The 57,671-nt window shown below is 43.4% G+C and carries 30 protein-coding genes and 1 other RNA gene (1 of these 31 only partly in view); 18 read left to right on the forward strand and 13 right to left on the reverse strand.

What is annotated here, in order from left to right:
• The 4 genes from IR173_RS12055 to IR173_RS12070 form a co-directional block, all read left to right on the forward strand.
• Positions 1-1,788, forward strand: the 3' portion of a protein-coding gene (locus IR173_RS12055) for a SusC/RagA family TonB-linked outer membrane protein (protein ID WP_237039845.1). It extends 1,467 nt beyond the left edge of the window; only the last 1,788 of its 3,255 coding nucleotides appear in the window; its start codon lies beyond the left edge, outside the window; the stop codon is at positions 1,786-1,788.
• Positions 1,789-1,802: 14 nt separating this feature from the next.
• Positions 1,803-3,518 carry a RagB/SusD family nutrient uptake outer membrane protein gene (locus tag IR173_RS12060; protein ID WP_237039846.1) on the forward strand — a complete coding sequence of 572 codons (1,716 nt, stop codon included), beginning with the start codon at positions 1,803-1,805 and terminating at the stop codon, positions 3,516-3,518.
• 113 nt (positions 3,519-3,631) lie between these two features.
• A complete protein-coding gene (locus IR173_RS12065) occupies positions 3,632-5,560 on the forward strand; it encodes a heparinase II/III family protein (protein ID WP_237039847.1) in 1,929 nt (642 codons plus the stop codon).
• Between the two features lie 7 nt (positions 5,561-5,567).
• The gene (locus IR173_RS12070) at positions 5,568-6,785 is read left to right on the forward strand and encodes a glycoside hydrolase family 88 protein (RefSeq protein ID WP_237039848.1); all 1,218 of its coding nucleotides are present in this window, start codon (positions 5,568-5,570) and stop codon (positions 6,783-6,785) included.
• A 46-nt stretch (positions 6,786-6,831) separates the two neighbouring features.
• On the opposite strand, the gene IR173_RS12075 is transcribed toward IR173_RS12070, so the two are convergent.
• Positions 6,832-7,848, reverse strand: a complete 1,017-nt coding sequence (locus IR173_RS12075; RefSeq protein WP_237039849.1) for a threonine aldolase family protein — start codon at positions 7,846-7,848, stop codon at positions 6,832-6,834.
• A 163-nt stretch (positions 7,849-8,011) separates the two neighbouring features.
• On the opposite strand from IR173_RS12075, the gene IR173_RS12080 reads away from it, so the two are divergent.
• The 4 genes from IR173_RS12080 (at position 8,012) to IR173_RS12095 (ending at position 13,964) form a co-directional block, all read left to right on the forward strand.
• A complete protein-coding gene (locus IR173_RS12080) occupies positions 8,012-10,777 on the forward strand; it encodes a TonB-dependent receptor (protein ID WP_237039850.1) in 2,766 nt (921 codons plus the stop codon).
• Between the two features lie 34 nt (positions 10,778-10,811).
• Positions 10,812-12,383: a hypothetical protein gene (locus IR173_RS12085; RefSeq protein ID WP_237039851.1), complete on the forward strand. Its 1,572-nt coding sequence runs from the start codon at positions 10,812-10,814 to the stop codon at positions 12,381-12,383.
• A 116-nt stretch (positions 12,384-12,499) separates the two neighbouring features.
• The gene (locus IR173_RS12090; RefSeq protein WP_237039852.1) at positions 12,500-13,471 is read left to right on the forward strand and encodes a type I phosphomannose isomerase catalytic subunit; all 972 of its coding nucleotides are present in this window, start codon (positions 12,500-12,502) and stop codon (positions 13,469-13,471) included.
• A gap of 25 nt (positions 13,472-13,496) precedes the next feature.
• Positions 13,497-13,964, forward strand: coding sequence for a nucleoside deaminase (locus tag IR173_RS12095; protein WP_237039853.1), 468 nt, complete (start codon positions 13,497-13,499; stop codon positions 13,962-13,964).
• Positions 13,965-14,139: 175 nt separating this feature from the next.
• Here IR173_RS12095 and IR173_RS12100 read toward each other — a convergent pair whose 3' ends face one another.
• From IR173_RS12100 to IR173_RS12135, 8 genes are all read right to left on the reverse strand, one after another.
• Complete coding sequence (locus IR173_RS12100; RefSeq protein ID WP_237039854.1) at positions 14,140-16,035, reverse strand: sodium:solute symporter family protein; 1,896 nt, start codon at positions 16,033-16,035, stop codon at positions 14,140-14,142.
• A gap of 44 nt (positions 16,036-16,079) precedes the next feature.
• Positions 16,080-18,191, reverse strand: a complete 2,112-nt coding sequence (locus IR173_RS12105) for a glycoside hydrolase family 31 protein (protein ID WP_394800671.1) — start codon at positions 18,189-18,191, stop codon at positions 16,080-16,082.
• A gap of 133 nt (positions 18,192-18,324) precedes the next feature.
• Positions 18,325-19,884, reverse strand: coding sequence for a DUF4874 domain-containing protein (locus tag IR173_RS12110; RefSeq protein WP_237039856.1), 1,560 nt, complete (start codon positions 19,882-19,884; stop codon positions 18,325-18,327).
• A gap of 34 nt (positions 19,885-19,918) precedes the next feature.
• Positions 19,919-20,809, reverse strand: a complete 891-nt coding sequence (locus IR173_RS12115; RefSeq protein WP_237039857.1) for an endonuclease/exonuclease/phosphatase family protein — start codon at positions 20,807-20,809, stop codon at positions 19,919-19,921.
• Positions 20,806-21,984 carry a glycoside hydrolase family 130 protein gene (locus IR173_RS12120; RefSeq protein WP_237039858.1) on the reverse strand — a complete coding sequence of 393 codons (1,179 nt, stop codon included), beginning with the start codon at positions 21,982-21,984 and terminating at the stop codon, positions 20,806-20,808. Before IR173_RS12120 ends, IR173_RS12115 begins: the two co-directional genes overlap by 4 nt.
• 178 nt (positions 21,985-22,162) lie before the next feature.
• Positions 22,163-23,053, reverse strand: a complete 891-nt coding sequence (locus IR173_RS12125; RefSeq protein WP_237039859.1) for a helix-turn-helix domain-containing protein — start codon at positions 23,051-23,053, stop codon at positions 22,163-22,165.
• 40 nt (positions 23,054-23,093) lie between these two features.
• The gene (locus IR173_RS12130) at positions 23,094-24,254 is read right to left on the reverse strand and encodes a lactonase family protein (RefSeq protein WP_237039860.1); all 1,161 of its coding nucleotides are present in this window, start codon (positions 24,252-24,254) and stop codon (positions 23,094-23,096) included.
• Between the two features lie 92 nt (positions 24,255-24,346).
• Complete coding sequence (locus tag IR173_RS12135) at positions 24,347-27,196, reverse strand: glycoside hydrolase family 3 N-terminal domain-containing protein (RefSeq protein ID WP_237039861.1); 2,850 nt, start codon at positions 27,194-27,196, stop codon at positions 24,347-24,349.
• 246 nt (positions 27,197-27,442) lie between these two features.
• On the opposite strand from IR173_RS12135, the gene ssrA reads away from it, so the two are divergent.
• From ssrA to IR173_RS12180, 9 genes are all read left to right on the forward strand, one after another.
• Positions 27,443-27,839, forward strand: a transfer-messenger RNA (tmRNA) gene (gene ssrA, locus IR173_RS12140).
• Positions 27,840-28,979: 1,140 nt separating this feature from the next.
• On the forward strand, positions 28,980-29,351 hold the full coding sequence (locus tag IR173_RS12145; RefSeq protein ID WP_237039862.1) for a hypothetical protein: 372 nt from the start codon (positions 28,980-28,982) through the stop codon (positions 29,349-29,351).
• 4 nt (positions 29,352-29,355) lie between these two features.
• Entirely contained in the window at positions 29,356-30,564 is a 1,209-nt protein-coding gene (locus IR173_RS12150; RefSeq protein ID WP_237039863.1) for a tyrosine-type recombinase/integrase, read from the forward strand.
• Positions 30,565-30,853: 289 nt separating this feature from the next.
• Complete coding sequence (locus tag IR173_RS12155; RefSeq protein ID WP_237039864.1) at positions 30,854-31,438, forward strand: DUF3575 domain-containing protein; 585 nt, start codon at positions 30,854-30,856, stop codon at positions 31,436-31,438.
• A 13-nt stretch (positions 31,439-31,451) separates the two neighbouring features.
• Positions 31,452-32,882, forward strand: a complete 1,431-nt coding sequence (locus IR173_RS12160; protein WP_237039865.1) for a DUF3868 domain-containing protein — start codon at positions 31,452-31,454, stop codon at positions 32,880-32,882.
• Positions 32,883-32,940: 58 nt separating this feature from the next.
• Positions 32,941-34,629, forward strand: coding sequence for an Mfa1 family fimbria major subunit (locus IR173_RS12165; protein ID WP_237039866.1), 1,689 nt, complete (start codon positions 32,941-32,943; stop codon positions 34,627-34,629).
• A gap of 247 nt (positions 34,630-34,876) precedes the next feature.
• A complete protein-coding gene (locus tag IR173_RS12170) occupies positions 34,877-35,941 on the forward strand; it encodes a FimB/Mfa2 family fimbrial subunit (protein WP_237039867.1) in 1,065 nt (354 codons plus the stop codon).
• A 21-nt stretch (positions 35,942-35,962) separates the two neighbouring features.
• A complete protein-coding gene (locus IR173_RS12175) occupies positions 35,963-37,129 on the forward strand; it encodes a dihydrolipoyllysine-residue succinyltransferase component of 2-oxoglutarate dehydrogenase complex (protein ID WP_237039868.1) in 1,167 nt (388 codons plus the stop codon).
• Between the two features lie 19 nt (positions 37,130-37,148).
• Positions 37,149-40,274 carry a hypothetical protein gene (locus tag IR173_RS12180; RefSeq protein WP_237039869.1) on the forward strand — a complete coding sequence of 1,042 codons (3,126 nt, stop codon included), beginning with the start codon at positions 37,149-37,151 and terminating at the stop codon, positions 40,272-40,274.
• 286 nt (positions 40,275-40,560) lie between these two features.
• Here the strand turns inward: IR173_RS12180 and IR173_RS12185 are convergent, their stop codons facing one another.
• Positions 40,561-42,075 (reverse strand): SLC13 family permease, encoded by a 1,515-nt coding sequence (locus IR173_RS12185; RefSeq protein ID WP_237039870.1) that lies wholly within the window; start codon positions 42,073-42,075, stop codon positions 40,561-40,563.
• Between the two features lie 274 nt (positions 42,076-42,349).
• The gene (locus IR173_RS12190; RefSeq protein WP_237039871.1) at positions 42,350-46,357 is read right to left on the reverse strand and encodes a hybrid sensor histidine kinase/response regulator transcription factor; all 4,008 of its coding nucleotides are present in this window, start codon (positions 46,355-46,357) and stop codon (positions 42,350-42,352) included.
• Positions 46,358-46,975: 618 nt separating this feature from the next.
• Between IR173_RS12190 and IR173_RS12195 the strand changes: the two genes are divergently transcribed.
• Positions 46,976-51,004, forward strand: coding sequence for a hybrid sensor histidine kinase/response regulator transcription factor (locus IR173_RS12195; RefSeq protein ID WP_237039872.1), 4,029 nt, complete (start codon positions 46,976-46,978; stop codon positions 51,002-51,004).
• 203 nt (positions 51,005-51,207) lie between these two features.
• On the opposite strand, the gene IR173_RS12200 is transcribed toward IR173_RS12195, so the two are convergent.
• Entirely contained in the window at positions 51,208-53,004 is a 1,797-nt protein-coding gene (locus tag IR173_RS12200) for a RagB/SusD family nutrient uptake outer membrane protein (RefSeq protein ID WP_237039873.1), read from the reverse strand.
• A gap of 14 nt (positions 53,005-53,018) precedes the next feature.
• Positions 53,019-56,210 carry a SusC/RagA family TonB-linked outer membrane protein gene (locus tag IR173_RS12205; RefSeq protein ID WP_237039874.1) on the reverse strand — a complete coding sequence of 1,064 codons (3,192 nt, stop codon included), beginning with the start codon at positions 56,208-56,210 and terminating at the stop codon, positions 53,019-53,021.
• Positions 56,211-57,671: the final 1,461 nt, after the last annotated feature.

Genomic DNA, 57,671 nt, shown 5'->3' on the forward strand with positions numbered 1-57,671 from the left:
TCAGTGACTGCATCGTATTCATACGAGTTATTGGATGAAAATCGCGAACGCAAACCGGTATTTCTCGACCAATGGAACTTCCAGACAGAGACTGTGACTTATTCAAACAAAGGGAAAACCAATATCATGAACTACGACGGCAAAGTGGAACGTTACTTTAATGATGTAGTTTTGCGCTATGATAATAAATTCTTTAATGACAAACTGGCCTTGAATTTCATGGCAGGTGCAAGCCAGGAGCTTTATCGTTCAAAAAGCTTCAGTGCGACCAAGTATGACCTGATTGATTTAGGTCTGGATGTTATCAACGGGGCAACCGGAGAAGCAAGTGCTTCGGGCAGCAAGACCGAATGGGCCATGCATTCTTATTTCGGACGTATCAACCTTAACTGGGCAGACAAGTACTTGGTTGAGTTTAACCTTCGTGCCGATGCTTCTTCACGCTTTCTACCTGGCAAACGTTGGGGATACTTCCCTTCAGGTTCTGCCGCCTGGCGCATAGACCAAGAGTCTTTTATGGAAGGATTAGTCAACAAAGGTTTAAGCAGCTTAAAATTCCGTGTTTCTTACGGAGCATTGGGAAACAACTCTGTAGGCAACTATGATGCTTTGTCACTTTATTCTAATAAAGACAATACCTCTTCCAAGAACATACTAAATTATGTTTTAAACAATGCCTTAGCAACCGGTCTCGCACAGGCTGTTATCGCCAATCCGGAATTGACTTGGGAAACAACAAAAGTTGCTGACATAGGTCTCGATTTCGGTTTCTTCGGCAACCGTTTGACAGGTACTATCGATTACTTTAACAAACGTACGACCGGCATCTTGATTAACCTTCCCGCACCCGACGTACACGGTATCGCATCTATTCCTAAGGTGAACAGTGCAACCGTTACCAATCAAGGTTTTGAATTTACCGCCGGATGGCAAGATCAAATAAAAGACTTTACTTACGGTGTAAATGCCAACTTTACTTATGTAACCAATAAGGTTAACAAGTTCAAGGGAAAAGGTGAAGGCGGTAAGTCTATCAGTGGTGCCAACCTGATTTGGGAAGGTCATGCCATCAATTCGCAATACTTATTGCGTGTAGACCGCCTGCTTCAAACAGACGAAGACATGAAAATTGTTCAGCAAATGATTGACAATGCACCGATAGACCCTGCCACCGGAAAGCAAGTAAATCCATTCGCAGCATTCGGTACTCCGCAGAAAGGCGATTTACTGTATAGAGACGTAAGCGGTCCAGACGGCATACCCGATGGCATCATCAATAACTATGATAAAGAAATTGTAAGCGACGGACCTAACCCCAAATATCTGTTCGGTCTGAACCTGAATGCTGCATGGAAAGGATTTGACTTGTCTATATTGATGCAAGGCTCACTCGGAGCAAAAGTCTACTGGCAGGAATTGGCTTACAATACCCCAACTGTACGCAAAGGCTATCAGATTAATAAGGAAGTTGCCGACGGACGTTGGTATGAAGGAAGAACCGATGCCAGCTATCCTCGCCTAGTGGAATACAACAGCTCGAAGTTAAACCAACAGCAAAGTGATTTCTACCTACAGAACAAGAATTTCTTGAAAATACGTAATATCCAGTTGGGTTACACACTTCCGAAGGCATGGACCAATGCATGCCAGATTGAAAGGGTCCGTTTATACGGCAGTTTGGAAAACTTCTTCACCTTCACCAGCTATAAGGGCTTCGACCCCGAGGTAGACGGCATGAAGTATCCGTCAATGAAACAGGCCGTCATTGGTCTTAATGTAACCTTTTAAAACAGATTAGCTTTATGAAAAAATATAAATTATTCTCAGCACTTGCAACTGCCGCACTCATCTTTTTAAGCAGTTGTTATGACTTGGACAGGTATCCGGCCGACCAGATGAGTTCCGGTACTTTCTTCAAAACCCAAGCACACGCAGATCAGGCAATGATGGCTGTCTACAGCACCATGCAATATGACGATGTCTTCGGACTTCAGTTCGCAATGGACGGAATGGGAGGCATATCAATGGGATACGACCCACCTTCATTCCAAGTATTCCAAAGAGGAATCTATGATGTGAAAGAAGGCAAGGTAGCCAACAAATGGAAATATCTGTATGAGGGCATAGCACGTGCCAATATCGTTCTCCAAAATGTGGATAATTGTGAAATGAGTGAAGAACTGAAAGCACAATACAAAGGTGAAGCACGCTTTATGCGCGGATTGTTCTACTTTACTCTAATGGATTTTTTTGGAGGAGTTCCGGTCTATGACGAATCATTCATTGTGGCAGATAACTTCAACAATATGAATCAACCAAGAGAATCTGCTGATAAAGTACGCGAATTCGTCATTGCCGACATGGACGCTGCCATTACTTCATTGCCTTTGAAATGGGATGATACCAATAAAGGCCGTGCTACTTCGGGGGCTGCCATGGCTATGAAAGGCAAAGTTTTGCTTTTCAACAAACAATACAGCGATGCCGCCAAATGTTTTGAGAATGTAATCAACAGCAAGCAATATGCCCTGTATGGCAACTACGCCAACTTATTCAAGCCGGGAGGCGATGAAAGCTCAGAAATGATTTTTGCTATTCAAAACATGGGTGGCGTAGGTACAGATTTGGGGATGCCTATGACATTCTATATGGGAAGCCGCGCCTCTTTCGGCAGCTGTTGGAACAATGTAATGGCAGCAACTGATTTCGTTGATTCTTATGAATGGAAGGACGGACGCCCGTTTGACTGGGATGAAGTAATACCGGGCTATAACGCCAATGATGCAGTAAAAGCCAAAACATTCCGTGCCAAGATGAATTCGGCCAAGACTAAAGTCGAAAGTTATCCTGAGACTAAAGACCAACTGATTGCCATGTATGCAGAGCGTGACCCACGTATGGATTACTCCATCATTCTTCCTTATACAATGTATAAAGGATGGTATGCCAACAAGCCGATGGACAGTGAATATGTAGTTGCAGCAGGTGGTGTGAATGACGGTCATGGATATATCCGTGTCAACGGTAACTATGAGACCTATTTGTGGCGCAAATTTGTGGCCGAGTACAACATGGACGGAGGTATTAACAACCGTGCAGATACTCCCATCAACTTCCCGCTAATCCGTTATGCAGATGTACTGCTGATGTTGGCGGAATGCTACAATGAGATGAATGATCAAACAGGTGCCGTGAAACTTATTAACGAAGTGCGTGCACGCCCAAGTGTAAATATGCCGGGCATTAACAGCGGCCCCGAATGGTTGAAGGCTACTACGAAAGAAGAAGTATTCCAACGCATCAAGCACGAACGTGCCGTAGAATTGGCTGCCGAAGGACACAGTTTCAGCGATATGCGCCGCTGGGGATTGTTGGAATCTCTGAACGGACGCAAGGAAAAAGATATTACCGGCAAGGTACGTTACACCCGCGCTGTCAGTACACGTGATTACTTATGGCCTATTCCGGCGAGTGAAATAGAAAAGAACGGCAAGTTGGAACAGAACCCAAGCTGGTAATAGCTGCATAAGTTTCACAATAGGTAAATAATACACTGATTATTATAAATAGTCACTTCGGGCGACGGCCCTCTTCGGCCTGTTCCCCGAAGTGACTTCTTATTTCGGGAGATATGAAAAAAATTACAATTTTATATTTTATATTACTGGCCGCAGTGCAACTGAACGCGTATGAGAAACGCGATTTGCTACAGCATGCAGCAGACCTCGCCAAAATAAAAGAGGCATTGGTGATGGAACAAAAGTGGGTGCCTTATCCTGATTATACCGACCGCAACGGCTGGAATCAATTTTTGGGAGAATACAAAGAAGGCATCATCAGACAAGGGGAAAAATACTTGAATTTTGATTGGAAGGTGGTGAGAGCCACCGATTATATGGAATACGAACGTTCGGGAAACCGCCGTATCATGGAAGACCCGCTAGGTGCCAACAACACAGCCATAGGTGCGCTGGTACTAGCAGAAATGGCAGAAGGGAAAGGACGTTTTATCGATGAGATTATTAACGGTGTGCTGCAAGCCTGCGAAATGACTTCATGGTCACTTTCGGCACATCTAGCCTCAGCACAGCACACGCACCGTGCTTTCCCTGACTTTCGCGAAGACATTATGGATCTTGTATCGGGCAATATGTCACAGATGTTATCCTGGACTTACCATTTTCTACATAAAGAATTCGATAAGACAGACCCGGCTATTTCTCTCCGTCTGCGCCACGAATTGCAAAAGCGTGAACTCGATCCCTATATGCAACGAAGTGATTTCTGGTGGATGGCTTTCGACTATAAACCGGGAACGCTCGTCAATAACTGGAATCCATGGTGTAACTTCAATGCCCTGAATTGTTTCTTATTATTGGAGAATGACCGTGATAAACTGGCTAAAGCAGTATTGCGCACCATGATATCAACTGACAAATTCCTGAATTATGTAAAAGCTGACGGTGCCTGCGAGGAAGGACCCTCATACTGGGGCCATGCCGCCGGAAAGTTATATGACTATCTGCAAATATTATCACTAGGCACCGGAGGTAAAATCTCCATTTTCAATCAGCCGCAAATTCGTTATATGGGTGAATATATCGTGCGCTCCTATATAGGCAATGGTTGGGTAGTAAACTTTGCCGATGCCTCTGCGCGTGGCGGCGGTGACGTAGCTTTGATTTACCGCTATGGTGTGGCAGTAAACAGCAACATGATGAAAGGGTATGCTGCCGAAAAGAATCAGGAGAAACCGGTAAAACCTGCCACCAACTGGCTTGATATGTTCCGCGGGCTGGAAACGCTACGTTTCATGCCTCAGTTGAAAGAAGAAAAGGCAACTTATAAGGTTCCTGCCTATACTTGGTATCCAGAAACAGAGTTCTGCTATTTGAGCAACAAGAACGGTTTTTTTGTTGCCGCTAAAGGAGGATATAACAATGAAAGCCATAATCATAATGATGCAGGTACATTCTCGCTTTATCTGAACACGACTCCCATCTTGATTGATGCCGGAGTAGGAACATATACACGCCAGACATTCAGCAGCGAGCGTTATTCCATCTGGACTATGCAAAGCAACTATCACAACTTGCCTGTGATAAATGGTGTTCCCCAAAAGTTTGGAAGTGAGTATAAAGCCACAGATGTAAAAGCGAATTCCGGACAACAAACCTTCTCTGCCAATATTGCTACAGCATATCCTGCCGAAGCCGGTGTGGAGAAATGGATACGCGCTTATTATCTGGAGAAAAATAAACTGAAGATAGAAGACAAGTTCACACTGAAAGAAACAACAGCTCCCAATCAAATCAATTTCCTTACTTGGGGAAAAGTAGATATCTCACAACCCGGAACCGTCATCATTAAAGTGAATGACGAAAAGGTATGTTTGGACTATGATAAAAATATGTTTGACGCAACAATCGAAACAATACAGTTGAAAGACACCAGACTGTCCAACGTATGGGGCCCGGAAATCTATCGTGTTTCTTTGCAAGCGCAGAAAATGCAGTATTCGGGAACTTACGTTTATAATATAACAAAACTTAAAAACTAATTCTGTCATGAAGAAATATTTAATAGCCTTTACTTGTTCGGCACTGCTGGCAGCCTGCACAGGTGCCCCAAAACAAGAATCCACCACAAACGGATTCATAGAAGACAACATCACTTTTGCACGTGAGCAACTGGGCAAAGAAATCGGTGTGATTGAAGCCAGCGGAAAGTGCCTTAATCCTGTAACTTTAAAACCAGACAGCACCGTATTTTATTGTGATTACACTGACTGGCGAAGTGGATTCTTTCCCGGTTCCATCTGGTATCTGTATGAACTAAGCGGAGACTCCACCTTGCTACCTTTGGCTACCAAATACACCAATGCCATAGAAGACACCAAAAATCTAACCTGGCACCATGACGTAGGCTTTATGGTTAATTGCAGTTTCGGCAACGGCCTCCGACTGGCTCACATCCCCGGATATAAAGAAGTGATGATTCAAACCGCTCGTTCATTGTCTACCCGCTTCCGCCCTGTACCGGGCGTTATCCAGTCATGGGACGCAACAAGAGGATGGCAGGCTGAACGAGGCTGGGAGTGTCCGGTAATTATTGATAATATGATGAATCTGGAATTATTGTTTGAAGCGACAAAGCTATCAGGCGATTCAACTTTCTACCATATTGCAGTCAGCCATGCCGACCGCACCATGCAAGAGCATTTCCGCGCCGACGGAAGTTGTTATCATGTGATAGACTACAGCCTAAATGACAATAGCGTACGCCATCGGCAAACGGCGCAAGGATATGCCGACGAATCTACCTGGAGCCGCGGACAAGCTTGGGCCATCTATGGTTATACGGTTTGCTATCGCGAAACAGGCGACCGCAAATATATGGAGCAGGCCCTGAAGACCTTTAATATGATGAAAAACCATCCACGTATGCCTGAAGACTTCATTCCATATTGGGACATGGATGCCCCCAATATTCCCAATGAGCCGCGCGATGCCTCCAGTGCTGCCTGTATCGCTTCTGCACTTTATGAAATCAGCACTATGGATGTAAAAAATGCGGAAGAATATAAAGAATATGCCGACGGCATTATGAAGTCGCTGGCATCTCCCGCTTATCGGGCTGAGCCGGGCAAAAACGGCAATTTCCTGTTAATGCACTCGGTAGGAAGTATCCCTCACAATCAAGAGATTGATGTTCCGCTGAATTATGCCGATTATTATTTCATGGAAGCCCTAAAACGGAAACATGATATTGAAAATAAACGGTAACAAGCCGCACATATCATCCTATACTGCAGGGGCAGACATTCTGTCCCTACAGTAACTTAATACGTTCAATAAGTAAATCAATATCTTCGTCTGTCGTGTCCCAAGAAGTGACAAGGCGCATTTCGTTCTTAGCATCATTCCAAAAATAGAAATGATAAAACTCCTGCAGTTTATCCTCTTTTTCGCGAGGCATAATGAAGAATAACTGATTGCTTTCTACCGGTTGGGTAAACGTCACATCCGGCATGGCTTGCAAAGCCTCAGCAAGTTTTGCAGCCATTTCATTGGCGTGCCGGGCACATCGCAACCACAGGTTATCAGTCAGGAAAGCAGTAAATTGGCAAGATATATAGCGCATCTTACTTGCCAGTTGGCAAGCCTGCTTGCGGGCGTAGCGAGCTTCTTTCATCAAATCCGGATTGAAAACCACTACACATTCAGCTCCCATCAAGCCGTTCTTTGTTCCACCCAAAGTCAAGGTATCTACTCCGCATGCTCCCGAAACTTCATCCAAGCTGACTCCCAATGCTGCCGCAGCATTGGAGATGCGCGCACCGTCCATGTGCAGCAACAAACCGTGTTCGTGTGCAAACGTTGTCAAAGCGCGTACTTCGGCTGGAGTATAAACAGTGCCGAGTTCTGTGCATTGGCTGATATAGACCGCTCCCGGTTGAGAGTGATGCTCCACACCAAAGTTTATCATATAAGGTTTCAGGAGTTCCGGTGTCAGCTTTCCGTCAGGAGTAGGGATTGTGCGCATGAAACATCCGGTAGCCTTGCTTGGTGCTCCACATTCGTCTACTGCTATATGTGCGGTGTCGGCACAAAATATAATGTGATAAGGGCGTGTCATTAATTGCAATGCCATCGTATTGCTGCCTGTTCCGTTAAAGACAAACAGGGGCTCACAGGGACGTGCAAACTGTTCTTTTACTTTTCGGGTTGCTTCTTCTGTCCAAGGGTCGTCACCATAGCCGAAGGCATGGTCTGTGTTTGCCGTCATCAGTGCTTCCATTATTTGAGGATGTACACTGGAATTATTGTCGGATGCAAAACTTCTCATAGTAGAATCTTGAATTATAATTTTCGTGCAAAGTTAATCCCTTTCTTCCAATTGACAATGAAACAGCATTAAAATACATTCGAAAAGAAAGTATCACATGGCTGTATCATCTATGTAACACCTATAACCGACCTTTGCGCTGAATAAAAAAACAAGCTAAAGAATGATGAATACAAAGAAGAGAGAGTTTGGACTCATAATCATTTTCCTGTTTTTGGCCATATCCATTCAGGCGGCAGCACTGCGAGGAAGCGTGACCGACAAAATAACAAATGAACCGCTCATCGGTGCTGTCATACAAATCAGTGGTACTACCACAGGGGCAATTACTGATTTGGACGGCAATTTCGAGCTGGCCGGATTGAGAAACGGGACTTACAAACTGGTTATATCGTATGTTTCTTATAAAACATTGACTTTGGAGGTAGCTGTCAATGGCATGTCAGAAATAAATATAACATTGGAACCGGATAACCAACAACTGAAAGAAGTAGTGGTAGTGGCAGAAGCCAAGAGGAATACAGAAAATGCCCTGATTACCCGGCAACGCACCAGCCTGGTGATGCAGACCGGGGTCTCCGCACAACAAATTACCAAGACACAAGACAAGGATGCCTCCGAAGTAATTCGTCGGGTGCCGGGTATCAGCATTATTGAAGAGAAATTCGTAATGGTACGCGGCCTTTCGCAACGGTACAATAATGTGTGGATAAACAATAGTGCCGTGCCCAGTTCGGAAGCCGACGCACGCGCCTTTTCCTTCGATATCATTCCTTCCTCACAACTGGACAATATGTTGGTCGTGAAATCTCCGGCTCCCGAATATCCAGCCGATTTCAGTGGCGGATTTATTCTGGTGAATACCAAGGATGTTCCGAACAGTAACCTGCTGAACATCTCGGTAGGGGGAAGTATCAATGACCGAACTCATTTTAAAGACTTTCAATATAATAAAGGAAGCGGTACGGACTTTCTGGGATTCGACAACGGATTGCGCAGTTTGAATGGCGGCATCAACGCGGTACTGAATCCGATGAATAACGGTTATGACTTGCTGAACAACGGACTGAACAACGATTGGACCATAAAGAACCGCAAGCCTGTAGCCGACCTCAGCCTGAGCATGAATGTCGCCCATCGCTGGGTGAGCGAAAGCGGTCGCACGTTGGCCATGCTGGGCGCTGTGAACTACAGCAATACCTACAAAACATATCTGAATATGGATAATAATTTGTATGGTGCCTACGACATCACTCACGACCGTTCCAACTATTTGCGCAAGGGGGTGGACGACCAGTATAATCACAATGCACGTGTGGGAGTCATGTTGAACCTCACTTATGTACCGGCAAGCGGAAACAGCCGTTATGAATTCAAGAACATCTTCAACCAATTGGGAAAAGACCGCTATACGTATCGCAAGGGAACGGATGCGCAGAGCGATTATGAAGAGAGTGCAGAGTATTATTACCAAAGCCGCACCACCTACAACGGACAGTTTACCGGAAAACATACATGGGGCGATATGGATAAGCTGGATTGGAGTGCCGGATATTCTTATGCCAACCGGAATATGCCCGACCGCCGCCGGTACAACACGGTGCTGAATACGGATACCAATCAGTTGGAAGTAGAGAACCTGAATGAAATCAACCGTGAGTTCTCGCGTCTGGATGAACACATCCTGTCAGCCAACCTCAACTATCAGCATGATTTCGCATTCGGAGATTTTACTCCCACGCTCAAACTGGGAGGATATACGGAATACCGTACGCGTGAATACAATACACGCCTCTTCATTTACAGTTGGAAAAACGGTTTACCTAGTAGCTACCGTGTGATGAATGTGCCTGATGAACTGATGCAGGAAAAGAATTATGGTGAAGATAAATTGTATCTGCTGGAACAGGTGGACTGGCGTAATAACTATGAAGGAAACAATATGCTGGGGGCAGGCTATGTGGGCGCGAATCTTCCTCTCGGCAAGTGGAACGTGTATGCAGGCGTCCGCTTTGAGCACAGCCGGATGGAATTGGTCAGCCATACACAAAAGAACGAAAAGAGCCCGACCAGTGTCTATTACACCTATAATGATTTCTTTCCATCGCTCAATGCTGCCTATCGCCTCAACGAGCAGCACCAGTTCAGGCTGTCGTATGGACGCACAGTGAACCGTCCCGAGTTCCGCGAAGTCTCTTCTTCGGTTTATTATGACTTTGACTTGGCCAGTAACGTGCAAGGTAATTACGACCTGAAAGCAGCTTATATTGATAATATTGATTTGGGGTATGAGTACTATCCCAGTAACGGTGAACTGGTTTCAGTATCATTATTCTATAAGAAATTCAAGAATCCCATAGAATGGACATATACCGTGGCCGGAGGAACGGACTTGATTTATTCTTATATCAATGCCAAAGGAGCCGATAATTATGGTGTGGAGGTGGATATACGCAAGAATCTGGATTTTATCGGTATGAGAAACTTCAGCATCAGTCTGAATGGGGCACTGATAAAGAGTAAAGTGAATTTTGAAGCCGGGTCTAAAGAAGAAGACCGGCCGATGCAGGGACAATCTCCCTATCTGATTAATGCGGGGCTCTTCTATCAACATCCTAAGACGGGATGGAATGTTGCCTTGCTCTACAACCGTATCGGCAAGCGCATCATCGGTGTAGGACGCAGTTTGGGCAGTGCGGGAAACGAAGTACGCGTGCCCGACTCATACGAAATGCCGCGCAATGCCATTGACTTGAGCGCCTCTAAGAAATTCGGCAAGCTGGAAGTGAAAGCCGCTATCCGCGATGTGCTGGCCGAAAAGGTGTCGTTCAAACAATTTGAAGACACAGGGCATGGCGAAGTACAGCAGATAACCCGCCGGTTTAAGCCGGGACGCAGTTTCAACTTAAACATAAGCTATAATTTTTAAAACAAGAACTATTTCATTAGTAACTAATCAATAAATGAAAATGAAGACGAACAAGTTTATGACTTATGCTTTCTCGGCCATGATGCTGGGAAGCCTGGCTGCTTGCAGCAGTGATGATCCTGAACCCGACAAAGGCGGAGGCGAAGGTGGGGCAACGGACACGCCTTACGTATGGGGAACTGAAGGCTCTATCAAGACGTGTGACCATTTGTTGTTCAATGATGATAAGTCTGAAAACGAAAAAGGTACAGTGATAGGAAATGGTGACCAGGAATTTGTGTTCAAAGGGACCCAGACCCTTGCCAAAGGTACATACCTGCTGAAAGGATGGGTGTATGTAGGCGCAGGTTCTACATTGACCATCGAACCGGGAACCGTTATCAAAGGCGATAAAGACACGCAGGCTGCCTTGATTGTGGAGCCGGGCGGAAAGCTGATAGCCGAAGGAAAGCAGGACGCTCCTATCGTATTTACTTCTGAAATGCCGAAAGGACAACGCAAACCCGGTGATTGGGGCGGTTTGATTATCTGTGGTAAAGCCAAAAATAATTATGGGGTACTGAATCAGCAGATTGAAGGCGGCCCCCGCACCAAACACGGAGGGGAAGATGATGCTGACAATTCCGGGATTATTCGTTATGTCCGTGTAGAGTTTGCCGGTTATCCCTTTATGAAAGATAAAGAAATCAACGGCATTACGTTCGGCTCGGTCGGCAGCGGTACTACCATTGACCACTTGCAGGTTTCTTATTCCAACGACGATTCTTATGAATGGTTCGGCGGTTCTGTAAACTGTAAGTATTTAGTTGCCTACAATGGTTGGGATGACGAGTTTGACACCGACAACGGATTCTCCGGCAAAGTACAATACTGCTTGTCTATCCGCGATCCGAGAATTGCCGACACCTCACAGTCGAATGGGTTTGAATCGGACAACTGTGCCGATGGTTCTTTGGTTTCTCCCTATACAACGGCTGTATTCAGTAACGTCACTTTCATTGGCCCGCTGGGACGAGATGCCAACTTTGTCAATGATGAAAGCTACATCAATGCCGGCAACTTCAATCCTAATAATGGTTCGGCGCTCGGAAAATTCCAATCAGCGATGCAAATCCGCCGTTCCAGCCGTTTGAATTGCTTCAACTCTGTAGCAGTGGGATATCCTGTCGGTTTGATTATCGACGGCGAGAAAGGAAATACTGTGAAACAAGCGCAAGAGGGCATTATCAATTTGCAGAATATTTGGTTTGCCGGTATGACAGTCACCGGTTCGGATGCCAACAAAGTGTATGATGACGTATTATATGATGCAGCAAATAAAACCGTGATCGATGCCAATCAGGAATCTTACTCTTCCAGTTTTTTCAAAGCACAAAAAGGGAATAAGGTACTTGCCGACATGAACGAACTGAACTTTAAAGACAGGCGCGGCATCGGTGTGAATTATATGCCAAATGCAGGCAGTCCCGTATTGACTGCCGCTTCATTTGACAATGCCTTATTAGGCAATGGCTTTGATAAAGTAGACTATATCGGAGCATTCGGAGCGGATGACAATTGGCTGGACGGTTGGACAAATTTTGACCCTAACAATACAGACTACTAATACTCTTTTCTGAATACACACAAATAGCGAGTGATTTTTACGGAGATTCTATGGGTAAAGTCGTAGAATCTCCGTATTTTTGTATCCGAACCTAAAAACATTTAATATATATACCTATGTATCCATTAAAATTTAACCCCATTCTGAAATCCACCATCTGGGGTGGCGAAAAGATTATCCCGTTCAAACATCTTGCAACCGAACAGGCACAAGTAGGTGAAAGCTGGGAAATCTCGAATGTTCCGGGCGACGAGTCAGTTGTTGCCAATGGTACAGACGCAGGTAAAAACCTGAGTGACATGGTAAAAGAATACAAAGGAGCGCTAGTAGGTGAAAGCAACTATCAACGTTTCGGAGATAACTTCCCTTTGCTAATTAAATTCATCGATGCTTGCGATGATCTTTCCATACAGGTTCACCCCGATGACGAACTTGCCAAGAAACGCCACAACTCAATGGGAAAGACAGAAATGTGGTATGTTATCGACAATGCAGGCGGCAAAGCTCATCTTCGTTCCGGATTGAAAAAGAAAATCACTCCTGACGAATACGCGGCAATGATTGCAGACAATACAATCTGCGATGCCTTGGCAGACTATGCTGTTCAGCCGGGAGATGTATTCTTCCTGCCTGCCGGACGAATCCATAGCATTGGTGCCGGATGCTTTATTGCAGAAATCCAGCAGACATCCAATGTAACCTATCGTATCTATGACTTTAACCGCAAGGACAAGAACGGCAATACACGTGAATTGCATACCGAGCTGTCGAAGGACGCCATCGATTACACTGTGGAAGAAGACTACCGCACCGACTATACACCGGAACAAAACAAACCGGTGGAACTGGTAACCTGCCCCTACTTTACCACTTCTGTATACGATTTGACAGAAAACATGACTATGGATTACAGTGAACTGGATTCTTTTGTAATCTATATCTGCATGGAAGGCTCATGCACGGTAACCGACAATGAGGGTAATTCATTGGAAGTTCAAGCAGGAGAGTCCATACTGTTCCCGGCTACCACCAAAGAAGTAAATGTAGCGGTAAACGGTCATGTGAAGTTCCTGGAGACTTATGTATAATCCAATCTTGCTGATATAAGCAACTATGACTAAAAAAGAACTTATGCGGAAAGCCATCGAGCTTTCCATTGAGAATGTAGCAAACGGAGGAGGACCTTTCGGAGCCGTTATCGCTAAAGGCGGAGAAATAATAGCGACGGGGGTCAACCGGGTAACCGCTTCGTGTGACCCCACCGCCCATGCTGAAGTAAGTGCCATACGCGCCGCCACTGCTAAATTGAGAACGTTCGACTTAAGCGGATATGAAATCTATACTTCCTGCGAACCCTGTCCCATGTGTTTGGGTGCTATCTATTGGGCACGATTGGATAAGATGTATTACGCTAATAATAAGACGGATGCAAAGAATATAGGTTTCGATGATTCATTTATCTATGATGAACTGGAACTGAAACCGGAAGACAGAAAGCTTCCCTCTGAAGTGATGTTACGCGAAGAAGCTATTAAAGCATTCGAAGCATGGAGTTCTAAAACAGACAAGATAGAATATTAAAAAAATGGAGGTGTGTCAAAACTAAAATGCCTATCCAATCGTCAGCTGTAGGGGCAGGGTTTGCCTGCCCGAAGACACAAAGTAAACTGTTTTCGGGCGAGCGAACCTCGCCCCTACGAACAAAACGACAGTATTATCCACATTTTGACACAACCCCATTTCTATATAAATGATATCAATTACCTTCTTTGTCGAATCCTATCTCTTTCATCAACCTATTATATTCTTCTTCCTCACGACACAACGGCTTATACCACGTATATTTCAGTATAACGGTTGTCGCAATTAATATCAGGACGGATACGATAAAGCCCAGATTTCCGCGCACCACCAGATACATCGGAACAATAGTCAGACAGCATTGCCACACAATACCAACAGTCACATTAAATGCGTCACGCTTAAAGTTCTTATTACGCGTCACTTGCGGATAACGTGCTATCGCCTTATCGCTAACCGGTTTCCACCATCCCCACGGGCGTACACGAATATAGAAATTAATCAATGTATCCTCATCTGTCGGAGGAGCGGAATAAGTACCGGCAATACATCCTATCAGCGAAATGCCGAACAAGACAGGGAAGAAATATAGAACCAATCCGTCAGGAACAGTGAATTTCATGATAATAGCGGCAACCACACCTGCCGTCATGCCCCAGAAATAACCTTCCCCATTAAAACGCCACCAATGCCATTTCAATACATTGGCAGCAATATAACCGCCAAACAGAGCTCCTACAATCCACTGGAATATCTCATTAATATCTTTCAGGAAGAAACCCATAACCGTACTGATAATAACAACCAGAACAGAGATTAAGTAACTGGCACGAATCTGTGTCTTGACAGGAGCTTTGGGATTGATATACTTCAGATAAATATCATTCACCACATAAGCCGGAGCCGCATTGACTGTAGATGCGAAAGTAGACATGAACGCTGACAGCAGACCCGCCAATAACAATCCGGCCAGCCCTACCGGTACATACTTCGTTATCAAATGAGGCAAAATGGTTTCAAAATCCGTATTCGTCGCTGTCATCTGCGCCAAGCCACCGTCTACTTTAAAGAAATAAATTGCCAACAAAGCAAATCCCATAATCATCAAATAACGTGGTATCAGCAAAATAACCGGTACGGAACCACTCATCATAGCTGCCTCTTTCGGTGACTTACATGAAAGTATCTTCTGCATATCATAGTTAGGTGCAGGGCCTGCCATACTCATAAAGATTCCTTTCAGCAATGCCATCATCACAAAGATACCCATCAGGCTATAAGGTTCATTAGCCATTCGTTCTGTCAGCAAATTCATCCGTTCGCTCCAGTCAATATCAAGCGCCCAACCGAAAAACGGTGAATCCCATCCTCTGGGAACAAATTCTTGAATCATTTCGGGAGCCACCATATTCATGCCGATAATAGCAATGATGACACCTGCCACTGTCATAATCATAAACTGAACAACATCTGTCCAAACAATACTGAGCATGCCACCCAACATCACATAAAAAGTAGCAATTGCCGTAAAGAAAATACCATAGAAATGAGGAACATACTGCAACGGAATATCAAAAGGTACATATTGTGAGACCACCTCCCATGGGAAGAATATCTCCATAAACTTACCGATACCGATAAAACCGTAACTCAGGAAACCCAACACGCTCAGCAAAGCGAAAACAATCACAATGGTATGCGACAAAGTAGCTCCTTTTCCATGTCCGAAACGGGTTTTAATCCATTCGGCACCTGTCAGCACATTACTTCGGCGCAACCATACAGAAAGATACACCATCAGGAATATCTGGTTGAACACCGGCCATAACCAAGGAATCCATAAACTCTTGAAGCCATAAGCAAAGGCCCAATAGACCATCAGCATGGTTCCGGTAATATCAAACATACCCGAAGCATTGGAAAGTCCGAGCATATAAAACGGAAGGGACTTGCCTCCCAAGAAATACGAATCCATATTCTTTGCCGCTTTCTTCTTCAGGAATAGCCCGATAAGGACTATGATAATCAGATAAGCGCAAATAATCAGGATGTCAACAACATGTAATTTCATATATTATTTACTTTAAGATTTTTCTTGTTTAAGCAATTCAATGGTCAGCCAATCTGCACTTCCACCTTCTTCCGTATGTCACCCGGCTTGACAGAAACCACTATACCACCTATCGTTTTATCAAAAGTGGCCTTTACCGATTTGCCGTTCACTTTTACTTTTGTTCCTGCTGGAATTCCCGGCAATTCAATACGATAAGCTCTTTTTTGAGGCTGACCTTCGTATGAGCCCTTTGCCGGATGAATAGTAACAAAAGTCTGTTCTCCTTCTTTACGATAGTTCATTAATGTAGAGGCTGATTCCCCTTGCTGATAGGCTGTCGTAATTCCATCATCTTCATACAAGGTATAAGAGTGATTACAGCCGTCGTTGCCCGGATAACAACGGACAATCAACTCGGTAAGAGGAGTCGAACACATACGTTCTGTATAAGGCTGCATAGGCAATGGGTAGCCCCCCTTCACAAATAAAGGGAATTCGTCCAACGGACTTTCTACCGTCACCGTTCGGCCCCCTTGATATGCTTTTCCCGTGAAGAAATGATACCAGTTTTCCTCCCCCGGCAGCCACACCTCTTGCGAGACCAGCTTCTGTTCTCCTTCTCCCGGCATTGTTACCGGTGCTCCCAGCAATAAATCGCCGAATAGGAATTCACCCGGACATTGATATGCTTTCTCATCCGACGGGTATTCCAGATATAATCCTCTATTGAGTGGAATCATATCTTCATAACACTGATGGACAGAAGAATAAATATACGGCATCAACTGCGAACGAAGATGATAGATGCGTTTCATGGCTTCCTCTTCCTTAGCCCCCCACAACCAAGGGCGACGATCAAGCTTCTCATCATATACCGAATGGATACGGAGAGATGAATTCAATAAACCGAATTGTGTCCAACGGGTATAAAGCTCCGCATTGTCTCCTCCATAAAATCCGCCCAGGTCATGAGCCCAGAAAAAGCAACCGGCATTGCCGCTTGTTGTAGTCAAATCAATTTCAAAACGAAGCAAATCCCAATTGGCCACAGCATCACCTGAGAATTGGATAGGATGCCGATGGTCTCCCCAACCTGCCCAACGGCTAAAACCGGCGCCACGAAGATTATTACGGGCAGAATAATCATAATAGATTTTATTCAACCATGGCAAATGTCTCATCGATGTACCTCTGACGTATGGATAAAGATAATCCTGCTGCCAGTCCAACCACCAAAAAGCAACACCCATTGTATCGCTCTCTTGGTGAGCATGCTTCATAAATGCTTTCATATATTCCGGATTCCCGGCATCAAACAGAGGAACTCCGTTTGTCAGAGTATCAGTTCCCAAATCACGGATAAACATAGGATAGGCATCATCGTGCGGACGTAATCCATCGTGCGGATGCTCGTTCAGCACCACATATACATGGTCGTCTTTCAAATCCTGTATCAGTTTGGCAGGATCTTTTATCAGTTCCCGATTCCAACTATACCCTGTCCATCCTCTGGTTCCTGCATGCCCTGTGCCGATGGTAGCATTCTGAGTATGCCATCCCATATCAAAAACCATTATATCCAATGGGAAATCATGTTCTTTATATTCACGCACCAACTGACGATAATCGTCATCCGTATAATTCCACCAACGGCAATACCACGAACCGTGCACATATTTACGCGGCATAGGTGCCGGCCCGCTGACAGCACGAAGAGAACGTAAAGCCGATTTATAATCGTTTCCATAAACGAACAAATATAAATCCTGTACATGTTCTTCATCGCGTGCACTCACCCAACCGTCACGCAACACCTCTTTGCCTGTATCATTTATCAGATACCAACCGTCACGACTTAACAAACCTTCCTGACGATCTACCGGACCATCCACTTCATCCAAGGTCGTAAGGGCTCCCAGCAGATTTCCACTTTGTCTGCTGGCTATATACCAATGTTTCTCTTTAGCTTCTTCACCATTCTTAAAATAAACATGCAAATTGGTTTGTCCAAACGGAAATCCGTCTGCATAGTATTCAATCCGCATCACCGGAGTAGACAATACATAATGGCCTTTTGATTTCTCCTCTACTTTCACGTCTTTACACTCCGTCGAACGGTCAATGGCAAACAAAGTGGGATCATCTAAGAAATGGCCATTCTGCGCATATTCCATACGCACCAATTGGTCGGTAATGAATGTAAAACGGCTATTGCCGATAATAACCGGATTAGCCCAAAGCGTCCGGCCGGAAAAGAAAAAAACGAATAAGAATAATAACTTATAAAAATGCTTCATAATAGTATATTTACGGCTTTATCTGTATCGTTGCCAATACATTCACCCCATATCTCCCATCCTTTGAAATCCACCAGTCTACATCACCATTGGCACATCGAATAGCATAACGAGGATTATACTTCAATCGCTCCGACACATCAGGTAACCATAACCCCAAGCGATAAATTCCTGGAGAAACAGATACCTTTCCTGCAAATAAGATTGAGTGAGCCAAAGGAGTATAAGCTGTATCTCCAGGCTGATATGGCTGGCAGTCGGAAGAGCTGAATGATGCCGGCAATTCCGTTATCTCTTCCTTTTCGTCAATCAATACAAAACAAGCAGGACGTTCACTGCTGAAACCGGCAAATCCACGATTAATAAATTCCAAATTTAAAGTCAATGCTTCTCCATTCCTTATGGTTTGCGGCATTTCCAGTTTCTGCAATTCGATACGATATCCCAAGTGGTCACGAATATAGTCAAAAATACTACGTAAAACCAATGTTCCATCCTTTTTTTGAAAATAATGGTCTGATACCGGCATGTGATATTTTCTCAAAGAGTCCGCATTTATCATACTTTTCTTCCACACAACCATCGAATATTCAGGAGCATTTGCCTCATCAAACATCCGGTTGGAATGCTGTTCCTTATAATTATGGATAACACTCAAAGAAGTATAATGCTGAAGGAAGAATCGGCGCGCAGCTCCCATACCATCAATAATCCATCCGGCAGATGGGCTGTCAGGGTCACATCCGGCACTCCAAAAGCCCCATGGCAATTCACCGTCTACAACCAAATAAGGCGATTCTCTTACAATCTGTTCAAAATTGGACGTGCCTTCATGCATATCTCCATCCCAACGATCAGGCTTGATAACGATAAAGTCATCATGAAAAGAAATACGTTTATACAATTCCGGTTTACCCTTCAGAAGATTCTTAAATTCGGGAAGTCTCACCTGTATGTTCTTCTCTGCAGGTACCACTTCCAACAACTTTTCCAATATGGCAACCTTTGCCGTATCGGAATGCTCCAGACCATGAATAGAACTGTGCCATTCTCCCCATGCACCGATAACACCCGCCTGAACGACCAGAATCAAATCTTTATTCTTATGCAGAAATGGTTTCAACTGTTCAAGATGCGCCAATGCTTCTTCCAATGTAGGCCCCACCGGTTCCTGACGCACAAAATCTTTTTCATAAGCAAAACGCAAGACAGCTTTCTTCCCCAATTGTTGCAACCTATCAAAATATGCCTGCATCGTTTGAAACTCTGTATCCGATAGCTTTTTATCGGTCAGATAGGTCAAATAAAAATAACTTTGCGAAAGTGATACACTATCTGAAGCATACTTCAACGACAAAGTATCCAGTTGCAAGGTAGGGCTCTCTTTTTGAGTAGCAAGATCGACAGCTGTTTCCAAGCGAAACCCGCGTTCGGGATTATACAGTCCCTCGCTGCCATCCGCATCATCCACGGCAATGCCCCGATAATAAACTACTTTCTCACTATCAGTACAACTGCATACACTTGCCAAACCAAACACAAACAATAAACAATATCTTAGATATCTCATATTCATATCTTCATTCTCCTTTCCGCCGTTTTTTTCATTTCTCTAGAATCACACTGACCGGATAATGATCTGAAATCCCCTCATTCTCTATTCCATTATGCACGGCAGCACTTTTACATTTCTCCATCAATGAGGGAGAAAGTAATATATAATCCAACCGTTCACGGCGTTGCGGCAAACGCTTGTCGTCCCACTGCCAATCATAAAGAAAAGCAGCCGGAAAACTCATACGTGCACTTGCCGGATGCACCATCCGTCCTATCGCATCTTCCATGCCCGCTGCAAGGAAAGTCGAAATGACAGAGAAGTCATATCGCCCTTCCCTCAAATTACGATATTTCTTTTGTGACATATCCCAGCGTTGCATATTTACCAGCAATGTATCATGGCCGGCTATCTCATCGGCATCCAACGGAGAATGAGCATTCAAATCACCCGCTACATAATAATCCTTCAAATGATTTCTATGGATATAATCCACGATTTGTTGCGCCTCATTCAAGCGGTATTTCCACTCAAAAGGACTGAGATGAGTAGCGATGACATCAACACCGGCAGTTTTAACATGCATCATCCCATGCCAAAAGCCTTCTACTTGTTTCTTAATCACTTCTATCGGTTGCTTGGAAAGTACTCCGACAGGATATCCCTCTTCTTTCACCATGGCAGCATACGGATACCCGCATACCTGCCCCAATGTTTTCAAATCCTTTTCCTTAAACCCAACCAGTTCTGTCAACACAAATATGTCAGCAGCCTGTTTTTGAGTCCATTCGATAAAACGTGCACGCCTCAACGAGTCTCCTTCAAAACCATTCCAAATATTATAAGAAATTAGTTTCATTTGTTGTCCGGTCTGTCCCCACATAGAAAGAGCAGAGCAAGGAAGCAGCATCAAGAGTATTAATCCTAAAAGCTTTTTCATTTATTCAAATATGTTTCGTTTTTATCAATCAAATCATTAATCGCAGCTACGGATGTTGCCGAACGCAATCCGTCTGCCGGTGTGTGCATACAGTAATCTACCAGTTTATCGATAGTAGAAGTAGCCACATGCATACGAGTATCACTGGATGCATAATAGATATATACGGTACCATCCTCATCCGCAATCCAACCATTAGAGAATAACACATTGGATACATCTCCCACTCTTTCGCTGCCCAATGGAGCCAAGAAATAGCCTGCCGGTTCTGCTATTAACTTCCAAGGTTCGTCCAATGCCGTCATATAAAGGTAAAGCACATAGCGTAATCCGGCAGCACAGGCACGCACCCCATGTGCCAAATGCAACCATCCGGCAGGTGTTTTGACAGGATGTGGTCCCTCACCATTCTTCACCTCTTTTATTGTATGATAATGACGATGATTTATAATGATTTCTTCTTTCACCTCCGCCTGAGTCATATCATCTATAAGTGCCCAGCCGATGCCTCCTCCGTTGCCCGCATTAATAAAATCGTCTTGCGGACGAGTGTAGAGTGCATATTTCCCATTAACAAACTCAGGATGAAGCACTACGTTCCGTTGCTGACTGCCAGACTTCAAATCCGGCAGACGTTCCCAGTCCACCAAATTCCTGGTACGGACAATACCCGCTTTTGCTACCGCCGACGAGAGATCACCGGCCGGCGCACTGTCATCATGGCGTTCACTGCAAAATATTCCATATATCCAACCGTCTTCGTGGGCAGTAAGACGCATATCATATACGTTTGTTTCTGCAGGATTAATATCAGGCAATGTGATAGGACGCTTCCAGAAGCGAAAATTATCAATGCCATTCGGACTCTCTGCTACAGCAAAAAAAGATTTCCGGTCTGCACCTTCCACACGGACAACCAACACATATTTACCATTCCATTTAATGGCCCCACTATTCATGGTTGCGTTAAAACTGATACGCTCCATACAATATGGATTGGTATCAGGATTAAAATCATAGCGCCACTCCAACGGTATATGTTCCCGCGTAACTATCGGATATGTATAACGACGGACAATGCCATTCGTTTCTTCCACCGGAAGGTTCAACCGCTGCAACAATACTTCATGCTGTTGCTGTAACAAAGCTATTTTCTGTTCAAAATCTGCATTCATATACCTATATTTATCATGTATTAATAATTATTCTATGCACTTATTTAGTGCCGCTGCAAATTTCTCAATTAATAAAGTACAAACCTAATAGAATCCAAGCATTAAATGATGAAATCTTATCAATCCGGTGACAAAGACAGAAAGCAGAAGAACAGTCCATAGCTATCCCAAGGAAAAACTAAACAATGGTTTTACTCTTACGGTAATTGCTTCGAAATTCGCTGGGCGTAGTACCCTTCTTCTTTTTAAAGATACGATTAAAATTAGAAAGGTTATTGAAACCACACTTATAACCAATCTCGGCTATGGAATCCGCTGAGTCGACCAATGCTCGCGAGGCGGCCCCCAATCGTATATCAGTAAGGAAATCAATAAAACTTCGAGAAGTATGTTGCTTAATAAAACGACAAAAAGACGCTTCACTCATATTAACCATCTCTGCCACATCCGGCAAACGAATAGTCTCGGCATAATGCCTGTTTATATAATCTATTATCTTATTCAGTTTATGGTTATTGTCTCCTTCCTGCCGGATATCTGTCATAAACAAGCGACTGGCAAGTTCACGCATCCCCCTATCTAAAGAAAGCTCATGAAAGATTATCAACAACTTGATAAGTGAATAAAAACTGTCATTTTCGCAGGTCAGTAGTTTCAGCATAGGGCGTACCTTTATTACGGCCTCACGACTAAAGGCAACGCCTTTCTCGGCACGCCGAAACAATTGCCTCACACTGACCATCTGATTCTTGTTCAGAAAACTCTCTTCCAACAAATCCGGGTGAAACTGAATTGTTATTTCATGTATATGTTGTGACCGATTATGGTGATCCATCCAGGCATGCTCCAACCGAGGATTGGCAATAAGCACCAACTCCTCTTCTTCAATATCTTCAATAGAATCGCCTACAATACGTTGCGCCCCCTTTGCATTCTCAATATAATTAAGCTCGTATTCGGGATGAACATGGACAGGAAAATTAAAATTCGATTTCTGCCTTTCTATCAATATAAAACAATCTTTGGACGAAAGCGGAGACACTTCCTTAAATAAATCTGTGTTAATCATAAGCCGGCATCATTAGAAATAAGTCTTCTCAGATAACAGTTCAATAAGAGAACTTCAGACACACCGGTCTGGAAGTTTCTATCTTTTCTCCGGTATCGGTCAACAAGCCTGTTTCCTTATCAATCTCAAATATCTGAATCAGGTTACTATCCCTGCAAGCTACCAATAAATAACGGCCATTAGGCGTAATGATAAAGTTACGCGGATGAATACCAGTCAATTCATAACCAATTTTTGTCAATGTTCCTTTATCACCGTCCACAGAAAAAATAGCAATGCCATCTGCTTTCAAGCGGTTGGAAGCATACAGAAACTTACCATCGGGAGTGATATGAATATCACCGCTACCTTTTGCTCCAACCGTATCGGCTGCTATGTACTGAATAGCATCCAATTTGCCCTTATGATAAGAGAAGGCCGTTACTTTACCTGATATCTCATTAATAAGATAAGCAAATTTTTGATTGGGATGGAAACAAATGTGGCGGGGACCTGAACCAGGTTCCACCTTTACCTGGGTTGACTCCCCTTCATTCAACAAAGAATGAGAAACACCATCGGAAACAGATTCACTCACCGGGAACACATGAATTTGATCTGTACCCAAATCATCCGCCAACAGATATTTGTGATCGGGAGTAAATTCCACACAGTGCAAATGAGGCTGAGACTGTCTTTCTTTATCTGGGCCATCACCGACAAAAGAAATCAGACGACTGTCCGGTTCCAACCTGCCTTCCTTATTTAATGGAAAAACAGTGATACTTCCTCCCATGTAATTAGCCGTCAGCACAAAGTTTCCGGAAGGGCTCAGCGTAATATAACAAGGTGCTCCGCCATTGGTGGGCTGAGAATTAAGCAATGTCAGTTTACCATCCTCCTTATTGAACATGATGGCATTTGCTGTAGAACTCTTTCCATTATCCTCGCCTACGGCATACAGTCTTTCACCATCCGCGGACGGGGTGAGATAAGAAGGATTCGAAATTCCTTCCAAGCCACTGATATAAGTTGCCTTCCCGGTATCTTCACTAAACTGATAAACTTTGATGCCTTCTTCCTCCGGTGTAGCATAACTGCCTACAAACAAGAACATCTTATCACTATCTTCATCTACTGTAACTACACTCTTCTGTTGCTTTGAAGTGCAAGCACCCAACAACAAACCACTCATACACAATGCCAATATTTTTTTATTCATAATATATTTATATAGATTAGGGAGCACATAACGCGCTCCCAAATATACTCACTTCTTAGCAAAATACATACTATAACGGCCCAAATTCTTTATTATTCTTTTTTTAATTGGTTGATTTTCACTTCGGCTACCCCCAATCCATCCGAATTCAAGAGAATGCGCAAGTCGCTTGCTGTAGTACCTTTGAAAGCATAAGAAACCCATTCATCGAACTTAGACACACTACCCGAATATACAGTCAGGAATTGTCCTCCACCGCCCGACAATTGAATCTCAAAATCAGCCTCACCGCCATTCTCTTTCTTCCAAACGATAGACAGACCATCTATTTTTGCACCGTTCTCTAAAGCAAAAGTAATATAGTCTCCCTTGTTCCCTTGCCAGCAAGTCTTCAGATTATTATCGAGCGTCATGCCCACATTTTGCATTTCAGTACTGGCAGAAATGGTATTTTCCTTACCGTTTCCTGTTTCAGACAACACACCATTCATACCATATTCCATCACCATGAACTTATCACTCAAACGAATATCCTCTGAAGAAGCTCCGGCCATAACTTTAAATTCACCCGGTTCCACCACCCAATCATTTTTCACATTCAGCAACTCCATATCTTTACGGTCGAGTATAAAACGGACTTCCTTGGTCTCGCCCGGCTTCAGATGAAGACGCTCGAAACCGACCAGATTCTTTTCGTAAGTGGTCAGAGAACTGACAACATCCCTTAAATAGAGCTGTACAACTTCATCTCCTTCACGTTTGCCGGTGTTAGTAACTTTACATGTGACAGTCACTTTCTGATTTGGTGTAATTACTTTCGGGCTCACTTGCAAATCGGAATATTCAAAAGTCGTATAACTCAGTCCGTAACCAAATGGATACAAAGGACCGTTTACACGAGACATATTTCCAGACATTCCCGGATTCTTCCCGCCATCAATTTGCGAAGAAGGTTTAGCCGGGAAATTTAACGGAATCTGTCCTACACTCTTCGGAAAGGTAACAGTCAGCTTTCCACCCGGATTATAGTCTCCAAACAAAACATCAGCAACAGCAATACCTCCCTTTGAACCCGGATACCATGCCTCCAGAATGGCAGGAACAAATTTATCCGCCCAATTGATAGACAGCGGACGCCCATTGACTAACACCAACACGACCGGTTTTCCGGTAGCATATACAGCCTTCAATAAATCAAGCTGGCGTCCCGGCAACTCAAGACTACTCCTCGACTTATTCTCACCACAAGTACGTTGCCCGCCTCCAAGCACCACGACAGCCACATCCGCCTGATTGACATTAGCCACCGCTTTATCTATTTCATTCTTTTCCTGCTCTGTCAAAGGATAATCAATCAATTCGGATTCAGGCCAATTATCATCCACCAATTCACAACCTTTAGCATATAGAACCTCCGCCTTATCTTTCACCTTATTTTTAATACCTTGCAACACAGTAACCACATCTACAGCCAAAGGGCCATAATGACTCAAGGCATAACTGCTTTCATCCGCATTAGGGCCACATACAGCTATTTTCTTTATTTCCGAAAGGTTCAACGGCAACGTATTCTGCTCATTTTTCAACAACACCAGCGACTCTCTAGACGACTGAAGAGCCACTTCCAGGTTTTCTTTCTTCTCCACCTCTTTATCAGCACCCTCCAAATCGGTTTGATACGGTTCGTCAAACAATCCGACCAAGAACTTGACACGAAGAATATCCCGTACACGGTTGTCAATCACTTCTTCACTCAACCCTCCTTCTTCAACAAGTTCACGCAACGGCAACACATACGAGTCTGGCGAACGAAAAGTGCAACGAACATTCAATCCGGCCTCCACACTCTGACGGACAGCCTCTTTCATATCCTTTGCCGTTCCATGTTTGGTATACAAATATTCCACGGCATCGCTGTCCGAAACAACATACCCCATAAATCCCCATTCACCGCGTAAACGAGTAGTAAGCCAATAATAGCTGCTTTGCACAGGGAAACCGTCATAATCATTATAAGAGCTCATCACCCCTAACAGACCGGCCTCCTTTATCACTCTTTTAAACGGATAAACATGAATCATCTCCACCTCACGGGGAGACATTTGCGGGTCAACACGCGCCATACCCTCACGCGCACCTTTATTATTACTATAAGCAATGAAATGTTTACCGGTGGCAGCTACCTGATAATTATATTGCATACCCTTCACCATCTCGATACCCAGTTCGGCAACAAGATAAGGACTCTCTCCATACACCTCCTCATAACGTCCCCAACGCTGGTCGCGCCCTACATCCAGAATAGGAGCATATACATTAGTATAGCCCAACATACGCCCCTCACGTCCGGTTATCCTGCCCACTTTATAAATTAAATTACGGTTCCAGGTATGTCCCAATCCAAGTTGTGTCGGGAAGTTCGTGGCACGATAACTCTCCACCCCCCGAATACCTTCATTGGTAAAGTCAACCGGAATGCCAAGACGAGTATCTTCAACAAAAAAACGCTGCACTTCATTCAATGCCCATGCATGCCGGGAAGCCGGCCACACATTCTCATTATCCGAAGGAGGAAGCCCCCATTGCTGAAAACCATTCAGGTGTTCGTCAATGGCTCCCATCCCATCTTTCCATAACATATTCTTCCATTCGGAAGTGGGAAGCGCATCCTTCAACACCCTTTTATAACCATAGAGCGTCACCATCTGGCAAGTCTTCTCTTCCATATTCATTTGTCCGAGAAGATCTTCAATACGGTCTTCAATTTTGGCATTTGGGTTTTCGTAAACATCCATCACACCATTCTTATTAAAATCAATCCATCCTTTATGGTACATAGATTTCTTGACAGGCTGATAGACTTTCGGTATTTTAGTCGTTGTCTGCGCCGGAAGCATCGTAGAACTTCCCAACAAAGCAAGAACAAGAAACAAGTTCTTCATGATATTTAGATTATTAGATTAAACAGTCATTATTTGTCGAGGTAAAGATAAAGAAAACAGTTCAAACGATAGAGCAAAATTGTCCATAAGGCCGCTCATTTTTGTACAATAACGCTTATAAACGTATATTTGAACCAGATTCACAGAAAAATTGATTAACACGGATATTTATAATAATTGCAAAGAAATGACCTATAATCGGGAAAGAATTATTATCTTTGCGGCATCTATCATAGATACCAGTTCGGGCTTGACTGGATTTGACAGCGAGTTGGAGTGGTATGTAAGCATGCAGTGCGTCGGTGATTGGCACTATAATCTCAGTTATCAAAATTTTATCTGGCAACGAAAATTACGCTCTCGCTGCTTAATCGAAGTATAGTAGATTAACTTTATTTCTGCCATAGTGGTAGAAACGAGATGTCACTCAAAAGCTCTTGTTCCGAAGCGTTTGATAAAGTGGCACAGCAAATTCGGGAATAGTTTGAGACTTTCCTCGCGTCTCTCACGAAATTTTAGAGGATAAGGTATAGATTGGTGGCTTCGGTCTTGTCTATACACGAAAATTTAGGCGAAGATAAGCATGTAGAAAGCGTATGGCTTCCTCGTTTGGACGAGGGTTCGACTCCCTCCAGGTCCACTAAAAAGTCTCTGAATTTCAGAGACTTTTTCTTTTTATAACTCCTCTCATTTATGGAAGTAGTCGAACATTCGGTCAATCCGAAACCCTGTGGGGCTGTTAAATTCAAGCAGATAGTTTACATCATCTAAGAATAAAGAATCATTTAGTTCTCCGAACAATTTCCGGAAGTGTTCTTAATGTATCAGTCTTTCCTATTAGAAAGTTAGAGGTGTTTATGCTCTCATGCTCTCATTCTATGCATAACAGGTTAATTATAAACGACTTATACCGTTAGAGTAAAAATACGTTCCATCACTTATACTCTCATGCTCTCACCACGTTTTGAAGCATATTTCTGCATAACACGCTTTCTGTCAGTTATATATCCTTTTTTATAGACTGTTCCAACTTGACATAAAACAGGGCGTTTTCAGACGTTTTCCTTGCAAAAAGTGCACATAAAGGGTTTGTGCTTCCATGGAATATAACGACTGAGAAGTTTCGGCAGCGATAAAAAAGACCAAGACGTTTTTAAAAAAGCTCGTTGTCTTTTAAAAAAAGCTCCTATTCTTTTTTAAAAAGACCTTTATCTTTTTAAGAAAGCTCTTGCTTTTTCAGAAAAACACCCTTGTCTTTTGGGTGGACACTTCACACGTTAGTATGCATTGCGCTACACGTACGTTCGCATAGCCCTACACATACGTTCGCATAGCCCTACACGTACGTATGTGTGGCTCCATGCAGACGTACGTGTGATATCGCACAAATCAATCAATGCAAATCATAATACCCTTCACCGTTGTTTCAATAACCAAAAGCAGAATCAATCATAATTATCATATCAATGCCATTTGCTTGATAATGTGCTGCATACACACTTTCTTTGTTATCGATAATTGGCCTATATACTAAGGCCACTGTATAAACCTATAAAAAAATCAAAACTATGACAACAAGAAAACACTTTAGCAAAGAACAATGAGAGGATTTGACGAGTACGGAAATATCCGAAAACCTGCAGTGATAATGAACGAATATAAACCAAATGGAAAGGAGGTAGTTATAATTGGCAAGATTAAAAAAAGAATAATTTAAAGGGTGTTGTAGAACCTCTGATTATATGAAACTATTCAAATATAGAAAATTTAAATTAATAAAATTATGAGACAGAAAGAATTCATAGAAAACATCTACGGACATTTGGAGAGAACCGAGCATAAAGTAAACGGTTTATTCATACCTCAATCGGCAAAAAACAATTCCGAAGTAAACAACAGTACTGACAAGGTTGTTTTTGCCATACAACAAGAAGCCCCCAAAACATCCAAACGACATTTTAATGGTGCTCGAATATTATTAAGCCGTAACACGGAAACTATAATTGAAAACAGGAAAAAGATAAAATCCTTGTTAAGAGCTATCCTCCATAAGAATATCAAAAGCGGAATCTATAACCAGACTGAAAAGAAACCGGATAACAAGGCAAAGGCTATCAAGAGAAAACCAACCCCAACAGATAAATATAAAAAGTAAGCGTATGGCAAGTTTGAAAATTAAATTCCGCCCTTCTACTGTAGAGGGCAGACAAGGAACAATATTCTATCAAGTGATTCATAATCGTGTAGTCCGTCAAATAAAGACGCACTACCAAATCTATGAGAGTGAATGGGACAGTAACTTGTCAGAGGTTGTAGTGTCTCGTTTTAATGAAACGAGAAAAGATTATTTATTTGAGATAAGAGAGAATATAGGAAATGACACACGAAAATTCCAACGAATCATAGCATCGCTGGAACAGCAGAGAAAGTCGTATACTTCGGATGATGTGGTATCGACATTCGTTTCCTTCAATCCCCAAAACTCTTTCTTCGGATTCATGGAGAAAGTCATTGCCAATTTAAAAAAGTTGGGTAAGATAAGAACTTCTGAAGCATATAACACCACACTCAACAGCTTTCGCCGTTTCCGCGAGGATAAGGACATCTTATTGGATAAAGTGGATTCCGATATGATGCTGGCATACGAAGCCTATCTGAAAACAAACGGAGTAAGTCCCAACAGTTCATCATTCTATATGCGCAATCTGAGAGCAGTCTACAATCGTGCGGTGGAAAAAGAGATAATATTGCAACGGTTTCCGTTCAAACATGTCTATACAGGCGTAGACAAGACTGTAAAGAGAGCCGTCTCATTAAGGGTTATCAAGCAGATTAAGGAAATGGATTTGTCACTCAATCCATCGGCAGACTTTGCAAGGGATATGTTTCTTTTTTCTTTCTACACTCGTGGAATGTCACTTGTAGATATGGCATACTTGCGAAAAAAAGACCTTGCCAACGGTATTCTTTCCTATCGTCGCCGAAAGACGGGACAGCAACTATTCATCAAGTGGGAGAAGCCGATGCAGAAGATTGTGGATAAATACGATACAGGAAACTCCATCTATCTACTTCCCATTATCAAACAAGGTTCAAAAATAGAGGAACGGGCACAGTATATTTATGCCGGACATAACATAAACCGAAACCTAAAAATTATCGGTCAGGAACTAGGACTTTCTATTCCCCTGACCCTATATTGCTCACGCCACTCATGGGCGAGTATTGCCAAAAGCAAAAATATTCCTCTATCGGTTATCAGTGAAGGAATGGGACATGATTCAGAGGCTACTACCCGAATTTATCTCGACTCATTAGATAATATGGCGATAGATAAAGCTAACAGCCTGATATTGAAGTCTCTGTAAGAGAATAATTGTTGAGCAAATAAAATCTCTCTTTGTAAGAGATGTTTAATGATGCAAAAGTACGAAATATATTGCAAATAAGCCAATAAAATCAATAAAATAATTCTATGAACAAACAAATTTGTTATGCATGATGAAATAATTGTTGAGCAAACAAAATAAATACAGTAGAATAAAGTTCTTATTTCCAAGCAATTAATTCTGTATCGTTCACTCTTACAAAGAGAATATTTAATATTTTATATATCAAACGTTTGCAAAAATTGATTCAGGTAATATATTAAATAAAATGAAACGTATATTCTTATTGTTAACAATTCTTACAACAGGATTCCTACAAGAGCTTGATGCGCAAAAAATTGTAGGGAAAACCAACCTGCTTTCAGATGCTTTCCTGAACATTAACTTAGGGATAGAAGTTGGGCTTGCACCGCAATGGACACTGGATGTCAGCGGAGAATTCAATGGCTGGACACTGGCAAATGACAAACGTTGGAAGCACTGGGCAATACAACCAGAAGCCAGATATTGGTTTTGCGACCGTTTCGCCGGACATTTCGTAGGAGCACATGTGCACGGAGGACAATACAATATGGGAGGATTCAACGGAAAGATAAACCTGTTTGGGACAGACGCACGCAAATTGAAGGATACACGTTATCAGGGATGGTTCGTGGGTGCGGGAGTGGCATACGGCTATGCGTGGATTCTGAGCCGCCATTGGAATCTGGAGGCGGAAATCGGTTTCGGATATTCTTACACCCGCTATGACCGTTTCAACTGTGCCGGTTGTGGCAAAAAGATAGAGAGCAACAAGCCGCACCATTATGTGGGTCCCACGAAAGCGGCCATTAACCTGGTTTATCTATTCTAAAATAGCAACGAACATGAAAAGGATAATATTCATACTGGCAACCATACTGGGCATGGGAAATATGTCCGGAGCGGTAGCGCAAAATGATAACGACAAAATGATACCCGGCGTAACGGTGAACCATTTCGAAATGAGCCGTGAAGGAAAATATCTTACCGTTGAAATGGGAGTCGATTTGACTGCACTTGACGTGGACGTCAACCGTGCCGTAGTGCTTACCCCGCGATTAGTCAACGGAGCGGATTCTGTGGACTTGCCGTCGATAGGCATTTACGGACGAAGACGATATTATTACTATGTACGAAACGGCATAAGCACCATCTCAGGCGAATCGGAGAAGTCATTCCGGGCATCGAAAAAGCCGGAACAATTGGAGTACGACAACCTTGTTCTCTACAAAGATTGGATGGATGGAGCCACACTCAAGTTCCATCGTAGCGACTGGGGATGTTGTCAAACCATAGTGGCGCAATACGTAGGCGAGCTGGGAAGATATCACGAAGCGTTTTTTCCCGAACTGGTATTCGTGCAGCCAAAAGTAGAAATCATGAAAAGTCGCTCATTGTCGGGGACGGCTTTCATAGACTTCCCGGTAAATCAGACGGTAATCTATCCCGATTACCGCCGCAATACGGCTGAATTGGGTAAAATACAGGCGACCATTGACTCCGTGCGCAATGACAAGGATGTCACCATCACTTCCGTATGGTTGAAGGGATATGCCTCGCCAGAGAGCCCTTACAAACACAACACGCAACTTGCCATTGGACGTACAACCGCACTCAAAAAGCACATAGGGCTATTGTACAATTTTGCAGACAATATTATCCAAACTGATTACGAGCCCGAAGACTGGGCCGGATTGCGCCGTCACGTGGAACAGTCGAAGATTAACCACCGCACGGAGATTCTGGCACTGATTGACAGCGACATGGAACCGGATGCCAAAGAAGCAAAAATCAAGCGCACTTATCCACAGGAGTACCGCTTCATGTTGCAGAACTTCTACCCCGCTTTACGTCATACGGACTACCGCATAGACTACAACATCCGCATGTTCAGCGAAGTGGAGGAAATAAGGCGCATCATGGCTGAACAGCCGCAGAAATTGAGCCTAAACGAATTTTACCTCGTTGCCGGGAAATATGAGCCTGGCACAGACGAGTTCACGGATGTCTTCCAAACAGCCGTGCGCATGTTCCCCAACGATGAGACCGCCAATTTGAACGCTGCTAATGCTGCCATTCGCCGGGATGATTTCGGTACGGCACGCAAGTATCTCGCCAAGGCGGGTGATTCACCCGAAGCGGTCTATGCGCGGGGTGCGTTGGCCGTGCGCGAGAAAGATTATGACACGGCGCGACGGTACCTCGGCAAGGCAAAAGAGATGGGGCTGGAAAAGGCGGCGCGCACGCTGGAAGAGCTGAACGAAAGACTGAAATAATCAATCATATAATCCAAGAGAAAAGAAATTTATTTATAAATATTTTAATTAACTCACAATGAAAAAGTATTTTTTATTCATGTCTGTGCTGGCATCCCTGTTCTTGGCAGGATGCTCACAGGAGGAGATTGCTCCTGACGGTGAGGACAACGGTAGTGGTGAGGCTAATACCAGCTACATGGCCGTAAACCTGATGTCTTCTGATGTGAAAGGTACTCGTGCCGCTGCCGGCTATGAGGATGGAAGTGTAGATGAAAACAACGTTGAAAAAGTCCGTTTTTATTTCTTCACTGCAAACGGTGCCATTGCTCCAGTTAAATTTTTAAATGGAAGTTATGTAAACTATTACGACTGGACTCCCGGTGAAAAAGACCAGAAAAAGGACGTAGTAGATACCGATGACACCGAGAGTGTGCTTAATGCCACGATTGTCATCAGTACAAAGGACGGTGACAAACTACCGCAGAGCATTGCGGCTGTGCTGAATCCCACTGGTTTGAAAGATAAATCGATGAACCTTACCGAACTAAAGGGTGTTGTCACTGATTATGCTGACCCTGTCCTGACTTCAAAAGGCAAATTCGTAATGTTCAATTCCGTGTATGGAAAGGATAAAGCAGAGGTCTGTGCTGTTCCTATCGAGTCTACCAATCTACAGAAGACACCTGGGAATGCCGAGAAGAATCCCATCACCATCTATGTTGAACGTAGCGTGGCTAAAGTGAAGGTCTCTTTGGGTACTGATGTAGCAAGTGCATCCTCTGACAAACTGCAACTGGCAGATAAGGATGGTAATGACCTCAAAGTCGGAGGAGAGCAGGTTTACCTGAAACTTGGCGGCTGGAGCCTGACCGCAGAAACCACAGAGGGCAGACTTGTCAAGGCTATTAATCCAACATGGGCAAGTGATTGGTGGAACGGTTCCGGTGCATTTGCGCATCGCAGTTTTTGGGCTATCAATTCTAAGGACGCCGCGAACAAGTATTCTGTTAGTTATAACGACATCACAACTCTTTTTACTACTGCAAAGTACACCAATGAGAATGCCTTGGACTATGATACAGAATCCCCTATCAACCGCACCAAGGTTATCCTTAAGGGCCAACTTTGTAAGGCAGACGGTTCAAATTTCACTATTGTAAGACACTTGGGTGCTCATTTTGCCGATACATATTCTGAGACTCCGGCTGACAACCTCCCCGCTTTAAAGGCAAATATCCTTTCTCAATTGACAGCTAATGGCTATAATTACTATTTGGAGAATGAGTCGACACGTACAGGGCTTAGTGCCAACGACCTGAAGATTGTAATTGCTACCCAAGATAAAATAGAGAACAGCAAGAACAACTGTTATGTGTATGCCCAGTTGACAGATGAAGCTGCCCAAAAGACGTGGTACAACTCTTTGGATAAAACGGTAACAACAACTATTACTGCCTCCGAAATTAATAATAATCTTAAAGATAAGGATATCGTTGACTGGGCTTTGGTCTGGAAGGACGGTATGACCTACTATTACTATGAAATTATTCATTATGGGATCGGTGAAAACGCTACCAAGGGTGTAGTTCGCAACCACATCTATGATACGAAAATAACAAAGATTGCCGGTCTTGGTACCCCTGTTTACAATCCTGACGAGGTAATTTATCCCGAGAAGCCGGATGAAAATAATCATTACATTGCGGCTGAAATCAATATTTTGTCTTGGCGCATTGTCTCTAATGAGTATGCTTTGGAATGGTAATATAAACCCAAACGCCTGAGGACGTTCCTGATACTTAATCACGTGTGGGAGGCGGCTCCCGTCTTCCACACATTTTAATAAAACAGAATAACAAATACAGTACCCGCCCACCGGTACACAAAGGGAGGTGTGGCCTTGGAAACCTGAATACAAAAGACAAGTATCCCACTTGACGAGAAAGTCCGGATGCGGAAGTTCCGCACACCATATATAGAAAAAGTAAGATATACATTAAAGAGTAAGCGATATGAATATACGGACATTGATAAGGAATGTGGCAGCCAAGGTTTGTGTGGTGTCAGCCTGCCTGTTGGCTCTTTCGTCCTGCGACAGTTGGCTCTACGAGGAAGAAGGCGACTGTTCGGTGTACTACCGGCTCAAATTCCGCTACAACAGGAACCTAAAATGGGCGGATGCTTTTGCCAACGAGGTGTCATCGGTTCACCTGTATGCCTTCGACAAATCGGACGTACTGGTCTGGCAGCAAGAAGAACAGATAGATCCGGCTACGGCGGAGGACTACTCGATGCTGCTCGACCTGCCCGCCGGTGACTACAAACTGCTTGCCTGGTGCGGACTTCAAAACGACGGTGAGCATGAGGAATCATTCTCCGTTCCCGAAGCCCATGTAGGAGAAACCCATATGGAGCAGTTGCAGTGTGCGCTTAATCGTCAGCATGATGAATCGGGCGCATTCAGCAAGGAACACTTGTATCGTCTCTTCCACGGAACGCTGGACGTGTCACTGCCTAGCAACGACGACGGAGGCAGTTACGAATACACCATGCTCCTGACCAAGAACACCAACCACATCCGTGTCATCCTACAGCACTTGTCGGGAGAGGATGTGAACGAGGCTGACTTTATCTTCCGTATTGATGATGAAAACGGTCTTATGGCACACGACAACGAGCTGATGGCCGACGAGAATATCAACTACCGTCCCTGGGATATACAGAGTGTCGAGGCAGGTATTGGCAAAGACGATACTGGTGTTATCAGCAATGTGAAAGGACTCGTTGCCGACTTCACCGTAGGTCGCCTGATTGAGACACATCACGAGAATATGATACTCACCATCACCACCAGGGAAGGCAAGACCGTAGCTCGCATTCCAGTGATAGACTACGCTTTGATGGGAAAAGAGTACTACGAAAAGGAATATAATTATCCGATGGATAAGCGGGAGTTCCTCGACCGTCTGGATGAGTGCGTGATGACTCTTTTCCTCGACGAGAATCACACATGGGTAAGCAGCGTCATTCAGATTCTGTCATGGCGTGTGGTGCTGAGTAATGTTGAAGTGGAATAATTAGAGAGAAGGATTGAACTGATGAAACCGAGCATTATACATAGCATTGTGGTCTGCCTGGCGGCATTCACACTGCCTTTTATGGTGGCGTGCAGCAGTCAGGAAGAATCCTTACCGACCAACGATACGGAAGCTGCCTTGTTCCTGAACATCGCCACACTGGAACAGGCACGGTCGGGAGAAGTGACAAAACTGCCTGACAACGAGAAGATGCACAGCGTACGCGTTGTCGTCCTGCATGAGAATGGCACGGTGGAACATAACCAGCACTATTCGCTGGAGGGTGCGCAAGCACAGAAATACATCATCCTCAAGGTAAAACCCAAGGAGAAGAAAAAGATTTTCCTCTTCGCCAATGAAGAGAGCGTGTCCACTGTGGAAGGCCTGCCAGGAGAAAACCAAACGCTAACCGACTTCTTCAACAACTATACAGAGAACGCAACCAACTTTGCCAGGGCGGTAAACGACCTCTATTTCACCCCGGATTACTCGGACAATAAACACATCCCGATGTCCTCCATGTACGAAATAGACTTTACCGAAGGAAAGGTCGAGAAGACGTTCTACGTGGTGCGTGTTGCCACGAAGTTCACGGTGAACTTCAAGAACTGGCGTGGCGAGAAAGTGACGGTGGAGTATTTCACCCTGGCAAGCCATGCCGACAAGAACTTCCTGATGGCGCATGTCGAAGACAGCGAGCAAAACAGGGCACTTTTCAATGGAAAAAGCTGGATAGAATGGTTGAAGAAGGTTTCCGATGCCTCGTCCGAGGATGACGATTATGGGAAAACGGACACCGCAGGCTGGCTGAAGGACTACGATCTGCCGACGCAGGCGGATAAGACAAAGACTTATACCCACCCCGAGAAAGTTATCGTAGGGAAACCTACAGTTGATATAGATTATCCGGACAACAACAAACCAGGTGTCGCAGAGAGTGCCCCCATCTTCTACCTACCCGAAAGCAAGACCCCCAAAGCGGATGCAACGAAAGGCGAGCAGGAATATACGCTGACCGTCAAGATGGAGGGAAGGAATGAACCTTTCGTCGAAACGTTGCCCAACCTGAAAGCCCTGTTCCGCAACACCCATGTAATAGTGAACATCACATTACTTAACACCATGGAAATCGTGGTGGATGTGATTCCATATAGCGAAGTAAAACTTGACCCAGTATTCGGATTGTAAAACCATAAACAGAAGCATTATGAAGCATTTTGTACTACATACCATTCTCTTCCTGATGATTGTAACCGTTGCAGGTTGCCAGGATGACTTTTTGACGCAAGAAACCATAGGCGAAGGCAAGGCAAACGTATCCGCCACGCTGGACTTCAAGCCCATGTCGTCGGCACTAGCCCAAACACGAGCTGCGGGAGGCGCCTTAAAGGATATAAGAAGTTTACATGTTCTGTTGTATGACCAAAACCGGATTCTTAAAAAACAATGGCAGATTGAAGGACATACAGTGTCTGACGAAAACCGCACGGATAATGATGCGGAAGCAAATCCAAATGGCGAACACCATACAGCGGAAGCAAAAACCAAACGCGCCACTTTCAAGTTGCCGGAAGAAATCAACTTCGGCAAATATTATATGTATGCCGTGGCAAACATCCCCGACCTGCTTACAAATACCGCTTATTCTGAAGCCATAAAAACAGTGGACGGACTTAAAAATATTCCTCTCGTATGGGATTCCCTAAACGTGGCTAACAACGGCCAGATGATAGGCTTTTTTACAAAAAAAACTGCCCCTGCCCTATCAGCGGACGACGAGTCGCTTGTAGTGAATGAAAAAAGCGTGAAGCTACATGCGTGGCTGCGCCGTGCGGCATCGAAAGTAACGATAGCCTATGACGGCAGTGATCTGGCAGAAGGAGTGTTTATCTATCTCGAATCAGTGCAGATTAAAGATATTCCGGCGCAATGTTATTTGGGAAAGGACAATAACGTAGGCGCGAAAGGATACACGTTGGCAGCTCCTGAAAAAGAGAAAGAAACGGACATGCTGCTCGACGGGGAAATCATTACCTATGCCGATCACAATCATGGAGAAGCAAATTTTGAAATCGGTGACGATTGTGTGGGACATCGTATCACGGCAGGTACCCCGAAATTCGGCTCTCACGGAGAAACGGATGAAGCACTGTATTTCTACGAGAATATGCAGGGTGCAGGAGATGGTATGCCTGACAAGCGGCAGGATGCACCCGGTCCTGATGGAAAACCGGACGGGAAACTGGATTTTCCCGGATTGCCAGGCGATCCGGAGAAATATCCTCTCTACAGACTCAAAGATAACGTACCCTACGGCACCTACATTGAGGTGAAAGCTCACTATATATCCAACAACTCCAAGCGACTGGGCAACGGGCGTATCATCTATCGTTTCATGCTGGGACAGAACGAAATAAATGACTATAACGCCAAGCGTAATTGCCATTACAAACTGACATTGAAATTCAGGAACTTCGCCAACGATGCAGATTGGCATATCGAGTACGAGGAACCGGAACCCGGGGTGATGACTCCCGAACCGTACTACATAACCTATCTGTACAATCATTCCATGATGTACCCTATCAAGGTGAATACGGGTGGGCATAAGATTGAATCTATAAAGGCAGAAATCAAAGAAAACAACTGGGCTCCCCATAATGCCAGTAGCGATATTTATTATACGGGTGCTCCGAATGGTGTTGCAGCACCGTGGAACGGTTTCCTGTCATTACATAAAACCACGGAGACAGTGCTTTATGCAGATAAAATCACTAATAATGAAACATATTACAAAAAAGATCCAAAACGCGGCGAACGTGTATATGAGAACTTTACTTTGCCTGGCAACCAGACATTCGAAGAGTTTACGACTGTCGGTTCTGTAGCAGACGATAAATACCGTGTAGAAAAGCATCCCACGGAAGCAAATACATACAATGTATATATTCCTATGTACACACGTGCCAAACAGATGATATCAACGACCGGATACACGGGGAATAATCCATACGTGGCGTACCAACGGAAAGCGATAGTGAGGATTACAACCAAATTGACAGGTGTGGATAAGCCTTTTATAAACGAAGTTCCAATATACCAGGTACGCCGTGTGGTGAATCCTAAGGGAATTTATCGTTCTGCGAACAACAACAAATCTTTTCATGTAGTATTGAAACGATTGCCGGGAGAGGATCAACAAATGTTCACAACATTCCAATCTGAAGGACCTTGGAAAGCCTATGTCGTCAAGAGATATAACGGGGACGAAATCAGCCTGTCGGTAACATCTCCCAATACAACAGAGTTAAGGAATGATCCGGAATATGGGAAAGTCATATATGGTAAAACCGGTAGCGTGATTGACTTCAGCGTGGATTTCTCCGGTAATTCGACAGAGAACCGTTACGCTATTATCCGCGTGGAATATCACAATTATACCTGCCAGCATCTGATTTTCGTGCGGCAAGGAGACAAACCTGACGATTTGGTTACAGGCGGCGTGAAGTGGTATGCCAAAAACATGAGGACTTCAACGGAACTGGCTTCTACTCCATTGGACGAAGGATCACTGTTCAAATTCGGAAATTGGCTCCAGCCGATAGACGCATTGAGTAATAAAAATCCATTCGAGCCGTGGATAAATGTTACACCGGGAAGTTTCAAAGTATATCCTGAAAATGGTTTTACCAATGCAGCGACTAAGAATAAAATGGAGTGGACAACTATTTCTTCTAATGAAAATGCCCAAATGTTTGGCAACCCCCAGATGCAAAAAGCCAGGGTAGCTACAGCCGACGACTTTTGGGAATTGAGGAAGGAAGGCAGCCATGTAGAACAGGGATACGGTGTATTGTATGGAGATGATGCCACAAAAACGGCTGATGATATCGTAGAAGTTTACGGCTATGATTATGAACATAATACAATGGGACGTGGAATGAGAGGTTGTTTTGCATACAACAGTGAAACGGGTAAAAGCCTCTTTTTCCCCATTGGTGCTTCCGGCTACGGACATAGAAAACAAAGCTATATTCCCACGTGGGGAGATACTGAAAGCCTCAATGGAGTATTAAGATATGCTTCCGGTCGAACAAAATTATATGAGGATCCTACTGAACGTCCGTTGTTTTACGATTTATACAAACGACCGGGAGCCATCTATTGGTTAAATAAGGAAATTCCTAGAAACCAACTTACACCAACGGATGGTCCCAGCTTGGGATGGGATATCAACTATTTCTCATTCGATTTCAATTTTATCTCTACGAGCAACTTGATTAGACCTAATGGCTCGGATGCTTGCTTTGTGCGCTGTGTTGTCGCTGAATAGACTATAACAGAAGATACAATCGCTCAGCCTTGAAAGAAATGGAATGTAACCGGATAAGAGGGTGCAGACCGGAGACGGAAGCGAAGTATCGTCGGCAGTGCGGGGTTTCCCTGCTCGAATTTTCCTGTCATGTCAATACATACCATCTCGTCATTTGATGCTGGGACGTAATGGTATCAAATGCAGTCCGGAAGAGGGAGTAACTTATATCAAGAACACTCTAAATAAACATAAAAAGCGGTTGCCTTTCAAACGACAACCGCTTTTCCGATATTCATAACCTGAATCACAAAAGTCCGTTAGAACCAAGGACTATCAACATCGCATATCCCAAAACCAGTCCGATAGCTCCCATTATCAATCCGACCTTCTCCATATCCTTTTGCTGAATCATGCCTGTTGCATGTGCCAAGGCATTCGGAGGAGTGGAAATGGGAAGAACCATAGCAAGGGAAGAACCGACAGCCACTCCTATCAGCAAAGTTTCCACACCGCCCAAAGCAGAAAGGTTCTCACGCATACTAATACCGGCTATGGCAAGAATAGGAACCAGCAAAGCAGCGGTAGCTGTATGCGAAATGAAATTGGCCATGGCATAGCAAATTAATCCCGAACCGACAATCATCAGTACAGGAGGCCAGTTATTGAATGGAATGGATTCAATCATGTGCTGCGCAAGCCCTGTCTCCTGCAACGCAACGCCCAGCGCAAATCCTCCGGCTACCATCCAAAGCACACTCCAACTGATTTCTTCCAGGTCACGTTTGGTAATAATTCCCGTGACGCAAAAGACAGCGACAGGAATCATGGCCACCACATTGGAATTTACTCCGGTGAACTTGTCAGACATCCACAGCAACACAGTAACAGCAAAAGTTATATATACCAAAATAGAACGCCAGTCTTTTTTTGCCTCTCCGCTTATTTGCAATTCAATTGTCTTCTGTTTGAAAGGAAACAGACGTAACAGGATAAGCCAAGATATGAACAATACAACGACAGTATAAGGCATCATAAATCCCATCCATTCACCAAAACCGATGTTCAAGTTCAATCCTTCAGGGTCATTCAGGTATTTCAAGGCTATAGCGTTAGGAGGAGTTCCGATAGGAGTTCCCATACCACCGATATTGGCAGCTACGGGAATTGCCATGGCCAAACCGATTTTCCCTTTTCCGTCTGCCGGCAGAGACTTCAAAACCGGAGTCAGGAATGTAAGCATCATGGCAGCAGTGGCTGTATTACTGAGAAACATGGAAAAGACGGCCGTTACCATAATAAAGCCCAACAGGACATAACGGGACTGAGTACCGAAGGGCTTTAACATGACTCGTGCCAACAATACATCCAATCCGCTTTTAGTAGCAGCAATAGCCAGAATGAACCCACCGATAAACAGCATGATGATAGGATCGGCAAAACAGTGCATGATAGACTTATACTTCACCGTACGACCCAACTCTTCCATAGGGATACCCTGAATAAAAAAACACAGACTACTGTCGGATACCGTCAACAACAGCAGGACAACAATCAATACGGAAGTAGTCCACGCTGGAACAGCCTCGAACACCCACATCAAAGTGGCAAAAACAAAAATAGAGATTAACCTCTGTTCTATGACTGTCAGCCCTTCTATTCCAAATGTGTTAATGGGCAAACACCATAGTATAAGGGCAACAGTTATGGCAACAGCCAACTTTATGCCTCTGCTTACATTTCTTTTTTCAGCCAACCGTTTGGCTTTCTTCAAATCTTGATAGGCTTCGACCAATTGGAAGCCACGGAAAATTTTGTACATAGTATTAGAATTAACAAATTTAAGGACAAAGGTAATATATTATCCTGATATAACCTACGGCTACGCCAATGTTAAATACTGTCAACTGTATATGGAAGGCCCAATCAGACTAAACAGTATGCATTTTAAAACAATCTCATAATTTACAAACCGAGAAATACCGGTAAACGAATAGAGTAATATCGATTTTTTTTCATATACCCAAAACACCTTTAATGAATATTCTTTAAAAGAGATGCAGCCTAGCATCAATCAAAATATCGTTTTTACTTTTTCAAGGCCGCCTGTCTGATTGCTCTCTTTTTACTTTGTATTCACTCGGACTAACTCCAAAATGTTTCCGGAACACTTCCCTGAAGTATTTAGCGTCACAAAATCCGGTCATTTCTGCTATTTCGGTAATAGAATATTCTCCTTCCCGCAATAATTGCTCCGCGCGTTGCATACGTATCAAACGAATATAATCTGTGGGTGAACCATCTGTCAAACTTTTCAGTTTGTTATAGAAACTGCTACGGCTCATGTTATGAAGTGCACACAAAGTATCTACCGTAAAATTTGGATTGGTCATGTTTTTCTCTATGTTTTTCCTGACGGAAGAAATGAATTTCCAGTCCAGCGTATCCTTGCAGCCTTTGGGCCATTGTTCATTATCAAAATCAGCACTGCCGTATTTTTTACGAAGCAGGAGGCGGTTGGCAATCAAACGATTAATGCTTGCTTTAAGTATACCTACACTGAATGGTTTTGTTATATAGTCATCGGCACCGACCTTCAAGCCTTCCAGAATATTCTTTTCATCACCTAAAGCGGTCAGCAACAGTACTGGAATATGTGAAGTCTCGATATTCCCCTTGATAGCGGCACACAGTTCATCTCCCGCCAACTCTGGCATCATAATATCCGAAAGTACCAAATCAGGATTGAATTCAGATAAAATATCAAGCGCCTCGTTTCCGTTCTTACAAGACTGAACCTTATAATCTTGTCCCAAAGTATTAACCAGATAGATACGCAAGTCATCGTTGTCCTCTACTATAAGGATGCGCCTAGACAAATTACAGTCAGAAGTGTTGGCTGTGCTCAACGAGAATGCCGTATTAATTTCAGGCATACTTATGGTTTGTTCCTGAGGGTGGGCTGTAATACTGGCCTTCTTGAAATGAGCGTTCCCTTTACGGAAAAGGAGCTTTATACACGTGCCTTGTCCTACACCGCTTTCTATTGATATATTTCCGCCATGCAAACGTACAAGCCTATGCACCAACATCAACCCTATGCCACTGCCACTTACTTTTAGGTTGATGGCATTACTGCCCCTGAAATAGGTACGGAAAAGGCTTTTTTGTTCATTATGGGGAATCCCGATTCCCGTATCCCTTACTTCGATACACCAGTTCTCTCCACATTCTGACGCTCTAACGTGTATGCTTCCATTTTCCGGAGTATACTTCAGAGCATTTGAAAGGATATTCTTCAGAATAGAGTCCATTTTGTCTCTGTCAAACCACACATTTAAGTAATTACAGCTACTTTCGCATACCAATTGGATGTGCTTGACTTTTGCGTATGAACGGAAAGTGTCACAGATACCGGATATATATGCCCCCAATTCATATTCGGCGATATACAGATGTGACGAATAAGTGTCAATCCGTTCAAAATTGATAAGATTGGTCACAAGACGCAAAAGCACGTCCACATTCCTCAGGGCCATCCCTACATGTTTCTTTCCTTCTTTATTGACCAAGTCCCTGTTATTCAATTCTTCCAACGGTGCCTTTATCAAAGTCAAGGGCGTACGTATATCATGGGCTGTATTGATAAAGAAACGTGTCTTTTCATCGGATATCTTTTTTTGTTTCCTCAAAGCCATTATACGAAACAGAATGGTGCATGCCAGAATGAACAGTACCACATAACCGACCATGGCCCAAGGACTGGCCCATACAGGAGGGGAGATGATAATCGAAAGGCTGCGTTGTCCATAACTTTTATATTTTTCCTCATTAGAAACCGAACGTATATGAAGTGTATATTTTCCTGCTGGAAGATTGGTAAAACGAATCAGCCCATTGGAAGACGGCGTACTCCATTCCTTATGAAACCCTTCCAGTTTCCATGAATAAAGTACATTGGAAGGATAGTCGTAATTAATGGAGGAGGCTTGCAGGGAAAATGTATTTTGTCCATACTTGAGTTTCAGCTCACGAGTATCATTTAAGCTTGCCTGCAACGGTGAGCCGTCCTCCCCCGGGTATACTGTCTGATAAGATATTATTAAGTCACTAAGCAGAATCGGCGAAAAAGAGGGACGAGGAATCTTTATATCGGCCGGGAAGCCGATAACACCATCATTGCTGCCCAGTATGAAACGTCCGTCACTGCGCAAGATGCCGGCACCGGGGTTGAAGCAGACGCTCATAAGCCCCTGTTCACGGGTCCAATTACTAAAAGACATGTTCTGAGGAGAAAAATGGACAATCCCATTTTCTGTACAAAGCAGCATATCCCCATTGGGCTTAGGCAGGATGGTATGGATATTATTGGAAATAAGCGCGCAATTTTCTTTATGATATTGGGCGAATGCATTTGCACCGGGATCGTAGAGTAGCAGCCCGGCACCTTCGGTTCCTATATACAATACACCGTTTTCTGCCTGATATAATGCGCAAACATGTGCGGATTCTACAGGCAGGTCTATGTTACGGCTATTTCCAGACTCCTTATCCAACAGATATAAGCCTCTGGAAGTACCGACCCATATTGATGAGCGGTCCTTTTCTTGGATGCAGTTAATGGAACTTAGGCCCGGATACAAACGTGACCTCCCTCTTTTAATATCAAAACATTTCAGGTTATAGAAACCTCCGGACCAGATGTTCCCATCCGAGTCTTTCCGGATATCCCTGATATATTGGTCCGGACGTAAGTCCAGATGGAAAAAAGCCGAAGAGGAGATGTAGTCGACTTTAAGGGTACGCTTATTTATCTGATAAATTCCGGAGGTAAAACCGCCTGCCAGAATAATACCGGGAGAACCCTCGCATAAGGTAAGGAAAATATGGTTTTTATCCCCGGATTCCTTGTCGAAGGTACTGAAAAAGGAATGCCATTCCCCAGTTTTTGTTTTATATAAGCTTATACCGTTGCTGGTACCAAACCAAAGGTCGCCCTCACTGTCCTCAATTACATCATGCACCTGATTGTTCACCAGTGACTGACGGTTGCCGATTGAATGTCGAGTCCAGAGGTATCCCCCGTAACGGTTGTCACAAACAGTTATCCCATTAAAATAATTTGCAATCCAGATACGTGCTTTCGCATCCACATATATATCGTTGATGTTATTGTCATTCATGCCGTAATGAGCGGTGTAATCGGCTACTATATAGGGAACTGCACGGCATGAGTCTACATCCATACGGTAAATACCCTTCCCATCAGTGGCTATCAGCACCTCGTTCTTGTTAAAAGGTACAATCCGCGTAATGTTTACATCACCGAAAGTTTCATCCGAATGTATGCCTGATGGACTGTCGGGGCTGAAAATCCAAACTCCCTGCTTGGAGGTTCCTATGAAAAGTTTGTTCAGGTCGGCAGAAAAGAACAGTTCGCTTATTGTTACCCGAAGATTATACGCGGGCATACACGAAAGTGATAAAGGATGTTTCTCCAATTTTGCCCGGTACAAGCCGGATTCAGTACCTATAAAAAAGTCATCAGGTCCCGTCTGTTCAACAGCGGTAATGTTACTGGCTATGTTGCAAGACGGCTGCAAAACATTTCCAGTGTGAGTGTCAAACAGGATTATCTGCTCTTTACCGCACAGCCACACATATCCGGTGCGATCCATATATCCATAAGTGATGTTAGGCAAGACATTTCCTTTTTTAGACAGCGGAGGTGTATAGACCAACTCAAAACGGTTATAATCCGGATCATAACGGAAAATACGCCCTTTCTGACTTATCCCCCACAATATCCCGCCCTCTGCCATATAAAGCCAATTCAAACAACTTTGTATGTTAAATTTCTTTCCTTGGTCTGTCAGTTCATAGTGTTTTATTTCCTTTCCGTCATACCGGTTAGGGCCTTCTTGAGTGAGAAACCACATGTATCCTAAAGAATCCTGCAAAATGCGATAAACTTTCTGGCTACCCAAACCATCTTCCATTCCTATGTACCTATACGTCTGTGCATCGCATACTTGGGTAAAAAACGCAAATATAAAAAATGTAAGCAATGCATTCCTTAAATAGTAACTTTTTCTACTTTTCATTGAAGTTCATGTGCTTTTCATTAAAAAAGGAACATCCTGATTCTTGGAGAATATCAGAAATTCCAATAATATACTACTTTATGTTACGTTAAATTAATACACAAAAATAAAAGAAATATATTAAAAATACAGGTAAGCGAAAATGATTTTAACAAAAAAATATACTTTTAATAAGCACAGTAATTATAGTACACATTTTTTTATAATTCTCAGACTATGAGCATGACGACATTAAAATGGATTATATGGTTTCAATAGCACTTTGATAGGCCCCCTTGCATCATCGCTGTATAAATGCTGTTGGAATCTTGCATCGGTTTGTACCTGACATACTATCGCCTTCCGGCAATGCCGATTCTATGCCTGCACACATTGATTATTTACAAAGCTTTGGACACAAGGAATTGAACAAGTTTGTTTCAAGAAAGTGTTTTGACCGGTTTGTTTTCGGCAGGTATACTTATCAATTCAAGGACAGCAACCGTCTATACAATGATTGAGCGCATTTCTTTCCATAAACTTTTAGATGCATTTGCAGCTTTTTGTTTCTCATCGTTTTTATTTTGATTAATTAATAATTAAATTTGTCCCGCTAAAAAGACCTAAAACAAATCTAATATGAGAATAAATGTATTCTGTATCCTCATCTTCTGTTGTGCTTTCTTTTGCTATGGGAATCATATTCACTTTAAGCATATTAATGTAAAAGAGGGTTTGTCGCAAATCACTGTGCTTTCCATCTATCAGGATGAGGTAGGAACATTGTGGTTTGGCTCCAGTGAAGGACTGAACAGATATAATGGTGACAAGATAGACATCTATCGTCCGTCGCAAAACAGCAATGGACTTACCCATAATGAAATCAGTGCCATTTGCGGAGACAAAAACGGAAGCATCTATATCCGTTCCATCTATGACCTGATAAAGTTCGATATAGAAAAAGAAAAGTTTACCTGCATCCTTCCCAATGCAGTCCATACCATGTATTGCCATAAGGATACGTTATGGATTGGGCACCAGAATGAATTGCAATACTATCTGAAGAGTGACGGAAAGGTGCATCACGCAGCCACTCTGGAGTATAAATTCAATGTCGGAAATTCATTGATTATAGACCAGGATTACATCTGGATGGGGCACAGCCAAGGCGTCTCACTGATATCCCGCAAAGACTATAAGACAATTAAAACCATCACCGGCATTTCCCATATTTCTTCTATCTATAGAGACAGCCGGCGAAATATGTGGATCGGCACTGTGCAGGACGGCCTTTACCGCATCAATCCGCAGGAGGAGAGAACACATTACACAGACAGCAACCGATTGTCCAACAATCAGATAAGGACGGTTCAGGAAGACAACAATGGACATATTTGGGTAGGGACTTTCAATGGTCTGAACCATTACGACCCTGATTCCGACACATGGACCGCCCACCTTCATCAAGATAATATAGACTATGGACTCAGCCATAACTCTATCAACTGTTTATATAAAGACCGTCAAGGAACGATTTGGATAGGAACTTATTTCGGCGGAGTAAATTACTTTAACCCCGATACCAACACGTGCCGGTTTTATGGCTCGGGGACAACAGGAAACCATTTCTTAAGTTTTCCTTTTGTCGGTAAGATGGTAGAAGATGGGGAGGAAAACCTTTGGATATGTACAGAAGGAGGAGGACTGAATCTCTTCAACCGAACGACTCAAACCTTTGAGAAGTTCTCTTATCATGCCAACGGACTTCCCGGAACGGCGCATAACAATATGAAATGTATCTATTATGCCAAAGAGAAAAACAAACTATACATAGGTACGCATACCGGCGGTCTCGCTATTTTCGACATTGCTCGGAAACAGTTCCGCACGCTGACTCCCCTTCAAAACAACCCGACTTCACAAGCCGGCAATATCGTCAATGAAATACAGCCTTATAAAGACAAGCTTATTATGCTGACGCAGGCAGGTGTCTATCTTTTCAATCCCGAACAAGAGACGTTCTCTCCCCTCACCCGCAATGAAGATATCAATGAGCAACTCTCCCGCCCTTATCAGTTTGAGACCTTTCTTATCGACAGTAAAGAAAGACTATGGCTGGCCGATTCAAAAGGAGGACTTCTGCGCATCCACATAACGGACAACAGTCTTCACCGTTATTACACCAACGCGCAAGATTCTTCCTCCATCGGTAAATTCAGAATAGTGAATATCATGGAAAACAGCAAAGGCGAAATTTATTTCGGCACTATCGGCTCAGGATTATTCAAATATATCCCCGATAGTGACTCCTTCTGTCAATATGGACTAGGCAATAACGCATTGCCCAGCGATTATTGCTACTATATCTGTGAATCTCCCATTTACCACCATCTGTTGATTCTGCACAGCAAAGGCTTCTCTCTCTTTGATTCCGAAACCGGTAAAAGCAAGCATACATACAATTTATTTCAAATGGGATATTGCCAGGGCTCAAGCATTTATTTCGCACAAAATGGAGAAGTCTTTATCGGCGGAGTAAACGGCATGCTTTCTTTTTTTGAAGAACAGCTCTACCACACCAACCATGATTATCATATTTATTTTGATCAGTTGTGGGTGCATAACACACGTGTACTGCCCGATGACGAAACCGGAATCCTCCCGCAAACTCTCTCGCAGGTAAAAGAAATCAGGCTTTCGCACGACCAGAATAATCTAATCTTCGAGTTCTGCTCCTCCAATTATACGTTGAACGAAGACGTAATTTATGAATACAAATTAGAAGGTTTCTCCGACCATTGGATTCCTACCCAGTCACAGTCTATTTCCTACACCAACCTCAGTCCGGGCATGTATCGGCTAATAGTTCGCGAACATCAGGGTTCACACAGCATCAGCCTCAACATCTACATTGCTCCTCCTTTCTATGCCACTTACTGGGCGTTTATGATATATGTGTTGTGTCTGATTGGTATCATGTACCTCATTATCCATATCAAGACTAAACAAACCCAACTTCAGGCCTCACTGCAATTTGAGCGCAAAGAAAAAGAACGCACAGAAGAACTGAATCAGGTCAAACTGAGATTCTTTACCAACATCTCACATGAGTTCCGCACTCCCCTCACACTGATTATCGGACAGATTGAGGTGTTATTGCAGCAAAATAAACTTGCTCCGACCATCTATAACCGCATATTGCACATCTATAAAAACGCATGGCACATGAGAGATCTCATTTCAGAACTTCTGGACTTCCGCAAACAGGAGCAAGGATATCTGAAACTGAGGATTGAACACAAAGACATCATTCCTTTTGTAAAAGAAATATACATATCCTTTTATGAATATGCGGCTACCCAGCAAATCAATTACCGGTTTGAATGCCCGGAACAAGAACTCAAACTATGGTTTGACCCGGTACAACTGCAGAAAGTCATATTCAATCTGATTTCAAACGCCTTTAAATATACCCCAAAAGGAGGTAAAATCAATGTGACCATCAGCAATACAAACACACAGGCTCATATCAGTGTAAAGGACAATGGCTCCGGCATTCCACAAGAAGCTGTCAGCAAAATATTCGAACGTTTCTACCAACTGGAGAATGGCGCCAACAAATTCACGCTCGGCACAGGAATCGGGCTGGCACTCTCCAAAGGAATCATCGACCTTCATCATGGAAGTATTCATGTGAAAAGCGAACCGGGCCAAGGAAGTGAGTTCACAATCTGTCTGCTAAAAGGGAACTCTCATTTTTCACCTGAAGACATTGCACATACCCGCCTGACTACGGATGACAACAGAGACACCGGCAAGTTGCTCGACCTGGCAGAGATGCCCATCGAAGAAGCTCCTCCCACCACACCGGATACCGACAGCGGAAAACCTGTGCTCCTCATAGTGGAAGATAATGAAGAAATGCTGGATTTACTGAAGAGCATATTCGAATCCATGTATGAAGTGCACATCGCCCTGAACGGCAAGGAAGGATTGCAAATGGCATATCAGGTACATCCCAGCCTCATTATCAGTGATGTGATGATGCCTGAAATGTCGGGCAAGGAATTATGTTATAAGATAAAAAACAGTATCGAACTATCTTATATTCCTGTCATACTGCTCACGGCACAAGCGTCCGAACAATATACAATAGAAGGATATATGTTTGGGGCAGACGATTATATCACCAAGCCCTTTAATGTGAAAATTCTCATAGCCCGTTGCAGCAACCTCATCAAGAACCGGCAACAAATGCTGGAACGTCTCAAACAGCCTATCGCCAACAAACAGGAGGCCCCGGACACCATTAATGTAAATGACCGCCAACTGTTGGAAAAGGCAACGCAGGTAATCAAAGAGAACTTTGAGAATCCGGAGTTCGACATGAACCTTCTCGCCTCTGAGCTTGGAATGGGACGCAGCAAACTATATACGAAATTAAAAGAAATCACCGGACTGACTCCCAATGAGTTTACTCTCAAGTTGAAATTGGAGGAAGCAATGCATTTACTGCACAATGCACCTCATCTCAATGTAACGGAGATTTCCTACCAGCTCGGATTCTCTTCGGCCAGATACTTCAGCAAATGTTTCAAAACATTCTATGGTATTGCTCCTCTGAATGTACGCAAAAACAATGATTCTCCCGCCAAAGAAGATAAGTAAGGGGTTGTGTCAAAACGTGGATAATGCTGTCGTTTCATTCGTAGGGGGCGAGGTCCGCTCGCCCGAAAACAGTTTGTTTTGTGTCTTCGGGCAGGCAAACCCTGCCCCTACAGCTGACGATTGGATAGGCCGGTTTAGTTTGGACACACTCCCTCACAACCTAACAAAACCTAACCTTTTACCTCAACAATCAAAATATATATTTAATCCCAACCCGGATTCTGTGTTATCTCTTTGTTCTTACCGATTACATTAATAGGTATAGGATGATAATAATGCTTATTTTCATCAAACGAACGGTTTTCCCAGTCAGTGCCGGCAAACACATCAATATAATGTTTTCCGTTCAATTCAAAAAGCTTCACACGGCCAGGATCAGCCTTTCCTTCAGACGGATTGAAACGGGGATTGTCAAAATCCGATGGTTCAAAACGCATGCCCAGTACACGGTTTGCCAAACGCTTTCCCCATTTCCAACGCATCAAATCCTGATAGCGAGTATCTTCAAAACACAGTTCCACACGGCGTTCACGACGAAGCTCAATAATTAGGGCAGACAAGCCTTCACCCGCATATTTCGGGTCCATTACAGGATTCAGTGTCAAGTGAGGCATTCCGGCACGGTCACGAATCACATTGACAGTCCGGGCTAAATCAGACTGAGTAACGGTTCCCAATTCAGCTTTTGCTTCTGCCAAGTTCAACAAGACTTCAGCATAGCGCAATAATGGAGCATCATGTGTCTCATTACCATAGCCTTTCATGTCTTGTTCAGCAATATAATGTTTGATAACATGATAACCTGTAGCCGATTCCCAACCTGTCATTCCTGCTACACGAGGGAAGATAAACTTGTCTTTATTGTACAGAATTTCCTTTGAATGACGTGGATCAAGCACAATCTGAGTCAAACGCGGATCACGGTTGTCCAAGACATTCTCATACTCATCATCATTAAAAGTCTCGCTCAAAGCAACAGGTTTGGCAGTTCCGTCCGGCTCTATACAAAGGAAATCGTCAACAAAATCTTTTGTAGCACCATTGCCCGAAGCAACCAAATAACCGCATAAGCGATGGCCCAACAAACCGGCTACATATTTTCTAAACAAAATCACTTCCTTATTATCAGTCAAATCATCACTGGTAAATAAAGTGGCATAGTCTTTATCAGGATTTCCGGTGTTATAAATTTCATATTTCTTCATTGCCATCAACGCTTCAGATGCTTTCACGGCTTCCTGCAAGAAGTTTTCATAATCACCCAATCCATGATATTTTCTATAAGTACCTTCGTAAAGGCAAATACGTGATTTCAATGCCAATGCTGCACCTTTTGTCACACGCACCCCTTTATTACCCCAGTCTTCCGGCAAATAGTCGCAAGCCTTATTGATATCTTCCAGAACATGGTCCATCACTTCCTTGCGGGGAGTACGCGGCCCATACAGTTCTTCAGAATCCGTATTCAAAGGAGTAGTGATATAAGGGACATCGCCATACATCTGTACTTTATCCAAATAGAACCATGCACGGAAGAAATAAGCCTCACCCGCATACCTGTTTCTGATATTTTCTGCTATTCCCACTTTCTCATAATTAGCAAAGAAAGTGTTGATGCGGCGCAGCAAAGTCCAATACCACCCTCCGGCAGTCGGGTTATTGGGAACCGTCTCTTTCCCGGCAGCAATCTTTGTATACGAAGTATGGTTTGAGTTACTCTTCGAAACATAGTTATCAGTCTGTACATCCTTCCAGAAATAATCCGCATAACTACTATTCCATGCACCCAGGGTATGTCCTACCATAAAACGGTAATAACTGTCATTTCCGGCTTCATTGTAAATACCGTTATTATAGACTTCAAGGTCACTTTCGGTCTTCCAATAGCTATTGTCATTCAAGTCGTGTGTCGGATTTCTATCCAAAAAGGAATCATTACAAGAAACACACATCAATGATACAGCCGCTAAAGCTGCTATATTTAATATTATTTTTTTCATCTTGTCTACTAAATTTAGAATGTTACGTTTAATCCGAATGAATAAGTACGCTGGAACGGATATACCATAGTACCATTCTTACCCGCTGCTTCAGGGTCGTAAGCTCCCTTCACATTGGTGAATTCAAACAAGTTTTCAGCACTGAAATAAACACCTGCTTTTGCAACGTGCAAGAAGCTCAACCATGATTTCGGGAAGTCATATCCTACTGTCAGATTCTTCAGACGACAATAAGAAGCATCCTGCAAATATTTGGTTTGCTTTTGTTGGTTCTTTGTTTCACGTGCAATAGGACGCGCAAAGTATGCGTCGCGATTGTCTTCAGACCATGAGTCCGTAACAAACCATTTCTGAGTATTATAATACTGTGTTGCCACCGGCCAGAAAGGTTGTGAACTCGGCCAGAAATCACGTTTGCCGATACCCTGGAAGAAGACATTCAAATATACATTCTTATAAGACATATTAGCAGTGACACCATATTGGTAACGCGGAGTAGTGTTACCGATTACTTTCAAGTCACCATGGTCGTCTAATGTATTCGAACCGTTGTTTATCTTATTATTTCCATCCAAATCTTTATACATGATATCACCGGGAGCCCAGTTAGCACCTAACTTAGACTGGTCTGCATGGTTTTGAACATCAGCATCCGACTGATAGAAACCTTCTGTCTCATATCCCCATATTTCGCCAATCTTCTGACCCACATAATAGTCACTCAATGTTTCAGTCGGATTTTCATATTTAGTAATTTCAGCCTGTGAATCCGAAAGGATAAAACCTAAATCATAAGAGAAATCATTACCAATACGGTCATTCCATTTCACAGAAACTTCCCAACCGCGGGTGCGCAACTCTGCTTTATTGGCAGGAGGCGCCGTTGTTCCCAGCACTTCAGGATATTCCACCTTAACAAGCATATCCGATGTCGTTCTCTGATACCAGTCGAAAGAGAAGTCCAAGCGTTGGTTCAACATGGTAAAATCAAGACCGACATTAAAGGTAGAAGCTTTCTCCCAAGTCAAATCGCTGGACACCAATCCTGCCGGATTGATATATAAAGATTTCTCACCGTCTACAAATAGCCAGTTTCCTGCTGTACCTGAAGCCATAAAGGGAATATACGGATAATATTTAGTATTGCCCGACCAACTGCTGGCTGTCAATAACTGATTACCCAAAATACCGTAAGAAGCACGTATCTTCAAGTTGTCCAACCAAGAGCGAGTCGACTCCATGAAAGATTCTTCCGACACACGCCATGCTCCCGAGAATGAAGGCAGGAATACAAAACGATTATCAGAAGGGAAACGGGAAGTTCCATCGTAACGGCCGTTCACTTCAAATAAATAACGGTTATTATAGATATAATTCAAACGGAAGAAACCGCCACGCAAAGCCCATTCATAACCACTTTCGCTAACAGTCTGCATACCGGTTCCCAAACTCATTGAAGGTAAATCCTGAGATATCAGGTTCTGACGTGTAGCAGTAGTCGTATTATACTTGGTCAGTTCCTGATTGAAACCCAGCATGGCCTTCACATAATGTTTTTCTGCAAAAGTGTGTTCATAATCTGTGTAGGCATTGAAAGAATAATAGTCTTTATTACCGTTCACCCACGAATAGCTGTTGTTATTGGTATTACCTTCTGTCTCAACAAAAGCATTGGTAATCATATCCACTTTCTTACGATGCTCTGCACTGCGGCTGTAATTCAGATTGTAAGTAAAGTCCACACGTGCATGCCAGTCTTTGGTAAAGGTAAAGTCGGCACTACCGGTCAACCAGATATCATGTACTTTCTTCTTGTCACGACCGCCCTGTTCCAACAAAGATATAGGATTTTGGTCATCAAAGTATTTACCGGCATATTGGTCAAGTTCCGGATAACGTGCATCGCCTCCCCACGGACGAGACATACGTGTCGGAGTTGAAAATACCATCTGCTGCCAAACATCATCTTTATACTTATGAGGTTTATCGGTAGTAGTATAGTTATACAAAACTTTAGCACCCAGTTTCATCCATGGAGTAGTCTGATTGTCGACAGACAAACGGGTATTCAAACGTTGGAAACTATCTTCACCCACTTTGTACATACCCGATTGGTTTACATAACCTACAGAAGTATAGAATTTAGTCTTTTCATTACCACCCGAAATATTTATATTATGACGGTGAGAAGGAGTATACTTCTTCAGCATCAAATCAGTCCAGTCAGAATGACCATAATAATACATGGTACCGTTCAGCACTTCATATTCAGGATTGTTAGCAGGGTCATTTGCATAATTCTTCATTTTTTCCACCGTATCCGGATTATACATCACATCCAGATTGGCATTTGTCATTGCCCGATTTACAAATTCGGCATGCTCCCAACTTGTACCTACCATTTCCGGCAATACTGTCGGTTTGGAAAATGCCACATTACCGGAATAAGACACAGTAGTCTTCATATCCGAGCCTGCATTCTTCGTTGTTACCAGAATAACACCATAAGCAGCACGTACACCATAGATGGCAGATGCAGCCGCATCTTTCAATACCGTAACGTTGGCAATGTCATTCGGATTAATCATATCGAGATTCATCTCCACACCGTCAACCAACACCAGTGGGCTACCACCGTTAATAGAAGTAGTACCACGCACATTCAGTGTCGCTCCGGTACCCGGCTCACCACTACTCGGCGTAATCTGCAAGTTAGGTATAGTTCCCTGCAATGCGCTGGTAGACGAAGTGATAGGGCGTGATTGCAAGACTTTCGCATCGACAGTTCCAACAGAACCTGTCAGATTTACTTTCTTTTGCGAGCCATATCCCACCACCACTACTTCATCCAAAGCCTGGCTGTCTTCTTTCAACTTGATAGTAAAACTAGTTTGATTTCCGACTTTAATCTCCATACTCTGATAGCCGATATAAGAGATTTGCAGAATAGCTCCTTCGGGTACATTACTCAGGGTAAACTTCCCTTCAAAGTCGGTTATCGTACCGTTTGTTGTGCCTTTTACCATCACATTCGCACCGATAATAGACTCTTGTGAGTCCATCACCACACCGGTAATAGTCTTACCCTGTTGTGCAACAATGGCTACTGACGCCACATCCGGTTTAGCCGGCTCCAAAGATGCCTTCGCTGCATCCGGGCTTGCAAATACACTTACATTTGCCAACAGCATTGATGTAGTGCACATTAAGAATCCTTTCTTTCGTAAAAGCAAAGAAATCTGTTTTGATGTTTTTTTCATAATAATAGTTCAAAATTCGTTAGTAGTAAACTTTTTAACAGCACAAAAATAGGGTATGCCCCTCATTGGAACATACCCTTTTTTTGAGTTCTTTGTACATAAATTAACCGAACGGACTATTTTATACACAACTATGGACGCGAAGGATACATTGTCAACCGAATATTACCACTTTGCAATGGTTTCTTCAGGCGGATACCAATACGCGTATAAGCAGGAGAGTTCACTTCAACAGTCTCCGAATTAAATTCTACCACACCCGGAGCTTCAATATCCACCGTCATTTTTTCTCCGTCCAACACCAATTCCAAGCGATTGCTTCCTATCACCTTCCATTCGGCACGAGTCGTAATAGCCGTTTCAAAAGAGATGCCGGATGCCGCATCAAAATAATCTTCAATAACGAAAGTTCCTTCTCCGGCACGATTATATGTAAAGGTACGTATCAGCTTTTCCAGTTCAGGCACCGAAGTAGCATACGCTGACGTATAATCAATCTGAAAAATATCCATACCGTCAGTCAATTCTTTCTTCAATACCACTCCCTGAGCCTTCTTGCCCGATACCTGACACTGTCCGTTAATAAAGGGAACAGGATGACCGAATGAATTTTTAATAGGATATTTATAAGCATTTCCACTAAAATAATCACCGGGATAAGAGAAAGGGCCACCCATATCGCCTGCCATCGTCTGGCCGCCCATCACTACTGCATAAGAGCCTACATCATTATGATTATGGTTTTCTGCGTTGTGTCCTCCCTTTACAGATACCCCCAAACGGCAAGCCGAGCCGGTAGCAGGGCGGCTAATGATAATGCCCGCTTCATCATAACAAGAATGGAGTTCGTCTGCTTCAGCTTTCAATACCTCTTGTATTTCCGGAGTCATTTCCACCTTCCAAGCCTGGCGTGGGAACATACCGATGGTGTGCAATGAAAGATTATCCATGTCGGGTATTTCATATTTTTCCTCATAAGGAGCAGTGCCCAACACATTATCACAATAGTTCGTAATAAACCAAGAAGGTGAAACACCGGCACGGCAGTCGGCATAAGCAGGGCAAACCTGATTCATTATCTGTATTTTCTTTCCATATTGCGCAATACGGGCAAACTTAGGAGTACGAAAAAAATCAATCTTCCCTTTCGTAGCACGGCAAATTTCTTCACGCAACAAGATAAACGAGCAGAAACCATAATTATAATATCCTACCCCTTCACTGCAATATCCGTCATCACTGTATCCTTTCATTCCATATACATAATATTTCTCGGCAGCAGCTACAAAAAAAGCACGTTCCTCTTTGTCCTGCAGCAAAGTGAGTGCTGCACCCGTCACACCGGCCAAACACACCGAGTTCCAGTTATTCGTGACAGTAAACCAATAAAAAGGTTTTGTTTCTTCC

It is taken from the genome of Phocaeicola faecalis (assembly GCF_021730445.1).
Taxonomy (GTDB): Bacteria; Bacteroidota; Bacteroidia; order Bacteroidales; family Bacteroidaceae; genus Phocaeicola; species Phocaeicola faecalis.

What these genes read in the sequence shown, in the direction of transcription:
- IR173_RS12145 (WP_237039862.1), top strand. Translation starts at nt 28,980, where the DNA reads ATGAGACAGAAAGAATTCATAGAAAACATCTACGGACATTTGGAGAGA.
- IR173_RS12060 (WP_237039846.1), top strand. Translation starts at nt 1,803, where the DNA reads ATGAAAAAATATAAATTATTCTCAGCACTTGCAACTGCCGCACTCATC.
- IR173_RS12195 (WP_237039872.1), top strand. Translation starts at nt 46,976, where the DNA reads ATGAGAATAAATGTATTCTGTATCCTCATCTTCTGTTGTGCTTTCTTT.
- IR173_RS12200 (WP_237039873.1), bottom strand. Translation starts at nt 53,004, where the DNA reads ATGAAAAAAATAATATTAAATATAGCAGCTTTAGCGGCTGTATCATTG.
- IR173_RS12185 (WP_237039870.1), bottom strand. Translation starts at nt 42,075, where the DNA reads ATGTACAAAATTTTCCGTGGCTTCCAATTGGTCGAAGCCTATCAAGAT.
- IR173_RS12150 (WP_237039863.1), top strand. Translation starts at nt 29,356, where the DNA reads ATGGCAAGTTTGAAAATTAAATTCCGCCCTTCTACTGTAGAGGGCAGA.
- IR173_RS12160 (WP_237039865.1), top strand. Translation starts at nt 31,452, where the DNA reads ATGAAAAGGATAATATTCATACTGGCAACCATACTGGGCATGGGAAAT.
- IR173_RS12065 (WP_237039847.1), top strand. Translation starts at nt 3,632, where the DNA reads ATGAAAAAAATTACAATTTTATATTTTATATTACTGGCCGCAGTGCAA.
- IR173_RS12170 (WP_237039867.1), top strand. Translation starts at nt 34,877, where the DNA reads ATGAATATACGGACATTGATAAGGAATGTGGCAGCCAAGGTTTGTGTG.
- IR173_RS12075 (WP_237039849.1), bottom strand. Translation starts at nt 7,848, where the DNA reads ATGAGAAGTTTTGCATCCGACAATAATTCCAGTGTACATCCTCAAATA.
- IR173_RS12100 (WP_237039854.1), bottom strand. Translation starts at nt 16,035, where the DNA reads ATGAAATTACATGTTGTTGACATCCTGATTATTTGCGCTTATCTGATT.
- IR173_RS12125 (WP_237039859.1), bottom strand. Translation starts at nt 23,053, where the DNA reads ATGATTAACACAGATTTATTTAAGGAAGTGTCTCCGCTTTCGTCCAAA.
- IR173_RS12205 (WP_237039874.1), bottom strand. Translation starts at nt 56,210, where the DNA reads ATGTGCACTACATCAATGCTGTTGGCAAATGTAAGTGTATTTGCAAGC.
- IR173_RS12180 (WP_237039869.1), top strand. Translation starts at nt 37,149, where the DNA reads ATGAAGCATTTTGTACTACATACCATTCTCTTCCTGATGATTGTAACC.
- IR173_RS12085 (WP_237039851.1), top strand. Translation starts at nt 10,812, where the DNA reads ATGAAAATGAAGACGAACAAGTTTATGACTTATGCTTTCTCGGCCATG.
- IR173_RS12090 (WP_237039852.1), top strand. Translation starts at nt 12,500, where the DNA reads ATGTATCCATTAAAATTTAACCCCATTCTGAAATCCACCATCTGGGGT.
- IR173_RS12080 (WP_237039850.1), top strand. Translation starts at nt 8,012, where the DNA reads ATGATGAATACAAAGAAGAGAGAGTTTGGACTCATAATCATTTTCCTG.
- IR173_RS12135 (WP_237039861.1), bottom strand. Translation starts at nt 27,196, where the DNA reads ATGAAGAACTTGTTTCTTGTTCTTGCTTTGTTGGGAAGTTCTACGATG.
- IR173_RS12120 (WP_237039858.1), bottom strand. Translation starts at nt 21,984, where the DNA reads ATGAATGCAGATTTTGAACAGAAAATAGCTTTGTTACAGCAACAGCAT.
- IR173_RS12130 (WP_237039860.1), bottom strand. Translation starts at nt 24,254, where the DNA reads ATGAATAAAAAAATATTGGCATTGTGTATGAGTGGTTTGTTGTTGGGT.
- IR173_RS12110 (WP_237039856.1), bottom strand. Translation starts at nt 19,884, where the DNA reads ATGAGATATCTAAGATATTGTTTATTGTTTGTGTTTGGTTTGGCAAGT.
- IR173_RS12105 (WP_394800671.1), bottom strand. Translation starts at nt 18,191, where the DNA reads ATGGAATATGCGCAGAATGGCCATTTCTTAGATGATCCCACTTTGTTT.
- IR173_RS12175 (WP_237039868.1), top strand. Translation starts at nt 35,963, where the DNA reads ATGAAACCGAGCATTATACATAGCATTGTGGTCTGCCTGGCGGCATTC.
- IR173_RS12155 (WP_237039864.1), top strand. Translation starts at nt 30,854, where the DNA reads ATGAAACGTATATTCTTATTGTTAACAATTCTTACAACAGGATTCCTA.
- IR173_RS12190 (WP_237039871.1), bottom strand. Translation starts at nt 46,357, where the DNA reads ATGAAAAGTAGAAAAAGTTACTATTTAAGGAATGCATTGCTTACATTT.
- IR173_RS12095 (WP_237039853.1), top strand. Translation starts at nt 13,497, where the DNA reads ATGACTAAAAAAGAACTTATGCGGAAAGCCATCGAGCTTTCCATTGAG.
- IR173_RS12070 (WP_237039848.1), top strand. Translation starts at nt 5,568, where the DNA reads ATGAAGAAATATTTAATAGCCTTTACTTGTTCGGCACTGCTGGCAGCC.
- IR173_RS12165 (WP_237039866.1), top strand. Translation starts at nt 32,941, where the DNA reads ATGAAAAAGTATTTTTTATTCATGTCTGTGCTGGCATCCCTGTTCTTG.
- IR173_RS12115 (WP_237039857.1), bottom strand. Translation starts at nt 20,809, where the DNA reads ATGAAAAAGCTTTTAGGATTAATACTCTTGATGCTGCTTCCTTGCTCT.